Source organism: Yersinia nurmii (assembly GCF_001112925.1).
GTDB lineage: Bacteria > Pseudomonadota > Gammaproteobacteria > Enterobacterales > Enterobacteriaceae > Yersinia > Yersinia nurmii.
This window is the reverse complement of sequence record NZ_CPYD01000001.1, coordinates 288,358-346,028: the sequence shown is the minus strand read 5'-3', so window position 1 is coordinate 346,028 and position 57,671 is coordinate 288,358. Positions and strand designations below refer to the sequence as shown.

Sequence of the window (57,671 nt, the reverse complement as noted above, 5' to 3'; positions counted from 1 at the left end):
TGCGTATCTCTTCGCATATTTCACGAATAGTCACGGCTTTTGCTGTCAATTAGTCTGGATTGGTCATGGCGCTAACGGCGAATATTCCGTAAGCTATGCCACTTTTCTTGTTGCAAGAATCGTGAGGTAGGTTGCTATGGATTCACTCATCGTCCCGGATTTAGCCTTATTACGGCGTTGGCTGGATCAGTTAGGGATCTCGTTTTTTGAATGCGACTCATGCCAGGCACTGCATTTGCCCCACATGCAAAATTTTGAAGGCATTTTTGATGCCAAAGTGGACCTGGTAGATAACGTTATTCTCTTCTCTGCGTTAGCCGAAATCCGGCCTACGGCGCTGATTCCGCTGGTTGCGGATTTAAGCCAGATCAATGCCAGCTCGCTAACGGCGAAGGCTTTTATCGACATTCAGGATGATAATCTGCCGAAGTTGATTGTTTGCCAGTCGGTGTACGTCACCGAAGGCATTACGCTGGAGCAGTTTGGCCACTTTATGCAGCAGAGCGAAGAGCAGGTTTCGATGATTATTCTGGAAGCCCGAGCAAACGATCTGCTGTTCATCGGTGAAACCGAAGAGGAAGAAGGGCAGGTCGTACCGACCTCTTTCCCAGTTATTCACTGATTTAGCTGGCCGCCATCCCCGGCGGCATGCTGTTTTTCATTTTTCCCGCCATAAGATCCTCTGCTTTTTACCCTAGTTTGCCAGATATTTAGCGCCGTTTATGCCACAAGTGGCGAATTACATAGATTAACTATGCATAAAAAGTCGATAAAAGGCGTTTTTTAAGCTGGATACTGGTGCGTATAACTATCAGGGGTTATGCTTTGTTCTCTGCAAAGGGCATATGATTACCCCCGCGAATTCGTGGTTATTGATGCTTAATCAATAACTCTCTCCAGTGCATAGCCATGCATAACGAGTTTGTGGCAATAGCGCTCGATCAGGAAAGGTGTTGTACCCGTCAGGTACAAATTCAACTTTATGATTTACCCTGTTCTGGAGGAGTTCACGGATGTTCACCCAACGTAAAAAATGGCTATCGGGTGTTACTGCTGGCCTGCTTATGGCCGCGTCCGTCTCAGTTTCGGCTGAGGAAAAAATACTGCACGTTTATAACTGGTCTGATTATATTGCCCCAGATACGCTGACAAATTTCCAAAAAGAAACCGGCATTAAAGTGGTTTATGACGTGTTTGACTCCAACGAGGTGTTGGAAGGAAAGCTAATGGCGGGGAGTACCGGGTTCGATCTGGTGGTGCCTTCGGCCAGTTTCCTTGAGCGTCAATTATCCGCCGGCGTATTTAAGCCGCTGGATAAGAGCAAACTGCCTAATTATAAAAATATGGACCCGGAATTACTTAAACTGGTCAGTCAGCACGATCCGGAAAATAAATACGCTATTCCTTATCTGTGGGCTACCACCGGCATTGGTTACAACGTTGATAAAGTGAAAGCGGCGCTGGGAACCGATGCGCCAATTAACAGTTGGGATCTGGTGCTGAAACCGGAAAATCTAGAGAAATTGAAAAGCTGCGGTGTGTCCTTCCTTGATGCTCCAAGTGAGGTTTTTGCCACCGTGCTTAATTATTTGGGCAAGGACCCTAACAGCAGCGATGCCGCTGATTACACCGGTCCGGCAACAGATTTACTGTTAAAACTGCGGCCAAATATTCGTTATTTCCATTCTTCTCAATACATTAACGATCTGGCTAATGGTGATATTTGCGTAGCCGTTGGTTGGGCGGGTGATGTTATGCAGGCCTCAAACCGAGCGAAAGAGGCGAAAAATGGCGTCAATGTGGCTTACAGCATCCCGAAAGAAGGGGCTTTGGCATTCTTCGATGTTTTTGCCATGCCTGCGGACGCTAAAAATCAGGATGAGGCTTACCAATTCCTCAACTACCTGATGCGCCCGGATGTTATCGCCAATATCAGCAACCATGTGTTTTACGCCAATGCCAATAAAGCTGCGACGCCTTTGGTAAATCCGGAAGTCCGCGATAATCCGGGGATTTATCCGCCGGCGGACGTTCGCGCCAAAATGTTCACCCTGAAAGTTCAGTCGCCAAAAATCGATCGGGTGATGACTCGCGCTTGGACTAAAGTCAAAACAGGTAAGTAATACCGTTGATTGAGCCGTTGGCTGTTTTCAGCAGCCAATCGGGTATCACCTAAAATGATTAGGGCAGAAACAGTAGGGAAACTGGCTGTTTCTGCTGCTATTTTATGCCGCATTACGATGTGGCCTGTTCTGCTTCTACGGAGAGCACGCAGAGTGAATGATGTAATTTCTCGTCCGCCGTTGAAATCCCTGAAGGCTTTTACCCCTTTATTGGAAATTCGCAATTTAACCAAATCTTTCGACGGTCAGGCCGCCGTGGATGATGTCAATCTCACCATTTATAAAGGCGAGATTTTTGCTTTGCTCGGCGCGTCCGGCTGCGGAAAATCAACGCTATTACGGATGTTGGCGGGATTTGAGTCGCCGACTCAAGGGCAGATTGTATTAGATGGGCAGGATTTGTCCCATGTGCCGCCTTACCAACGGCCAATTAATATGATGTTTCAGTCTTATGCGCTGTTTCCTCATATGACCGTCGAGCAGAATATTGCCTTTGGCCTCAAGCAGGACAAGCTGCCGAGTGGGGAAATTAAACGTCGGGTAGAGGAAATGCTGGCGCTGGTGCATATGCAAGAGTTTGCCAAACGTAAGCCCCATCAATTATCTGGCGGCCAGCGTCAGCGGGTGGCGTTGGCGCGCAGTCTGGCTAAGCGGCCAAAGTTATTGCTGCTGGATGAACCAATGGGCGCGCTGGATAAAAAACTCCGCGACCGGATGCAGTTGGAAGTCGTGGATATTCTGGAACGAGTTGGCGCAACCTGCGTGATGGTGACTCACGATCAGGAAGAAGCCATGACTATGGCCGGACGTATCGCCATTATGAATCGCGGGAAATTTGTGCAAATCGGTGAGCCGGAAGAAATCTATGAACACCCGAACAGTAGATTTAGCGCCGAATTTATAGGTTCAGTGAATGTGTTTGAAGGCGTGCTTACGGAACGGCAGGAAGATGCGCTGGTTATTCACAGCCCTGGGCTGCGTCATCCGTTGAAAGTCGATTCAGACGCTTCTGTCGTCGATGGGGTGCCGGTGTTGGTTGCGCTGCGGCCCGAAAAAATCATGCTGTGTGAAAGCGTGCCGGAAGCCGGTTTTAACTTTGCGGTAGGTGAAGTGGTACACATTGCCTATTTAGGGGATTTGTCGATTTACCATGTCAAACTCCATAGTGGGCAAACTATTAGCGCCCAGCTGCAAAACGGCCATCGTTATCGTAAAGGGATGCCAACCTGGGGCGATGAAGTGCGTCTGTGCTGGGAAACGGATAGCTGTGTGGTGCTGGGGAGCTAGAAGATGATGCCTGATTCGGTTCGACCAACGCCGGAGGCACCAACCCGCCAATCCAGCGTGTTAATTGCCTGCCTACAGCGTTGGCAAATGACTCATGGCCGCAAATTGGTGATAGGTTTACCTTACCTGTGGCTGTTTTTGCTGTTTATGCTGCCTTTCCTCATTGTATTTAAAATCAGTCTGGCTGAAATGGCCCGTGCGGTTCCTCCTTACACCGATCTGATGACATGGATGGACGGCAAGCTGGATATTTCTCTGAATCTGGGGAATTACCTGCAATTGCTCGACGATCCTCTGTATATCGACGCCTATTTACAATCTTTGCAGGTAGCCGGTATTTCCACTTTGTGTTGCCTGATCATTGGCTATCCGCTGGCTTGGGCGATTGCTCATAGCAGTCACTCGACGCGTAATATTCTGTTGTTATTGGTGATTTTACCTTCGTGGACGTCATTTTTGATTCGGGTTTACGCCTGGATGGGGATTCTGAAAAACAACGGTATTTTGAATAATGTACTGATGTGGCTCGGCGTTATCGATCAGCCCTTGGTTATTTTACATACCAACCTGGCGGTATATATCGGCGTGGTTTATGCCTATCTGCCATTTATGGTGTTGCCAATTTATACCGCGCTAACTCGTTTAGATTATTCGCTGGTGGAAGCGGCCTCCGATCTCGGAGCCAAACCCTTTAAAACGTTCTTCAGCATTATCGTACCCTTGACCAAAGGCGGCATTATCGCCGGATCGATGCTGGTGTTTATTCCGGCGGTAGGGGAGTTCGTCATTCCCGAACTGTTAGGTGGCCCGGACACCATCATGATCGGGCGCATTCTGTGGACCGAATTCTTTAGCAATCGTGACTGGCCGGTCGCTTCCGCCGTAGCAACCGTCATGCTTTTACTGCTGATCGCACCGATCCTTTGGTTCCATAAACATCAGAATAAAGAAATGGGAGGTCAGGGATGAATAATCTACCTGAGGTTCGCTCTGTCTGGCGACGGGCGATTCTGGTGGTGGGATTCACCTTTTTGTACGCGCCGATGCTGATGCTGGTTATATATTCATTTAACAGCAATAAGTTGGTGACGGTGTGGGGCGGTTGGTCGACCCGTTGGTATACTGAGTTATTCCATGATTCCACTATGCTATCGGCCGTTGGGCTGAGTCTGACCATTGCGGCGGCTTCGGCGACGATGGCGGTGATTCTCGGCACTATCGCTGCTTTGGTGATGGTGCGTTTTGGTCGTTTTCGCGGCTCTACCGGATTTGCCTTTATGTTGACTGCACCGCTGGTGATGCCGGATGTGATTACCGGGCTGTCTCTGCTACTGCTGTTTGTTGCGATGGGGCACGCTATCGGCTGGCCGGCGGAGCGCGGCATGTTCACCATTTGGCTGGCCCATGTCACTTTCTGCACCGCTTATGTCACCGTGGTCATCAGTTCGCGACTGCGAGAGCTGGATCGTTCCATTGAAGAGGCCGCGATGGATCTGGGTGCCACACCGTTAAAAGTGTTTTTTGTGATTACCGCTCCAATGATCGCACCGGCATTGATCTCAGGCTGGTTATTGGCTTTTACACTGTCGCTGGACGATCTGGTTATTGCCAGTTTTGTTGCCGGGCCGGGGGCTTCGACTCTGCCGATGCTGGTATTCTCCAGCGTGCGTATGGGGGTGAATCCGGAAATCAACGCATTGGCGACGCTGATCCTGCTGGTGGTAGGGATTATCGGGCTGATCGCTTGGCGAATTATGGCGCGCTCAGAAAAGCAGCGGTCGCGTGAATTACGCAAAGCCGCCCATAGCTGAAATTTCCCAAAGCTGCTAGGCTTTCTCTCGATCGCATGCCGTCTGCGGGTGGCGTTAATGTGAAAGATAACATCAGGTTGCGGGAGAGGATGGATGAGTGTCAGTCTGGGAGAGGGACAAGCCAATATGAAAGTTCCCGCAGCCACGCCGGTCGCCGTATTAGTCGGTGGCACCGCCATTATCGCGACTCGGGTTTTAGGACTGTTGCTGCTGGTCGCTGAGCTGGGCATGGGCGGAATGCAGCTTTTTATCGCGGAAAATCTGCAAAGTTGGGATTCTGGCCTGATTTTGTTGGCTAGCTTGGGGCTGTTATTCCTCGAAATTGTCTGCGGTCGAGCTGTCATCCGTCGTAAGAACTGGGGCCGTTGGTGTTATCTGCTGTGCCAGATTGTGGTGGTGGTTTATATGCTGTTGGTTTCACTGGATTGGCTATATGTTGATGTATTCCGCATTGAAGGCGAAAGCGGAGCCGAGGTGTTCCACAGTCTGCTAATACAAAAAATTCCCGACGCCGTGATTATTGGTCTGTTGTTTATTCCTTTCCATTCGAAGCGTTTTTTCCGCCAGTCAAAATGAGTGTTTCCCGACGCGGGGTGGTACAATCCGCCCCCCTTGGCGGCCGAGAGCGCTGCAAATCTCAACGTAATAAATCATAACGGTCAATATTCATGCATTGCGCACAGTATACGGCGGGCAGCTGCCGTTCTTGTCAGTGGTTGGAGAAAGATTACTCCCAACAACTGGCGGATAAACAACATCATTTAGAAAATCTGCTGTCCGGGCAACCGGTCGCTCAATGGTTAACACCGGTTTTCGGGCGTGAAAGCGCTTTTCGCAATAAAGCGAAAATGGTGGTTAGCGGCAGCGTAGAGCGTCCGTTACTCGGTATGTTGCATCGGGACGGAACGGCGGTAGATCTGAGCGATTGTCCGCTGTATCCCGCCAGTTTTGCTACGGCATTTACCGTTTTGAAGGTCTTTATCGCTCGTGCCGGTTTAACGCCGTATAACGTGGCGCGCAAGCGCGGCGAGTTAAAATTTCTGCTGTTAACCGAAAGCACCGTCAGCGGAGAGCTGATGCTGCGCTTTGTGCTACGTTCAGAAAATAAGCTAGAGCAGTTGCGGAAAGCCCTGCCGTGGCTACAGCAACAATTACCTCAGCTACGGGTTATTTCCGTCAATATTCAGCCGGTGCATATGGCAATACTGGAAGGAGAGCAGGAAATTCCGCTGACGGAGCAACAGGCGCTGGAGGAACGCTTTAATCAGGTGCCGCTATTTATTCGACCGCAGAGTTTCTTCCAGACCAATCCTGATGTGGCCGCCGCGCTGTATGCTACGGCCCGTGATTGGGTGCGTGAGCTGAATATTAGCAGCATGTGGGATTTATTCTGCGGTGTCGGCGGTTTTGGTTTGCACTGCGCCACGGCGGAAACGCGTCTGACCGGCATTGAAATCAGCGCGGAAGCCATTGCCTGTGCGCGACAATCAGCGGAAAAACTGGGGTTGAAACAGGTCAGCTTTGCCGCATTGGATTCCACACGTTTTGCCATCGGCGAGACGGAAACGCCGGAATTGGTCTTGGTCAATCCGCCACGCCGGGGCATTGGTACAGAGCTTTGCGATTATCTTAGCCAAATGGCACCCCCGTTTATTCTCTACTCCAGCTGTAATGCGGAAACCATGGCGAAAGATATCGCTGCGCTAGCGGATTACCGCATTGAACGGGTGCAGTTATTCGATATGTTTCCTCATACCAGCCATTATGAAGTGATGACGCTACTGGTGCGGCGCGAGGCAACGGCTTAAATCTCAAATAGCTTAAGTGCTGAATAATAGAAAAAGCCGGAAATCATTGGTGAAATCCGGCTTTTTTATATCTGTAATTTCTCAGTAATAACAAACAGCTCTATTGATGGCAGGAATTATTGCGGGAACCATTTGTCATTAATGGTTTTATAAGTACCGTCCGCCTTAACTGCATCAATCGCTTTATTCAGCTTGCCCAACAGTTCGGTATTTTCAGGGCGCACCGCAATGCCTAAACCTGTGCCGAAGTATTGTGCATCGGTGACGTGCTCCCCTACGGAAGACAATTCAGGATTATTCTTCAGCCATTCGTTGACCACGGCTGTGTCACCGAATACGCCGTCGATACGGCCATTTTTCAAATCTAAAATAGCATTCTGATAGCTATCGTAAGAGACGGTCTGAATTTCAGGATGCTTTTCCTGCATATATTTCTGGTGTGTAGTCCCATTTTCCATTCCGAGACGCTTGCCTTTCAAATCGGCCAGAGAGGTGTACTTGCCTTTATGGGCAATCACAATCGCGGAGTTGGCGTAGTAAGGCTGGGTAAATGCGACCTGTTTGCTACGCTCAGGCGTGATGTCCATACCAGAAATGACGGCGTCATAGCGACGGAATTTCAACGCTGGAATCAAGCTGTCAAAAGCCTGATTGGTAAATGTACACTTGGCTTCCATTTGTTTGCACAAGGCTTTAGCCAAATCCATATCGAAACCTACGATCTCATTATTGGCACCCATAGATTCAAACGGTGGATAGGTCGCCGAGGCGGCAAAACGAATGGTTTCCACAGCGCTAGCGCTAAAGGCCATCCCAGTCAGCATTGTCACCAGTAATAACTTTTTCATGCCTAAACTCCTGTCTAAAAGTCTCTAATAGGGTGCAACATTACTTATTGATTTTATTACCGCTAAGGAACTTTTAGCGGTGTGTAATGCCATAATCAATTGGAATTACATTGCCACTTTATGAATTAATATGCAAGAAAAGTGATTAAAAATATAATAAAAAAATCAACCTCATCATCTTCGGTAAAAGCGTGTTAGAAATGTCGCAGTTGGAAAAAATGAGCTTGGCGATAATCAGAGGGGATTGTGTTTTGACGTGGCTTTTATTCTTCGCATGAATAAAAAACCCCGGCAGATACCGGGGTTTCAAAGAGCCGTGATTGAAGGCTTAATTGCGACGTTCGAAGGCCAGCGCCCGACGTTCGACCAGACGCATCAGCAGAGTCAGCAAGCCGTTAACGCACAGGTAAACAATACCTGCCGCGCCAAATACCATCACGTCGTAGGTTCGGCCATACATCAACTGGCTGTAACCCATTACTTCCATCAATGTAATGGTGTATGCCAGTGAGGTACTTTTAAACACCAGCACGACTTCGTTGGAATAAGACGACAACGCGCGTTTAAAGGCGAACGGCAGTAAAATCCGCAGCGACTGGCGTTTGGACATTCCCAATGCTTCACAAGACTGCCACTGACCGGCTGGAATCGCCCGAACCGCTCCATGGAACAGCAGGGTGGTATAGGCTGCGCTGTTCAGCGCCAATGCGATCATGGCACACAGCCAAGGCTGCGAAAGGACATGCCACAGCCACGGATATTCGCGAATCGTCGGGAACTGACCGGGGCCGTAGTAAATCAGGAAGATTTGTACCAGTAACGGCGTGCCGGTGAACAAAGTGATGTAAATCTTCACCAACTGCGTGGCTATCGGGGTTTTCAGCGTCAGAATAATGGTGAAAATCAACGACAGCACCAACGCCACCAGCAGCGAAACCAGAGTCAGCGTCAGGCTGGTATGCAGCCCTTTTAGGATCTCAGGCAAATATTCAAACATCAGGATGGACTCCGTTCAAAACGCGTGGTACGGCGTTCAATCAGTTTGATTACATACTGACTTAGCAGAGTCACCATCAGATAAATTGCAGCGGCGATCATATACCAGGTAAAGGGTTCTTGCGTGCGCGTCGCGATGCTTTTGGTCTGCAACATGAGGTCATTCACACTAATCAACGACACTAACGCGGTGTCTTTCAGTAAAACTAACCACTGATTACCCAGCCCCGGCAGGGCGTGGCGCCACATTTGCGGCATAATCAGGCGGAAAAAGATCGCCGCCTGACTCATTCCCAACGCTTGTCCGGATTCCCACTGACCGGCAGGAACCGCTTTGAGCGCGCCGCGCAGCGTTTGCGAAGCATAGGCCGAATACAGCAACGCCAGCGCAATCACACCGCACAGGAAAGGGCTGACCTCAAATGTGTCGATATCCAGCTTCACTGGCAGTTCGAACAGATAGAAATTCAGAGTAAAGCCATCTGACAGCATCATCAGTAATTGTGATGAACCGAAATAGATAAATAGCACGACCAGGATCTCTGGCAGGCCGCGCAACAGCGTAACCCAGGCGGTGCCCAGATAGCTGACGACTTTCCAGCGGGATGATTCCCAAACGGCGAACAGCATTGCCAGAATGAGGCCGAGAACCAGAGCGCAAACGGCAAGGCCGACGGTCATACCGGCAGCGCTTGCTAAAGGTTGAAATTCATTCATGGGTGCTTAAGTTACTGTTGGAACCATTTTTTATAAATTGTCTGATAGGTGCCATCGGCTTTCACTTTCGCCAGTGCTGCATCTAACTTACCCAGTAATTCGGTATTGTTCTGACGTACCGCGATGCCAAGACCGGTACCGAAATAATCAGCATCGGTAATTTTGTCGCCGACCGGCACCAGTTCAGGACTCTGCTTCAACCACTCGTTGACCACTGCGGTATCACCGAATACTGCGTCCAGACGGCCATTTTTCAGATCCAGAATTGCATTTTGGTAGCTGTCGTAAGGCACGGCGGTGATTTCAGGATGCTTCTCTAACAGGAATTTCTGATGCGTTGAGCCGTTTTGCATACCAACGCGTTTGCCTTTTAGCGCGGCCAAATCGGTGATTTTGCCTTTATGAGCGATAAACAGCGCTGAGTTATCGTAATAAGGTTTGGTGAACGCAACCTGCTTTAGACGTTCAGGCGTAATATCCACGCCGGAAATCACTGCGTCGAAACGTTTGAATTTCAGGCTTGGAATCAAACTATCAAAGGCCTGATTGGTGAAAGTGCAGTTAGCCTGCATCTCTTTGCATAACGCATTGGCTAGATCGATATCAAAACCCTGCATTTTATTATTAGCATCAATAAATTCGAACGGCGGGTAAGACGCTTCCGCCGCAAAACGAATGGTTTCAGCCGCAGAAGCAGACAGACTGATACTGGCAAGAACCGCAGCAATTAATAATTTTTTCATCGAAAATCCCCAAATAGATATCAATGTGACAGATAGCTGGCAAAAGCTTCAGTGTGAGGCTGGGCGAAATGACTGGCATCGCCTTGTTCCACTATATGACCGTTTTCCATATAAACCACCCGACTGGCAGTTTTACGGGCAACTTCAACTTCATGTGTGACGATAACCTGAGTGATACCGGTTTCGGACAGCTCGCGAATAATGCTAACGATTTGCGCGGTAATTTCCGGATCAAGCGCCGCCGTTGGCTCATCAAACAGTAGAACCTGCGGCTCCATCATCAATGCTCGCGCAATGGCCACTCGCTGCTGTTGTCCCCCGGAAAGATGCAGTGGAAAACGATCGACAAAGTCGGTCAGCCGTAAACGGGACAGCAATTTTTTCGCGCGGGCCATCGCCTGATCTTTGGAGAGACCCAGCACCCGACAAGGTGCTTCGATCAGGTTTTGCACCACGGTCAGGTGTGGCCAGAGATTATATTGCTGGAATACCATGCCTACATTCTGACGCAGTTCGCGGATCGCTTTTGCGCCAGGAGCTTGGGTAAAGTCAAAATGGTTACCCGCGATCTGTAATGTCCCAGAGCGTGGCATTTCCAAAAGGTTGAGCACGCGCAGTAAAGAACTTTTACCCGCGCCGCTAGGGCCCAGCAAAACCAAGGTTTCCCCCGCTGGACAGTTCAATGTGATGTCGAACAGCGCCTGATGTGCGCCGTAGTAACAGTTAATTCCGTTAAGTTGAATACTCATGCGCCAAATCTGAATAGCCAATGATGCGGGGAATGTTAACTTCCGCGGCATACTTATGCAATCTTTGTGCGTTAAAATTTATTAATAACCGGTTGGTACACGCAAAGATAGCATAATCTTTGGGTTTATTTCCCGAGGAGAGGAATTTGTCATGTGGTGAATAGAACTGGCAGAGAATTCACTGAGGCGCATAAATGGCTGCTGCCAGTGGTGCGATTCTCTGGCCAGTTTATTGTCTGAGTTAGCGCTGACCCAACAGCTGGCGCAGCGAGCTGGCTGGAGCATTGGCGCCCATAAAGCGAATATCGTCTACTACCCAGCAACTGCCTTCTCGGACCATCAAAACTTCATCCTGCCAGCGAGATTCCTTACCGTCTGGCGTGCGGTGTACCAGCGTCACCCGTAGCGGTATATTTTTGGCATCGGTGTTGGGAATGGTGGAGGCGCTGGCCACATCTGCGTCACTGACGCCGGCATAAACGCTGGCGATGGCCTGATCGGCATTAGTCGCCGGTTGGGTGGCTGAACGGTTAGCGCTCTGCGCTTGGCGCGCCTTTTGAATATCCTGATACAGAGCCTGACTCAGGAATGGACGCAGTTGTTCTGCGGAATAATTAGCAGACACAGTGCCTGCGGCGCCCATTTGCTGTACGCGTAAGTTATAGAACTGTTCAGCCACATGATCCGGACCGCCTTCCACGCAAGGGCCGTTGCGACTGCCGATATCCTTAAACGCAGGCGTAACGGGAGTGGTACAGGCACTCAGCAGTAACGCCAAGGGTAATACCAGTGCAATATTTTTTTTGTTCATCTTATTACCTATGTGAAATGCCAGACATGTAACTCAATCATGCAGTTAATATAGTATAAATCTTTTTTTATGGATGAACTTAGGGTGCGTCTTATTTACCTAGGGTTCATCTTCATGTTGTTATAAATGCCTATTAGTAAATGATACGCGCCGCCTATTATTTAGGCGATTTGGGGTTTTTATCTTTGGTTTAAGGAATATGCCATGCAGTTATCTACCACTCCAACGTTAGAAGGTTTTACCATCACTGAGTATTGTGGTGTGGTTACTGGTGAAGCCATTTTGGGCGCGAATATTTTCAAAGATTTCTTCGCCGGCGTGCGAGATATCGTGGGGGGCCGCTCCGGCGCCTATGAGAAAGAATTGCGTAAAGCGCGACAGATTGCTTTTCAAGAACTGCAGGAAGAGGCCGAGCAGCTCGGTGCTAATGCCATTGTAGGTATTGATATTGATTATGAAACCGTAGGGAAAGATAGCAGTATGCTAATGGTTAGCGTCAGCGGTACTGCGGTTAAAATATCCCGTTAGTGGTGAAATTGGTTTGGTAATCCGAATTGTTTCCTGATCGTGTCGGTATAGAATAAAAAGGTAACGAATATTTTACCTTTTTATTCAACTTATTAGGTTAATTTATTTAACGTATTCCTCTTACACATACCTATTAACGCAGAACGCGAAAGGCGTTTTTTATTAGGTAAAATCCGGAGGAAACCGATAAGGATATCGAGATGAAACCATGGTTCTGGATGCTGTTCATTATGCCGTTGGTACAGTTTCATGCGCTGGGGGCTGTGCAGGAAGAAAAGGCTTTGGTTGACCAAGGGAGTTTTATGTTGAATGACTCTCGTCAGGCAATCGGCGTCGATAGGCGGATTCGCTTTTTGGTTTTACATTATACAGCACTGAATTTTCCTGAATCCCTTAACGTACTGACGACCGAACAGGTCAGCGCGCACTATTTAGTTCCGGCTTATCCCCCCATAGATCCCCGCAGTGGTAAACCCGTCGCTTGGCAGCTCGTACCCGAGCACCTCAGAGCTTGGCATGCCGGAGTGAGTGGTTGGCGTGGGCGAACTAATCTCAATGACACGTCTGTAGGTATTGAACAGGAAAACCCGGGGTTCACCAGTACCCTGTTGGGGAAGATACATTGGTATCCTTACACTCCTCAACAAATTGAACTGGTCACTGCTTTGGCTCATAAGATTATCGCGCGTTATGAAATAGAGCCACGTAATGTTGTTGCTCACAGTGATATTGCGCCACAGCGTAAAGAGGACCCAGGGCCTTTGTTCCCTTGGGAGCATTTGGCACAGCAAGGGATTGGGGCGTGGCCGGACGCAGCGGATGTTCAATATTATTTGGGGAAGAGGCGTGCAGATCGGCCAGTGCCCATAATGCCGCTATTAGCTAAACTCAGCTGTTATGGTTATGAAATCACGCCTGATATGACGCAGGAACAGCAAAGGAGAGTGATTAGCGCTTTCCAGATGCATTTTCGGCCATCGGAGATACACGGCCTGCCTGATGCGGAAACCGAGGCGATAGCCGATGCATTATTGGTTAAATACCATAATTCTGAGAAAAGTAAGGATATCAAGCCTCGAATGAATGAGTCTGCGCTCCAGAGTGTGAAATCCGAGTGCGGTAAACTCTAGAAGTGTAGCGAAAAAGCAGCGTAGTCCGTTGGTTTCGCTGCTTTTCAGGACTACCCTCGCAGCTTACCGTGTTCTTTCAGCCAGCGAGCCGTGCGGTTAATGCTTTCATCCAACGAAACCAGCGGGCGATAGCCCAATTCTTTTTCTGCCCTGCGGGTGTCCAAAGTGAGATCGAAGTTAAGCTTAGCGACGCCGTAGTGGGTCAGAACCGGCTCTTTTTCGCTTTTATTCCCCATTTTTTCCATAGTACGCGCCATCACGTCCAGCATAGGGTAGGGAATCGAACGAATGCGGCATGGCATCTCCAGCGCGTCCAGCAGATGCTGAACGATGGTGCGCAGCGGGCGCGGCTGCTGATTGGTGATATTGTAAGCGCGACCAGACTCTGTGGTGGTGGATTGTGTCGCCAGCCACATGGCGTGAACGGCGTTCTCAAGATAGGTCATATCCACCAACGCTTCGCCACCGCGTGGCAATAACAAGGTGCCGTAGTGCTTAATCATGTGTAATAAGCGCGGCAGCATCACTTTGTCATGGGGGCCAAACAGCCCCTGTGGGCGCAAAATAGTAAAGTGGGTTTGCGGGTTAGACAGCGCCAACTGCCTGATCACTTCTTCCCCCGCAGCTTTACTGCGGGCAAATTCGTTGGCAAAACGCGCCGGTCGGAAATCTTCCTGAATATTTCGGTGATGATGATAATCGAAGTAAATCGCTGGAGAAGAGATATGAATAAAATTCTCTACGCCGTAAGCGGTAGCCCATTCCCCCAAACGGCGAGTCGCGCGGACGTTCGCCAGTTCAAAAGCCTGCTCGGTACCCCAAGGGGAAGTGAAGCTGGAACAATGCCAGAGCGTATCAACATCGGCCAGCATGGCTTTAGCCTGCGATGAGACCAGATTCGTTAAATCGGCATGAATAAATTCAGCGCCCATTTTTTCCAATAGGCTACCCATGGCCTGATTACGACCGGTTGCTGTCACTTTGATACCTTGACGGCGGAGATATTCAACGGCGTTTCGGCCTAACCCACTGGTTGCGCCGGTGACCAATACCTTCATAACGAATTCGGTTCCCACCAAAAATCAGAATGCTGGCGTTAATATAATGCGCGCAGCAAATAAGATGCCATTCTTTCGTGAAATGAGGCGCTATGCAATCAGAAAGGGCTGACTAAGGGTTGCAAACTGTGTGGTTGATCGACAAATGCACGCTATTTGCGCGCTTCCCGATCGTATTGCTCGGCCAGTTGCGCAATTCTCTTCGCCATGCCACGAAAAATAAACAGGTGAGCGGGCATCATAACGAACCAATACAGCAACCCGCTGAAGCCTGCCGGATGCCACCAGGCCCGAACATCAAAACGGCGTTTATCGCCTAAATCTTTGATGGTAAAGGTCAACCGCCCCAATCCTGGCGCTTTCATACCAAACATCATGGCCAGTTGACGCAATGGTTTTATCGTAATCACCTTCCAGCCATCGACTAAATCGCCTAATTCCAGCGTTGGCCGGTCTGGTCGGCCGTAAACGACGCCTCCGCCTGCTAGATCGTCCATCCAGGCACGAGTTTTCCACAGCGGGTTACCGTAAAAATAGCCTTCCGGGCCTCCGATTTGCTGTACGACATGCCATAAAGCTTCGCTAGAAGCCGCGGTATCCAATTGGCAACCGGCTTGTTTAGGGTAGAAGCCGTAGCCGGGACGCCAGCGGGCGCGGGCTTCCGGATCGTAGCCCCAATCGGCGGAGTCAACGACTTCGTCTTCCCGCCGCAGGGTTTCCCGCACCGCATCGTCAAAGCTGATTAAATTCTGCGGTATTAATGCCTGTAACGGAGCGCCGTCTGCGGGCAAGTCATGATTCAAGCCCTGAATCAATGCGCTGGCAATACTGGTCGGCACCGAGGTAATCATGCTGATAAAATAGACCGAAATAAAACGGGTCGGCAGCGGAATCGGGATCAGCCAGCGACGTTTACCGCTAATGGCAATAAAGCGCTCAAATAGGGTTTGATAACTGATGTACTCCGGGCCGGCGACGTCAAAAATGCGGTTTTCATCAGAGGGATAATTCAGTATTTCCGTTAGATAAACTAATAGGTTATCCAGCGCGATAGGGGAGGACTTGGAGCGAACCCAGCGCGGCGGCGTCAAAATTGGCAAGTTGTACACCATATCGCGCATCACTTCAAAAGCTGCCGAACCGGGGCCGACAATGATGCTGGCACGTAGCTCAGTGACAGGTACGCCGCTTTTTCTCAGTAAATCGCCAGTCAATTTTCGGGCGACCAAATGTGGGGAACTGTTATCCTCCGGTTGCAATGCTCCGAGAAATATCACCTGTTTTACCGAGGAGTTTTTCAGCGCGAGCTGCATGTTACTGGCGGCCTGACGCTCCTGTTCTACCAAATCCTCGCCGTCTCCCATGGCGTGAACTAGATAGTAGAGAACGTCAATATCCTGTAGTGCGTGACGAAGGGTCTCCGGCTGATACAGATCGGCAAAACAGCAACGAACATTCGGCCACTGTTGTTCTTCCAACCATTCAATCCGACGGGCCGCGGCGGTAACCTGATGCCCTTGCTGGCAAAGGCGTGGAATTAAATGCTGGCCGATGTAGCCACTGGCACCTAACACTAAGATTCGTTGTGGTGTCATGAGAGTCACTCGGTAAGGTTAGTGGTAGCAGAATCGATACATCGGGCTATTTCTGCCGAAATATAAATGCCCTGGCGACAGGATATCACCAAGGCAACGTAGACAAAAAAATATTATTAGTTTCAGTTATGTAATGTCAAAAATTCATACCACAGTGTAACCACTCGTTCTAAATCACTTCGGCGAATGTCCAAATGCGTAATCATGCGGGTCACTGGCCCCGCGCTGATTAACACGCCGCGTTCACGCATCCACGGCCCCATTTGGGCCGCCAGCTCTGCCGACTGGCGAATATACAACATATTGGTTTGAGCGCCGGGAGCAATAATCTCTACACCGATATCCCGCAATTTTTGCTCCAGCCACACTGCGTTGTCGTGATCCTGCTGCAAGCGTTCCACGTTATGCTGCAAGGCATAAAGTCCCGCAGCCGCCAGAATACCGGCCTGACGCATACCGCCGCCGGTCATTTTGCGCCAACGTATAGCGCGCTTAATGTATTCTTCGCTGCCGCACAGTAAAGAACCGACGGGGGCGCCCAATCCTTTGGAAAGACAGATAGTCAGGGTATCGCAATATTGGGTGATTTCCCGTAGCGGAACTTTTAGCGCCACTGCGGCATTCATAATGCGCGCCCCATCGATATGTAACGCCAGATTTTTTTCGCGAGTCAACGCCCATGCCTGTTGCAGATAACTGATGGGCAGCACGCGTCCGCTGTGCGTATTTTCCAGGCTGAGCAGACGGGTTTGAGCAAACAGAATGTCATCGGGTTTGATGGCGGCCAGTACTTTATCCAACGGCAAACTGCCGTCGTCATTCGCATCCAGCGGCTGTGGCTGAATGCTGCCTAAAACCGCTGCACCGCCCGCCTCGTACAGATAATTATGGGCTTTTTGTCCCACAATATACTCATCGCCACGCTGGCAATGCGTGAGCAATGCGACCAGATTAGCCTGAGTACCGCTGGGTAAAAATAACGATGCCGCTTTGTCGGAGAGCCGCGCTCCCTCGGCTTCCAACGCTTTGACTGTTGGGTCATCACCGTACACATCATCGCCCACTTCAGCATTGGCCATTAGCTGACGCATGGGAGGAGAAGGCCGGGTTACTGTGTCACTACGCAGATCGATATACATATCGTAAAAGCTCTTGATAAAGGAAAGGAAAGTCGCCAGCGCAGGATGGGTAACATCACAGGGTGGCAGTCGGTTATTTCCCCTGAAATAGTTAGTATCTGGCCGGATAAAAGTGTACCCGTGCCAGACTTTGATCTCTATTATTTGTCACAAGACGATTTGTGGTACGGCAAAATCTGGCATGTGACCGACTCATGGATTAACGCAACCAGTTGGTTTTGGCCAGTTCAACCACTTCATCCCCGCGGCCATTGATAATGGCGCGCAGCATATACAGGCTAAAACCTTTCGCCTGTTCAAATTTGATTTGTGGTGGCATGGAAAGCTCTTGCTTGGCGGTAACGACGTCCACCAATACTGGGCCTGGATGGGCGAAAGCCACTTCCAGTGCGCTGTCCAGCTCGGATGCTTTCTCTACCCGAATGCCTTTTATTCCTGCTGCATTGGCAATGGCGGCAAAATCAGGATTATGCAGATCTGTACCGTCGGTCAGGTAGCCGCCAGCCTTCATTTCCATTGCGACAAAGCCCAGCACGCTGTTATTGAACACCACAATTTTCACCGGCAGTTTAAGCTGCGCCAGTGACAGAAAATCGCCCATTAACATCGTAAAACCGCCGTCGCCGCACATCGCTATCACCTGACGTTCAGGTGCCGTTGCCTGCGCACCAATCGCCTGCGGCATGGCATTGGCCATAGAACCGTGGTTAAACGATCCCAGTAGGCGACGTTTACCGTTCATTTGCAGATACCGGGCGGCCCAGACCGTAGGCGTTCCGACATCGCAGGTGAAAATGGCATCGTCGGTTGCGTAATGGCTGATTTGCTGCGCCAGATACTGTGGATGGATTGGCTGATCGTCATTGGCCGTCGCCAGCCCATCCAAATCTTTACGAGTGGTTCGGTAGTGTTCCAGCGCTTTATCCAGAAAACGCCGGTCGCTTTTTACCTGTAGCTGAGGCAATAGCGCGCGTAGGGTCGTTTTGATATCACCCATCAGCGCCATATTCACAGGACAGTGAGCGCCAATGCTTCCGGGATTAATATCGATTTGAATAATGTTGGCGTGAGTCGGATAAAAGGCCCGATAAGGGAACTGAGTACCGAGCAAAATCAGCGTATCGGCATTCATCATGGCGTGATAGCCGGAGGAAAAACCAATCAGCCCAGTCATTCCCACGCTATAGGGATTATCCCACTCAATATGCTCTTTACCGCGCAGTGCGTGTACCACCGGTGCTTGCAGCATTTCTGCCAGTTTAACCACTTCGTCATGGGCGTCGGCGCAGCCGCTACCGCACATCAACGTAATGTTTTTAGCGGAATTTAAGGTGTCAGCCAGCGCTTCCAGTTCGCTCATCGGTGGCTGAATCAGCGGATATTTCGGAGTGTGCCAGACCATCGGCGCATCTTCCGGTGCGGCTTGCAGTGCTACATCACCGGGAAGCACAATCACAGAAACGCCGCGATTCAGGATGGCTTTGCGCATGGCGATTTCCAGTACACGCGGTAACTGCTCTGGATTTGTGACTAATTCGCAATAATGACTACATTCGCGGAACAGTTCCTGCGGATGCGTTTCCTGAAAATAGCCGCTGCCGATTTCACTGGAGGGAATATGCGCTGCAATCGCCAAAACCGGGACATGATTACGGTGGCAATCAAAAAGTCCGTTGATTAAATGCAGGTTTCCCGGCCCACAGGAACCGGCACAAACCGCCAATTTGCCGGTTAACTGCGCTTCTGCTCCAGCGGCAAAGGCCGCAACTTCCTCGTGACGAGTACCTAGCCATTCGATGGTGCCCATACGATGCAGACTGTCACTTAATCCGTTTAAAGAGTCGCCGGTGACGCCCCAAATTCGTTTTACGCCAGCGAGTTCTAGTGTTTTAGCCACCAGTGTTGCTACGGTCTGTTTCATACTTCCCCCAAGATTTCATCGCGATGTTTTTATTCCAGGAGGAGAAAGTATGGTCTGTTTAAGAGTTAATGCCCTATTAACTGTGGTTTATATTGCGTAATAGGGCATATTTTGTTGTCGTCAGGCCAATTGGGTATCGCCCTGTAATTGACAGCTACAGGCCAACACGTAACCCTGAGCGATTTCTTCTGGCGTCAGCGTCATGGTGCTGGTGGTAGTGTAATCACCTGAAATTATTCGAGTTTTACAAGATCCACAGACGCCAGCACGACAAGCCGCGGAGACGGGTACCTTATTTTCTTCGAGTGCGAACAGTAAAGACGCGCCGACCGGAACCCGCAGTTGGCGTAGAGGGCGATTAATGGTCAACGTCAGTTGGTTTCCTGACTGTGGTTTTGCTTCTTCGATGTGGAAATGTTCTTTCTGGAAATGTTCTGGCGGCACCTGTTGCTCGCGGCAATAATTTTCCACCCACACCATATAAGGCGCTGGGCCGCAGGTCATGACTCGGCATTGTCGAATATCCGGCGCGATTTGCTGCATAATTTCCGCAGAAATTCTGCCACTGATAAAACCTTCTTTAGCGCCCGATTCTGCCATCAGAGTGACGTGTAATCGCTGCGGGTGAGCTTCAATCAGTGCCTGCCATTCAGCGGAAAAAATAACGTCATCTGGGGTACGAACGTTAAAAATCACCCGAATATCGGCCTCTGGTCGGTAGGCTAACAGCCAGTGACACATCGACATAATTGGCGTCACACCGCTGCCCGCGGCCAGCATTAAATAATGGTCATCCTGACTATTGGCACAGGTAAATTCTCCCTGAGCGTCGGATAGCCACAGGTCATTCCCCGGCTGTACCTCTTGAGTTAGCCAACGAGAGCCAGAGCCGTCGGGCAGGCAACGGATAGTCAAGCGAATAAAGCGGCTTAGGCCCGGAGAAGAGGAAAGCGTATAGGCACGCAGGGTATCTTCGCTGTTGCGAATACTCACTAACGCATATTGGCCTGGCTGATACGGATAAAAATCGTGGTTGATTAATTGCAGGCTCCAGACATCTGGCGTTTCCTGCACAATGGAATGCACCTGCATACGATTAGGGCACATCGGTGTTGGCATCGTCATAGCAAACCCTCGTGGTTGCGCGGTAATAAAAACGGTCAGCTCCGGAGACGAATAGCGCTGACCGCACCGTGGCTTAGGCCACCAGAATCTCGTTCAAATCTTGTTCAACCGAGGTGATCGGGCGCATACCGAATTTTTCATTCAGAATGGCCAGCAGATTATCGGTCAGGAAGCCCGGCGCTGTAGGGCCGGTATAGATATTTTTGACGCCGAGAGACAACAACGTCAGCAAAATGACGATGGCTTTCTGTTCGAACCACGATAACACCAGACTTAAAGGTAAGTCGTTGACGGTACAGCCTAATTGTTCAGATAATTTTACCGCTAGCATGATCGCGGAATAAGCATCGTTACATTGGCCGACATCCAGCAGACGCGGCAAACCTTCCAGTGTACCGAAGTCCAGCTTGTTAAAACGATATTTACCACAGGCCAGAGTCATGATTAGGCAATCTTGCGGAATGTTGCGGGCAAAGTCGGTAAAATAGCTGCGTTCGTCCCGACTGCCGTCACAGCCGCCGACCAAAAAGATATGACGCAGTTTTTTACGAGAAACCAGATCGATAACCGTATCCGCCGAATTCAATAGAGTCTGGCGACCAAAACCAACGGTGATCATGTGTTCTAGCTCGTTGTACGGGAACCCAGCCATACTTTGTGCTTGTGTAATAACCTCTGAGAAATCATCGCCTTCCAGATGATTGACGCCCGGCCAACCAACAATGCTGCGGGTCCAGATACGATCGCCATAATGACCCACGTTAGGATCGATAATACAGTTGGAAGTCATCACGATCGGGCCGGGGAATTTGGCAAATTCTATTTGCTGATTTTGCCAGCCACTGCCGTAGTTACCCACCAGATGTGGGAATTTTTTCAACTCCGGATAGCCGTGTGCGGGCAGCATTTCGCCGTGGGTGTACACATTGACGCCTTTTCCGGCGGTCTGCTCCAATAACATATGCAGATCTTTCAGATCGTGCCCTGAAATCAGAATGGCTTTACCCGCGACCGGGCGTACGTTGACTGCCGTTGGCTGCGGGTGACCGTATGCCTGAGTTTCGCCGCTGTCCAGAATCGCCATCACGTTGAAGTTCATCTGACCGATACCCATAGCATTATTCAACAGGGTATCCACATCGCGCGGCTGAGTGCCCAGCCATGACATAAACTCATGATATTGCTTGTAGATATTTTCATCGGACTGACCGAGAACGTGAGCGTGCTCCATATAAGCCGCTGCACCTTTCAAGCCATACAAACACAGCATCCGCAGACCATGAATATCATCGCCAACCTCGGCTTTATCACTGTTTAAAGCGAACTGTTGAGACTGTTTTTGCAGCGTTGGAATGTCGTTAGCTTCCAACTGTAATTCGGCCATCGGATGATCCACCGATGCGCTGGCATCCAGCAGGCGGCAGCGCGCAACCAGAGAATCACGCAGTGCGATAGCTTCCCGTGCGTAACCGACGATGCGCTCAGAATCAAAGTTAACGTTGGTCAGCGTTGAGAAAAAGGCTCTGGGTGCGAAGCTATCGATATCTGGATCGACAATACCGAGTTGTCGGGCGCGTAATGCCCAGGCGGAAAGCCCCTGTAATACGGCAACCAACAGGTCTTGCAAATCGGAAGTTTCAGCGGTTTTCCCGCACATACCCTGAGCGTAAGAGCAGCCATTGCCTGCCGGGGTACGAATGGTTTGTTCACATTGCACACAGAACATGATTTTTTTCCTTTTAAAATTGCATTTGTAATGCGTGTTTAAAAGCATAGATGTGCAATGGCCTCTTAAAAAGGCTTTTGTAATGCAACTTTAACTTATCTTGATTTGGCGCAATTTTTGTCGCGAATGAGACTTTTTCGCTTTAATGATGAAAGGAATAGAATTTAGCGGGCCGATACATTAGCCCGCGAGGGAAGGAGAATATTAGGAGAATAGTGCGATCAGTACTGGAGCCAGTAAACTCAATAGGAAGCCGTGCACTATTGCGGCAGGTACCATTTCCAGGCCACCGCTACGTTGCAATACCGGCAGGGTGAAATCCATTGAGGTGGCACCGCAGAGACCTAAGGCAGTAGAACGGCTGCGGCGAACCAGCGTTGGAATCAGCATAATGGCGACTAATTCACGGGCTAAGTCGTTGAAGAAAGCGGCGCTGCCGATCACCGGGCCAAATGCGTCGGTCAGTAAAATCCCCGAAAGTGAGTACCAACCGTAGCCGGAGGCTATTGCCAGACCGGTTTTCAGCGGTAAACCGAGGCATAGTGCGGCTAATGCGCCGCCAGCCAGCGCACTGACGGCAACCACGATGGCGACAAGAGTGCCGCGGCGGTTAAGCACAATCTGGCGCAAAGTCATACCGCTGTTACGCAACTGTATGCCAACCAAAAATAGCAAAAATATCAATGCTAACTCACTACCTTGAGCGGCAAATTGTAATGGCGGCCATTCGGTCAAACCCAATAGAAAGCCGATGATAACTACGCCGCACAGCTTCAGCGACTCCAGCGCCATATGTAATCGGGAAGGCAGAGCTTCCTGACGGTGGGTATTTTTCCACGGCCTTTTATGTTCGAGCAAAAATAGCGCCAACAAGTTAGCGGATAAAATGCAGATAAAGCATACGCTGGCGTATTGGAAAATAAGCAGTAGGTTTGCGCTAAGGTTTTCCAGAAATGCCAAACTGATGCCCATAAAAAATAAAATAACGTAAACCATCCAGCTTAAAAGCCGGTTAATCGCCTGAATTAAAGATTTACGGCTAAGCGGGATCAGATAACCGATAATTAACGGCAACAGAATGATCAGTAATCCTGAATACATGTGAGTTAAAGCGTCCTTTACGCGTCAGGCTGAATTAAGCAGACGTAAGGCTATCGCCGGTTGGCTATAGCAGTGAGATCGGGCATTGTTATGTGAAGGAGATAAGCTATCTAAAAAGGCTGATAGAGTAAAGGTGGAAAGACCGGTGGATGGTGCTTGACCTGAAAGGATTTTTTGCGCCATTCTCATGAATGTTAACGCGTTAATGACATAGGCTTCGCTGGTATTGATTTAACTTCGCACGGGAGGCGTAAATATGTTCCTAGAACGCGTGGAAATAGTCGGGTTTCGTGGCATTAATCGTCTTTCTTTGACGCTGGATGATAATACGGTACTGATCGGGGAGAATGCTTGGGGTAAATCCAGCCTGTTGGATGCGCTCACTCTGTTACTTTCTCCGGAACCGCGACTCTATCATTTCACCGTGCAGGATTTTTATTATCCCCCCGGTGATGAAGCGGCAAAAGATCGGCATCTTCAGGTTATTTTAACCTTCTGCGAGAAGGATATCGGTCATTGGCGTTCCCCGCGCTATCGCCATTTGGCACCGCTGTGGAGCCAATGTGAAGACAGTTTGCATCGTATTTACTACCGGGTGGAAGGCGAACTGGCCGATGACGGCACCGTTTGTACCTGGCGCACCTTTCTGGATCTGGATGGCCAACCGTTGCCACTCCACGACATTGAAAAACTGGCTTTAGGTATTATTCGTATCCATCCGGTGTTACGTCTGCGGGATGCCCGCTTTATTCGCCGTGTACGTACCAGCGTGCCGGAAAATATGCCAGGGCAGGACAAAGTTGCGCTGAATCAGCAATTGGATCAGTTAGGCCGTGAGTTAGTACGTAATCCGCAAAAATTGACGAACACCGAACTACGTCAGGGGTTGGACGCTATGCGCCAACTGCTGGAGCATTACTTTGCCGAACAGGGGTCTCAAACGCCTCAGCGCAATCGGCCTTCGCGCCCACAGCCGGAACGTCAGGCGTGGCAAGCGCTGGACAGCATCAACCGCATGATTGCCGAGCCGAATAGTCGAAGTATGCGGCTGATTTTACTGGGGATGTTTAATACGTTATTGCAGGCTAAAGGCTCGATTCATCTGGATCCTCATGCGCGTCCGCTGTTGCTGGTGGAGGACCCCGAAACCCGCCTGCATCCCATTATGTTATCGGTCGCTTGGGGGCTACTCAATCAGCTTCCTTTGCAACGCATCACCACCACCAACTCCGGCGAACTGGTTTCTTTGGTGCCGGTAGACCGGATTTGCCGATTAGTGCGTGAGTCTACGCGGGTGGCGACTTACCGTATTGGTCCGAAGGGGATGACGCCGGAGGACAGTCGTCGCATTGCCTTCCATATTCGCTTTAACCGCCCGTCATCGCTGTTTGCCCGCTGCTGGCTATTGGTGGAGGGTGAAACAGAAATCTGGTTGCTTAACGAACTGGCTCGCCAATGTGGCTATCATTTTGAAGCTGAAGGGGTAAAAGTCATCGAGTTTGCCCAAAGCGGCTTACGTCCATTGCTAAAATTCGCCAACCGCATGGGCATTCAGTGGCATACCCTGACCGACGGCGACGATGCCGGTAAGAAGTACGCCGCCACCGTTCGGGATATTGCGGAGCGCAACGGTGATAATGAACGAGATCGCCTGACCATGTTGCCGGCGCCGGATATGGAACAATTCTTATACCGTGCGGGATTTGACCCGGTTTATCATCGAATATCAGCGATACCGATGAATGCCAAAATGCCGCCGCGCCGGGTGATTGAGAAAGCAATACATCGCACTTCCAAGCCCGATTTGGCTATTGAAGTTGCCACTCAGGCTGGGGTGTGGGGCGTGAGTTCGGTACCGCCAATTCTGAAAAAGATGTTTTCCCGCGTGGTGTGGCTGGCTCGTGGCCGAGCGGATTAACCGGGATATTTTCAGCACAAGGGAAGTGGGCGCTAATCCCGCTTTCCAATTGATCCAATAATTGATAACGGCGGCGATATTCAGCGCGTTTCTTGCTAGGGATATCTTCAATGGCTTTCCGCGCTACACGGGTAGGCAGCAGAAAATAACCTTCCTCGCTCATTTGTCCACCCAGAGACTGCCAAAAACCATCGTAATCGGCGTGTAGCTTATCGCTTTTCCGTTGACGGTAGCGCCAGCTTTTATAGATATGAGTATCATTACCCACCGCTATAATCTGAGAAATCCCTAACATTGCGGCCAGACTACAGGCTGCTTCCAACAGGATCCTTTTCGGAAACAGGCCGTGACAATTTTTGGTGCTGATTTGAATTTCTTCATGAGCTACCTGCGGTGCTGCTCCTTGTAACCCACCAATAAAAAACGTTTTTTTCTGTCGATAACTCATCAAACTAAAGGTCATTAGCGCCAGTGTTTCACCTTGTTGATTGGTAAACATCAGCGTGGCTTCCCCTTCTTTATTGAGCATCGGCAATGTACCGAGGTAAACGCGATACTGGCTATCATTACGCCCGCTTAATTCGGCCAATTGATAAGGCTTAGATTGTATATATCCCGTCGACAATGCTGACGGCATCAGTTCATTGACCAACCGATAGTGCTCTTTGATCGCCTGTAATCCCTGACGTTTGCTGAGATTGGCGCTGAGATACGGACGGTGCAGTTTGCAAGGCAAATCCGGCTGAGATTGCAGCAGCGTGCCGAGCTGTGGGTTATTCGCCAATTCATCGAGTAGCGCCAGAGTAACCTGAGGATAAATCAGCGTTCTGGCCAGAAACTTAAAGCGAAAAGCCGGTTTTCGCCACACTTCAGGCAGGTTTTCTTCCCCTTTCATCAACCGCGAAATTAACTGCCAGCGACTTAAATGATTCGGTGCTGATGGGGATGAAGTGAATAAATACATTGGAATATCCGTTTCGTTATTAATCTTTGTCGCTATTGAAACAAGAGGGAACTAAACGGAGTGTCAATGCGTCTTATGCTGGTATTATTTATGTGATTTGATGTTTATATTACGTTTAAATTCGCGTGCGCTCAGAGTGATAATTTAATCTGCACTAGGGTATTTTCATTAGCATTTGACTATTTCAAGTAAAAATTTCAATAAGGTGGGTAATTAATTTGACGTGGTTTAGCGGACGTAAACGACGCTGGATTCTGGCGATTGTGATTCTGGCAATTGGCGGTTTTTGGGCGATCAAGCATGGAATGGCTCCGGCTGCGACACAGTATCAAACCGTCAAAGTGGTTAATCGGGATCTGCAACAAAACGTATTGGCGACAGGTAAATTGGACGCGGTGCGCAAAGTTGATGTGGGTGCACAGGTGAGCGGGCAGCTTGAACGGCTTTATGTAGAGATCGGCGATAAGGTCAAGCAGGGGCAACTGCTAGCGATGATCGATCCGCAGCAGGCGCAGAATCAGATCAAAGAGGTGGAAGCGACGCTGCAAGATCTTAACGCTCAGCTGTTGCAAGCCAAAGCCGAACAGCAGTTGGCGGAAGTGACGCTGAACCGCCAGCAACGATTGGCGAAACTACAGGCGGTTTCTCGTCAGGATCTGGACCAAGCCGCAACGGATTTGGCAGTGAAAAAAGCCAAAGTTGGCACGATCAACGCACAAATCAGCAAAACCAAAGCTAGCCTAGATACAGCCAAAATTAACCTGGATTACACCAAAATTTCCGCTCCGATGGACGGCGATGTGGTGCAAATCACCACGTTGCAAGGCCAGACAGTGATTGCTGCGCAACAGGCGCCAAACATTCTGACGTTGGCCGACATGAGCACTATGCTGGTGAATGCTCAGGTTTCCGAAGCGGATGTTATCCACCTAAAACCGGGGCTGAAAGCCTCCTTCACCGTATTGGGCGACCCGTCGAAGCATTTTGATGGTGTACTCAAAGATATTCAACCAACGCCCGAAAAAGTGAACGATGCCATTTTCTATTCTGCCCGCTTTGAAGTGCCTAATCCGGATGGTCTCCTGCGCTTGCAAATGACCGCTCAGGTATCGATTCAATTATCGAAAGTGGAACAGGCTAAAGTTGTGCCTCTGTCCGCTTTGGGTAACGAACTGGGCGTAAACCGCTATGAAGTCGCGGTGCTAAAAAATGGTCAAGAGGAGAAACGAGAAGTTACCATCGGTATTCGCAACAACGTGGATGCGCAGGTGCTTAGCGGTCTGGAAGTGGGTGATGAAGTGATTACCAGCCGCGGCGTCGCGGAGGCTGAATAATGGCTGCTTTGCTTGAGTTGAAAGGCATTCGCCGCAGTTATCAGTCTGGCGAACAAACGGTGGACGTGCTGCAGGACGTTTCGCTGGAAATTAATGCAGGTGAGCTGGTGGCAATTATTGGTGCTTCCGGCTCAGGTAAATCGACCCTGATGAATATTCTTGGCTGTCTGGATAAGCCAAGCGAGGGGATTTACCGCGTGGCTGGCCAGGACGTCGATAGCATGGACAACGATGCGCTGGCGGCTTTACGTCGTGAGCACTTTGGTTTTATTTTCCAGCGTTATCATTTATTACCTCACCTAAGTGCGGCGCATAACGTAGAAGTGCCCGCGGTCTACGCGGGATTAGGAAAGCAGGAGCGGCGGGAACGCGCCAAAATGTTGCTAACCCGCTTAGGATTAGGCGAGCGCATCAACTATCGCCCCAGCCAGCTTTCCGGCGGACAGCAGCAGCGCGTTAGTATTGCTCGCGCTTTGATGAACGGCGGGCAGGTGATATTGGCCGATGAGCCAACCGGCGCGTTGGACAGCCATTCCAGCGTTGAAGTGATGGCGATTTTAAAGCAACTGCAACAGCAGGGGCACACGGTCATTATTGTTACCCACGATCCTACGGTCGCGGCTCAGGCCGAGCGAATCATTGAAATCAAAGATGGCCGTATTATGGCGGACTCCGGCAGTAAAATGCCGCCCAAAACCGCAGAGCCGGACACGCTAATTCTGACGCCGCCAGCGCCTTCATGGCAGCAATTGGCCGGGCGTTTTCGTGAAGCCTTGCTGATGGCATGGCGCGCGATGGCCTCTAACAAGATGCGAACTGCGCTAACTATGCTCGGCATTATCATAGGTATTGCTTCGGTGGTTTCTATTTTGGTGGTGGGCGATGCGGCCAAACAAATGGTGTTGGCGGACATTCGCGCTATCGGAACCAATACCATCGATATTTACCCCGGAAAAGACTTTGGCGATGACGATCCCAGTAATCGGCAGGCGCTGGTTTATGACGATATGGCCGCGCTGAAAGCGCAGTCTTACGTTAATGCGGTGTCACCGGTGATCTCTGGCAGCATGCGGCTACGTTTCGGAAATATCGATGTGGCTGGTAGCGTATCCGGAGTGAGTGCGCAGTATTTTCGTGTTTACGGTATGGGTATCGAGCAGGGCACGGCGATTACGCAGGATCAGGTCGTTCGACAGGCGCAGGCGGTGGTGATTGACCGTAATACCCAACGACGACTTTTCCCGCATATGAAAGATGTGGTGGGGCAAGTGATGCTGATCGGTAATATGCCTGCGACTATCGTCGGCGTAGTGGAAGAAAAACAGTCGATGTTCGGCAGCAGTAAATCACTGCGGGTGTGGATTCCCTACACTACAATGGCTAACCGGTTGATGGGTAAGTCTTATTTTGATTCGATTACGGTGCGAATCAACGATGGCTATAACAGTAAGGAAGCCGAGCAACAGTTAGTTCGCTTGCTAACTTTACGTCACGGTAAGAAAGATATCTTTACCTATAATATGGACAGCCTGCTGCAAACAGCGGAAAAAACCACCCGAACCATGCAATTGTTCCTGACGCTGGTAGCGGTTATTTCGTTGGTGGTTGGTGGCATTGGTGTGATGAATATTATGTTGGTATCGGTAACGGAACGAACCCGTGAAATTGGTATTCGCATGGCCGTGGGGGCGCGTTCCAGCGATGTCATGCAGCAATTCCTGATTGAAGCTGTGCTGGTTTGTCTGGTCGGCGGTGCATTAGGTATCACGCTGTCCTTTGCTATCGGTCTGGCGGTAGAAATGGTGCTGCCTAACTGGCAGGTTTCTTTCCCTCCGGTTGCGTTGGCCAGCGCTTTCCTGTGTTCGACAATTATTGGCGTGGTCTTCGGTTATTTGCCCGCTCGCAGCGCTGCCAAATTAAACCCAATTGATGCTTTGGCGCGGGAATAGCGCTGACGGACATAGCGTTTACGGACAAATAGAATTTACAGACAATAGGATAAACGAGCAGACGCCTAGGCGGTGTTAACGTAATATTGTGGCGTTAGTGGGGCATAAAAAATGATAAAAATGCCAGTCGCAGTTCGGCTGGCATTTTGAATCGCTGTACTGCCGTAGATAAAGGCTAACGGCCTGACGGTGTGACTTTTATGTCAGGCGAGAGCCAGCATTTCCAGTGGCACAATCAGGCTGGCATGATTGCCTTTGGGGCCTTGGTGGACATCAAAGTTAACCTGCTGACCCGCTTTTAGCGTTCGGTAACCATCCATCTGGATAGTAGAGTAGTGTGCAAAGATATCTTCGCCGCCGTTCTGTGGGCAGATAAACCCAAAGCCCTTGGCGTTATTGAACCATTTAACAGTACCCGTCTCCATACTTCTACGTTCCTCGCAAGGCTATTCTAATTTTAGATGAGGTAATCGCTGGTTAAAGTGAGCGCGGATTGGTTAAAACTCCATCAGCTCACAAATTTACACTCTAGTGGAAATGCGATTAACGTCAAGAGGACGGCTTTTCTCAGGCGGAGGAGTTCGCCAAAGTTTGATGCAGATAACGCTATTGCGCTTATTTAGTTACAATTTTGCTGTTTTCTTTGCGAACGTTCCCGCATGCTTCTAAAGCGACACTTCACTGCAAGAGATGTTAAAATAACAATAGAAATCTATACCAAATGGTCTTATAACCGGAGCTGAGTGTTGCTCCTGTATGATTCAGTGAAACGATGGGTAAGCAATGGGCAATAACAACGACTGGCTTAATTTTGAGCATTTAGTCAAAGATAAACAAATCGATGCGCTAAAACCGCCGTCTATGTATAAAGTTATACTTAACAACGACGATTACACACCGATGGAATTTGTGATTGACGTTCTGCAAAAGTTCTTTTCTTATGATATTGAACGTGCAACCCAGTTGATGCTGAACGTTCACTACAAAGGGAAAGCGATTTGCGGCGTGTTCACTGCTGAAGTTGCAGAGACAAAAGTGGCGCACGTAAATCAATACGCCAGGGAGAACGAGCATCCATTGCTTTGTACGCTGGAAAAAGCCTGATTAAGGCAATTTATTGGGGAGGTGCCTATGCTCAATCAAGAACTTGAACTCAGTCTTAATATGGCTTTCGCCAGAGCGCGGGAGCACAGACACGAGTTTATGACCGTGGAGCACCTGTTGCTGGCATTGTTGAGCAACCCTGCCGCGCGGGAAGCGCTAGAGGCATGTACGGTGGATCTGGTGGCATTACGCCAGGAGCTGGAAGCCTTTATAGAACAAACCACGCCAACGTTACCGGCCAGCGAGGAAGAGCGTGACACCCAACCCACGCTGAGCTTCCAGCGCGTATTACAGCGCGCCGTATTCCATGTTCAATCATCTGGTCGTAATGAAGTTTCCGGTGCCAACGTTTTGGTCGCCATCTTCAGCGAACAAGAGTCCCAGGCGGCCTATCTGCTGCGTAAACACGATGTCAGCCGTCTGGATGTGGTGAACTTTATTTCCCATGGTGCACGCAAAGACGAGCCGGGTCAGGCGCCGAATACAGAAAATCCGGTAAATGAAGAGCAGGCGGGAGGGGAAGACCGTATGGAAAACTTCACCACCAATCTTAACCAACTGGCGCGCGTCGGCGGTATTGATCCGCTGATTGGCCGCGAAAAAGAGCTGGAGCGTGCAATTCAGGTACTTTGCCGTCGTCGTAAAAACAATCCGCTGCTGGTCGGCGAATCCGGCGTCGGGAAAACCGCAATTGCAGAAGGTCTGGCGTGGCGAATTGTGCAGGGTGATGTGCCGGAAGTCATGGCCGAATGTACGCTGTACTCGTTGGATATCGGCTCGCTGCTGGCGGGAACTAAATACCGCGGTGACTTTGAGAAACGTTTCAAAGCGCTGCTGAAGCAACTAGAGCAGGATAAAGACAGCATTCTGTTCATCGATGAAATTCACACCATTATTGGCGCAGGTGCCGCTTCCGGCGGGCAAGTGGATGCCGCGAACCTGATCAAACCGCTGTTGTCCAGCGGCAAGATTCGGGTGATTGGCTCCACGACCTATCAGGAATTCAGCAATATCTTTGAAAAGGATCGTGCGTTAGCGCGCCGTTTCCAGAAAATCGATATCGTTGAGCCGACAGCCGAAGAAACGGTGCAGATTATCAATGGGTTGAAACCGAAATACGAAGCTCATCACGATGTGCGCTACACGGCGAAAGCCATTCGGGCGGCGGTGGAATTATCGGTGAAATATATCAACGATCGCCATTTGCCGGATAAAGCCATTGATGTCATTGATGAAGCTGGTGCGCGCAGCCGATTGATGCCAGCGAGCAAACGCAAAAAAACCGTCAATGTTTCAGATATTGAATCTGTGGTGGCGCGTATTGCTCGTATTCCGGAGAAAACAGTATCTGCCAGCGATCGTGACGTACTGAAAAACCTTAGCGACCGTTTGAATATGCTGGTCTTTGGGCAAGATAAAGCTATCGAAGCTCTGACTGAAGCGATCAAAATGAGTCGCGCGGGCTTAGGCCATGAAAATAAACCTGTGGGTTCATTCCTGTTTGCTGGTCCGACTGGGGTGGGTAAAACTGAAGTCACGGTGCAATTGGCCAAGGCGCTGGATATCGAACTGCTGCGCTTTGATATGTCCGAATATATGGAGCGTCATACGGTTAGCCGCCTGATTGGTGCGCCTCCGGGCTACGTTGGCTACGATCAGGGCGGTTTGCTGACCGACGCGGTTATCAAACATCCTCATGCAGTTCTGTTGCTCGATGAGATTGAAAAAGCGCACCCCGATGTCTTTAACCTGTTATTGCAGGTGATGGATAACGGTACGCTGACGGATAACAATGGGCGTAAAGCGGATTTCCGTAACGTGATTGTGGTTATGACCACCAACGCTGGCGTGCGGGAAACTCAGCGTAAATCCATTGGCTTCCAACAGCAGGATAACAGTACCGATGCGATGGAAGAGATCAAAAAGGTGTTTACGCCGGAATTCCGTAACCGTTTGGATAACATCATTTGGTTCAACCACTTGTCTCCTCATGTGATTCAGCAGGTTGTCGACAAGTTTATCGTCGAGCTTCAGGCGCAACTGGATGCCAAAGGCGTGTCACTGGAAGTCAGCGATGAAGCGCGGAACTGGCTATCTGAGAAGGGCTACGACAAAGCGATGGGCGCACGGCCGATGGCGCGCGTGATTCAGGAAAATCTGAAGAAACCGCTGGCTAACGAACTGTTGTTTGGATCTTTAGTTGATGGCGGCTCGGTGAGCGTGGGTCTGGATAAAGAGAAACAGCAACTGGCTTACGAATTCCAAAGCGCGCAAAAACGCAAAACGGAAGGCGCGGTACATTAACCTTAGCGCAATAAGCTAGTTGAATCAGACGTTAAATAAATGGAAGGGCGATAGCGATATCGCCCTTTTTGTTTTTGTACTCTGTCTGAATCATTCGAAATGGGGGTAGTGCGAAAGGGGTAAATAACAGAAAAAGCAAAACGCCCTAGCCAATAAAATGGGAAGGGCGCCGGAGGGGGACTACATCCTCAGAGCTCGCTAGCAACTAGCGACTGGGTAGCCGATTAACGGCTACGGAAGACAATGCGGCCTTTGCTCAGGTCGTACGGGGTCAGCTCTACAGTGACTTTGTCACCCGTCAGGATGCGGATATAGTTTTTACGCATTTTACCGGAGATATGAGCGGTTACCACGTGCCCGTTTTCCAATTCAACACGGAACATGGTGTTCGGCAGCGTATCAAGAACGGTGCCCTGCATTTCAATATTGTCTTCTTTGGCCATCGAATCCTCTAGGAGTAACTACCTTAGTTTTTAACCGGCAAGATAATGCCGAAAAACCCACATTATGTAAAGAAGTGTTGGCAGTCATCACACCATTTCTGCAAAATTAGTCTGCTGAGGAGGGGATAAAGCCTAATGTGGGGTGCTTTTGTAACATTGATCTTTACTGCATCGCGATTTCGACATCCAGCGATTGCGGTAACCAGCATTCAGCCGGTAGCGGACTAAACTGGAGTTGACTCAAGTGCTGCAAAAAGTGGCTGCGAGGGATCTCTCTCGCACCCAGCGACGCAGTGTGAGCGTTGAGGACCTGACAGTCAATCAGTTCTCCACCATGACGGGTAAAATGATGACAAAAAGCCATTAATCCGCTCTTTGAAGCGTTCTCTACTCGGCTAAACATTGATTCTCCGCAAAAAAGTCCGCCGATCCCGATACCATACAACCCACCAACGAGTTCATTATCTAACCATACCTCCAATGAATGAGCGTGGCCCATTTCATGTAATTGGGCGTAGGCTTGCTGTACATCGTCGCCAATCCAAGTTCCGTCATCGGGACGATCGGCACAGGCGGCGACCACTTCACGGAACGCTTGGTTCAGTGTGAATCGAAACGGGCTGCGGCGCAGGAAGCGACGCATGCTACGGCTGATATGTAATTCTTCGGGGAACAGCACCGCTCGTGGGTCTGGTGACCACCATAAAATCATCTCGCCGGGGCTAAACCACGGGAAAATACCGCGCTGATAGGCGGCAAGTAACCGTGGCGCCGATAAATCGCCACCTAACGCCAATAAGCCATTAGGCTCGCGCAGGGCCAGCTCAGGTGAAGGGAACGCGTAAGAATGTGATGAGAGGTGGGTAAGACGCATAAATCCCCTTAACGGCGCTTACAGGCGCTTTTGGCTGTAGAGTATTGATAATGCCGCCGTTGTTCCAGCGGCATTTGATAACATTAGCCAGAAATCGTCTTAAACCAACAATAAAACTTAGCGGCGCTGGCGGAACTGATAATACCGACCTTTATTTTTCAATAAAGTCTCATGATCGCCCTGTTCAACGATCTGGCCGCCGTCCATCACGCAAATGCGATCCATATGCTCCAGCCCGTACAGGCGATGCGTCACCAGAATCAGACTCTTGTGCTGACAGTGTTGGCGCAGCAGCGCCAGTATCTGTTGCTCGGTTTCTGCATCCAGACCTTCGGTCGGTTCATCCAACAATAACAACGGAGCGGGATGAAGCAGCGCGCGTGCGATACCCAAACGGCGTTGTTCGCCACCGGAAAGGGGGCGGCCGCCGTCTCCCATCCAGGCATTTAGTCCTTCGTCATTATCCAAAAGATTACTCAGCCCGACTTGTTGTAACGCAGTCACCAGTTGCTCATCGCTAGCGGTTGGGCAGGCGAGCAGCAGGTTTTGTCGCAGCGTACTGCTGAAAACGTGTACTCGTTGGCTGACGACCGTCATCATCTGGCGTAGAGAAGCTTCGTCGTAGCTCGCAAGCGGCTGGCCGTTGAGCCGAATTTCACCCTGACTCGGGTCCCAGGCGCGGGTGAGTAACTGTAATAGCGTTGATTTACCACAACCTGTGCGCCCCAGTAGCGCAATATGCTCTCCTGCGGCCAGTGACAGCGTTATATCCTGCAATACGGGTAATGGTTGGTCTGGATAGGTAAAACTCACCTGTGCGACTGCCAGAGCTGCCTGTGAGGCGATCTCAGGGCCGGTTTCAGGGAAGGTGACTTCCGGTTTTTGTGCGATAAGTTGCGCCACGCGCTCGGCGGAAGTTATCACCTGCCCAAGATGCTGGAAAGCACCCGCAACCGGCAGTAAAGCCTCAAATGACGCCATCGAAGCAAAAACAAACAGGGCAATCAATGCGCCGGGTTGGCTATAATCGCCGACGCCAGCCGCTGTCAGCCACAACATTAGCGTGACGGTCATTCCGGTCGCCAGAATCATTAATGCCTGCGCCAAACCGGCTAGCGAAGCCTGTTGCTGCTGACGAGTCACCCAACGCCGTTCGATATCTTCTAAAGTATGGCGAAAACGTCCTAATGCTCCGAAGACCAACAGTTCGGCCTGACCTTGCAGCCAGGCGGTCAGTTGCGTGCGGTAGTGGCTACGGAATACGGTGAGATCGGCCCCGATAGGTTGACCGGCGCGGTAGAAAATCAGCGGCAGAATCAGCAGCAGCCCCAGTAGAATAGCGCCAAGGGTCAATGCCAAATCGACATCAAGGAAACTCAGACCGAAGGTAACGGCAGCGATGATAGCCAACGCGGCGATTAACGGGGAAATGACCCGTAGATACAGGTGATCCAGCGTATCGACGTCTGCCACCAAGCGGTTGAGCACTTCACTTTGACGAAAACGAGCAATCCCGGCAGGGGAGAGCGGCAAGATGCGCTGGAAGGTAAATACCCGCAAATGCGCCAGCACCCGGAAGGTTGCATCGTGGCTCACCACGCGTTCGGCGTAGCGTCCGGCGGTGCGTAAAATGGCTGAACCGCGAACGCCCGCGGCGGGAAGCAAATAGTTAAAGGTATACAAACCCGCCGGGCCAGCCAGTGCAGTGCCCGCGAGGAACCAGCCGGACAGCGTCAACAGGCCAATACTGGCCAGCAAAGTAATAATGGCCAGCAAAATACCGAGGCTAATCAAGAACCAATGACGGCGGTAAAGCGCCAGAAATGGAAGAAGCACGCGCATGATTAAAGCTCCTCACTGCGATGAGACAGTAGGTTGGCGAAAGGCCCCTCAGACTGACTCAATGTGGTGTAATCCCCTTGCTGAACCAGCAGTCCGCGATCCATAACCCAGATTTGATCATAATCCAGCGTATCTTCTAACTGGTGCGTCACCAGCAGCGTAGTCTGCATCCGTGAAGCTTCGTTTAACGCTTTCATCACTAATTGTTCGCTGTGGGCATCCAGACTGGCGGTTGGCTCATCCAACAGCAGTAGCCTGCACGGATTTAACAAGGCGCGCGCCACTGCGACGCGTTGTGCCTGACCAACGGATAGACGAGCCGAATGATCGCCGATTTCCGTGGCTAGCCCGTTGGGCAAATCACTTAGGAACTCGTTGACATAGGCACGTTCAACCGCGTGTTGCAGCTGCTGTTCGCTGGCATCAGGTTGATTGAGCAGAATATTGCTGGCCAGAGTCTGCTCCGGCAAATAAGGGTTTTGGCCTACCCAGCTTAGCTGGCTGCGCCATGCCTGAGGGGCAAGTTCGCGCAGTTCGATGCCGTTAACCCGCAGAGAACCGCGATAAGGCAAAAAGCCCAGTAACAGATTGAGTAATGAGCTTTTTCCTGCACCACTCTGCCCAACAATGGCAATGCGCTGGCCGGGTTGTAGGATGAAATTCAACGGACCAGCCAAGCGAGTGCCGTTGGGCGCCAGTATTTCCAGTTCGGCGGCTTCCAGCGTGATTGAACCTTCGTCGGGTAGATTTTTATCCCCCTGACCGATAGCTTCGCCTTCGCTGGTGAGGAACGTCACTAATGACTCCGCCGCGCCAACGGCCTGCGCTTTGGCATGATAGAAGGTGCCGAGATCGCGCAGCGGTTGGTAAAACTCAGGAGCCAGAATCAGCACCAGAAAACCGGCAAATAGGGTGACGCCCAATCCGTAGCTGCCAAAATTCAATTCGCCAAGATAGGAAAAACCGAAATAAACTGCGACAACGGCGATAGAAATAGCGGCGAAAAATTCGAGAACCGCAGAGGAAAGGAAGGCCATTCGCAGCACTTCCATGGTGCGGCTGCGGAAATCTTCGGAAGAATCGCGGATTTGGTCGGTTTCGGCCTTCGCCCGATTAAATAAGCGCAAGGTGTCCAAACCGCGCAAACGATCGAGGAAATTGCCGCTCAATCGCGCCAGTGCAACAAAGTTGCGGCGGTTAGCATCAGCGGCACCCATGCCGACTAGCGCCATGAAAATCGGGATCAGAGGAGCAGTGACGAACAAAATGAGTCCAGCGGCCCAGTTAATTGGGAATACCGCAATCAAAATCAACAACGGAATCAGACCAGCCAGATACATTTGTGGTAAATAGCGCGAATAGTAATCCTGCATTTCCTCAATTTGTTCGAGGATAATGGTCGCCCAACTGCCGGCTGGCTTGCCTTTTACCCAGGATGGCCCGAGCTGTTCAAGGCGATCCAACACTATTTTACGAATCTGCAATCGTACTTTCATACCGCAGATAAAACCTACCCGCTCCCGTAGCCAACTGACCACGGCGCGCGCGGCGAAAGTTCCAGCCAGCAGTAAGAAGTCGCTGGTCAGTGCTTCTCGCGGCACCTGATCCATAATCAGCGCCTGCAATAATCCGGCTAATAACCAGGCTTGAGCGATGATCAATAACCCGCTGAGCAAACCAAGTAGCATAGAAAGGCGGAGCCAACGTTGCGCGGGGGCGCTTTGTTTTTTCAGCCAACGAATCAACTCATATTGTCTTGTTTTATTCATCAGGCAATTATTCTGCGCAGGAAATGGGATGATAAATTTATCAATAGGTGTCTGCTCCCCGAAGAGGGCAAACCGACGAAAGGTAATGTTACCTTGTCCCTGCGCCTTGTGAAAACAAATAAGGGGGAAATAGTGGTTTTAAACAAGTTTAAGGAAAAAACAAGAAGAGGCTATCTTGATTTACCTCATTGATTGTAAATAAAAAAGTAGAAGTGATTCGTTTTTTGTTTTTTATTTCATTGATGATTATTGAAACCAACCAATCACAATTAAATAACAAGCGATTGACATGGGGAATAGCGAGTTAAATAAGTTTTTGGCACTGTTATTTTATATTGTTGCCAACTGTATCTTTACTTTTTAATTAAATGGATTGCAGGTAATCCATGGTGTGGGCCGTTTTGATCGCACGTACAGCTCGGCGGAGATGTAAATAAGATGAAGCCACGAATAAAAAGGCGACTCACCTTTCGATTGAGCCGCCTGTTTCTTCGCGCTAGCCTAGGTCGTTCTTCAGGCCGGTCGATTATTTATCGTTAACCAACCCGTCCAGATAACGCTCGGCGTCTAATGCAGCCATACAGCCGGTGCCCGCAGAGGTAATCGCCTGACGATAAATATGATCCATGACGTCGCCGGCGGCAAATACGCCAGGTACGGAAGTTTGGGTCGCGTTGCCCTGAATGCCAGACTGTACTTTGATGTAGCCGTTTTCCAGTTCCAACTGATCGCCGAAAATTGCGGTATTTGGGCTGTGGCCGATAGCGATAAACACGCCAGCAACCGCCAGTTCTTCGGTTTCGTCGGCTTGGGTTGAACGCAGACGCACGGCGGTCACGCCCATTTGGTCGCCCAATACTTCATCCAAAGTGCGGTTGGTGTGCAGCACGATATTGCCGTTCTTCACTTTTTCCATCAGACGGTCGATCAGAATTTTTTCCGAACGGAAAGTATCACGACGGTGAATCAGATGTACTTCTTCCGCAATGTTTGCCAGATATAACGCTTCTTCAACCGCAGTGTTACCCCCGCCGACTACCGCGACTTTCTGGCCACGATAGAAGAAACCGTCGCAGGTTGCGCAAGCGGAAACGCCTTTGCCTTTAAAGGCTTCTTCGGATTCCATCCCCAAATAACGGGCCGATGCCCCTGTGGCGATGATCAGAGCATCACAGGTGTATTCTTCGCTATCGCCGAATAGACGGAACGGACGCTGTTGCAGATCGACTTTATTGATATGGTCGAAAAGAATTTCGGTCTGGAATTTCGCTGCGTGTTCGTGCATACGTTCCATCAGCGCCGGGCCGGTTAGACCTTCTGGGTCACCGGGCCAGTTTTCAACATCGGTGGTGGTTGTCAGCTGGCCGCCTTTTTCCATCCCGGTAATCAAAACGGGCTTCAGGTTGGCGCGTGCGGCATAAACTGCCGCGGTGTAGCCCGCAGGACCTGAACCAAGAATAATTAATTTGCTGTGCTTAGCCGTGCTCATGAATACCTCTTTCCCACAATGGCGGACAATGTTAGGGATTGTAGGGAAAATGTGACAGTAAAAAAAGCGAACAAAAATGTTGTTAGCGATTTGTTTGATAGGTGGCGACTATTTTCTCAACGAAATGTATTAAGAATAAGCAGTTAGGAGAAAAACCTAGCGGACGGAGGCTTTTTAACCGCTACTCTATTTGCACTCGGGTATGTCTGTCCGCAAGTTGTTGGCCTTAACCCTACGAATCCTGTGCTCTCATCGGTCATGTCCCCCTCTGAATTCAGCGGGATCTTCTCTCTGAATACGGGGTAAAAAAAAGCGTAAAAACGAGGGGGAAATGAGCGAGTGAGATTTTTTATCTGGCACGTTCTACTGATTTAACTTCTTTTACTTTGACAATCGGCTGTGCATTTGCGAAAACATCATAGGAAGAAGAAATTATCTGCGCGCCATAATTTCAGAATTGGTATCACTGATATCAATCGAAAACCCTGGAACGTTTTCGATTAATGCTGGGTGGCTACGTGCAGTGATTTCTCGGTATCGTTGGAAAACATCCCATTCGGCACCGCGATGTTTTCATCTCTTTCGGGACGCTAATAATCATCGAGTACCTCGCATGCGGTTGGACAGACAGGGTGTGAGATAGGAACGTGTTGATATATTTGCATAAAAACAGGCTGTGGGTCTTTGTCTGTGGCAGGCTCAGAACACCGACTTCCGGTTAGGGCATGTGGCGGATTCAAGGAAATTAAGAGAGACAATAAGATGATAGACAATAAGAAACGCCCGGGGAAGGAGCTTGACCGTATTGACCGGAACATCCTGAATGAGCTTCAGAAGGATGGTCGGATCTCTAACGTAGAGCTTTCAAAACGTGTAGGTTTATCACCTACGCCGTGTCTGGAACGAGTTCGCCGCTTAGAGCGCCAGGATTTCATTCAGGGCTACACTGCGCTGTTGAATCCGCAATATCTAGACGCTGCGCTGTTGGTTGTTGTTGAGATTACTCTGAATCGTGGTGCGCCAGACGTGTTTGAGCAATTTAACACCGCTGTGCAAAAACTTGATGAAATTCAAGAGTGTCACTTGGTTTCCGGCGATTTTGACTATTTGCTGAAAACCCGCGTGCCGGACATGTCTGCCTACCGTAAATTGCTTGGTGAAACCTTGCTGCGTCTGCCGGGAGTGAACGACACCCGTACTTACGTGGTTATGGAAGAAGTCAAACAGAGCAATCGTCTTGTGATTAAGACGCGTTAAACGGGCAGGTGCAAAACCTGAGTAATTTGGTTACACTCCTGTTTATTCATACAGTTTCAGCGCCGGGATGGTTTCTCGGCGTTGTTTCTATTACCAATTCACAGGACCTGGAGAGCCTTTCTTGAGCCAGGAATATACAGAAGATAAAGAAGTTACCCTGAAGAAACTCAGCAACGGGCGTCGTTTACTTGAAGCCGTATTGATTGTGGTAACTATTTTGGCAGCGTACCTCATGGCCGCGCTGATCAGTTTCAACCCTTCCGATCCAAGCTGGTCACAGACCGCGTGGCATGAACCTATTCATAATCTGGGTGGCAGCATTGGCGCCTGGATGGCCGATACACTGTTCTTCACCTTCGGTGTGCTGGCTTACGCCATTCCGCCGATCATGGTGATTTTGTGCTGGGCTGCATTCCGTCAGCGGGATGACAGCGATCATCTCGACTATTTCAGCCTCTCTCTCAAACTGATCGGCACGTTGGCGCTGATTTTGACATCCTGCGGGCTGGCTGCGCTGAATGTCGATGATTTGTACTACTTTGCTTCCGGTGGTGTGATTGGCAGCCTGTTCAGTAACGCGATGCTGCCGTGGTTTAACGGCGTGGGCGCGACGTTGACGCTGCTGTGTATCTGGGCGGTGGGTTTAACCCTGTTTACAGGCTGGTCATGGCTGGTTATTGCCGAAAAAATCGGTGGGGTAGTGTTGGGGGCTTTGGCCTTCCTGACCAACCGTTCCCGTAGATCTGAACGTCAAAGAGACGAAGATGACGATTATCTGGATACTGAAATCGCTGATGAACCTGACGCTCGCACTGGCGTGGAGAGTTCCTCTGCTACCGTATCGGTTGTTGCTACGGCAACAGCCAACGCGAGTGATGACGTTGACGATGTTCTGTTCTCGGCACCATCGCTGACTAAAATCCCAACGGAAGATTCTGGTGAAAATGCCGCTGTTGCTCCGGTTATCCCAGATGCTGCACCACAGACGACAGCAGAGCCTTATGATCCGCTTTTAAGCACGATGAGGGCGACAGACGTTGATGAGGCGCAGACTCAGCATCAGCCATGGGCTTCGGCAGACACGGCATCGCTTGACACTGCGCCTGCGCAAAATGTTAGCCACAGCGCATCGCCAATGACCGATAATCTGGCGGCACCGCCGCTGTATTCCTTCGAAATACCTGAAGAAACACCGGCACCGATCCGCCCAACCGCTGAGCTTGAGAAACGTGAGCCACAAATGGGCGCATGGGATGCCGAACCGCAGCCCGCACCGTCACCGTTTGATTTTACCGCCGCTCAGCGCCACAGCGATCGTGTGGAGTCAACGCCTCATATGAATCCTGGTTTCGGTGACGAACTGGGCGCAGAAAGCTCTGCTTCGGCGGTTACCGGCTCTAATCCTGTCGCGGGGCACGGGCTATCCGCCGCCGCAGCGGCAACCTTTATGCCAGCGTTTACTGCTATAAGTGACAGTAACTCCCAGATTAAACAGGGGATTGGCCCTGAGTTGCCTCGTCCTAATCCTGTGCGTATTCCTACCCGTCGTGAAATGGCTTCTTATGGTATTAAGTTGCCGTCACAGCGAGTGGCAGAGCAGGAGCAACGCGCTCGTCAGGGAGATGAACCTCAGCCTACCGCGCCGCAAAGTGTGGAAGCGCAGCACGACGAAGATGCGTTGCAACAGGCCATGCTTCGTAAAGCTTTCGCCGATCGGGAAAACCAGCGCTACGGTGAAAATTATGCCGCAGAGCAGGAGCCACAGATTGAACCGGAAGATGAACAAGCGTTGCAGGAAGCGGAGCTGCGTCAGGCCTTTGCTGCTCAGCAGCAAAGTCGTTACGGGATATCTTCTGAATCTGAACCCGTCGTGACCCCGAGTAGCCCGGTTGATACACATAATGCATTCACCTTCTCGCCGGTTGCGGATTTGGTCGACGATACGCCGCGTGAACCGCTGTTTACGTTGTCACCTTATACCGAAGATTCAACGCAGCCGGAACCGCAGTATCAGGCTGAACCTCCCGTGCAGCAGCCGGCCGCACCAGTTTATCAGCAGCCGGTGGCTCCTCAGCCAACTTTGCCAGCGCAGCCGGCCTATTCGGCAGCTCAGAATGCGCCGACTTATCCGGCGACAGCTCCGCAGGCACCGGCCGCACCTCAGCCGGTTCAGCAGCCTGCTCCTGCGATGGACAGCCTGATTCATCCGTTCTTGATGCGTAACGATCAGCCGCTGCAAAAACCAACGACACCACTGCCGACGCTGGATCTGTTGGCTTCTCCACCAGAAGAGGAAGAACCGGTGGATATGTTTGCCTTAGAGCAAACTGCGCGTTTGGTTGAAGCACGTCTTGGGGATTATCGGGTCAAAGCCGAAGTGGTGGGAATATCGCCGGGGCCAGTGATTACGCGCTTCGAGCTGGATTTGGCTCCGGGAGTGAAAGCTTCACGTATTTCTAACCTGTCGCGCGATTTGGCGCGTTCCCTCTCTGCCATTGCCGTGCGCGTGGTGGAGGTGATTCCTGGTAAGCCTTATGTCGGGCTGGAGTTACCGAATAAACGTCGTCAGACCGTCTATCTACGGGAAGTGCTGGACTGCGCTAAATTCCGTGATAACACTTCGCCGCTGGCGATTGTGCTGGGTAAAGACATTGCCGGGCAGCCGGTGGTGGCGGATCTGGGTAAAATGCCACACTTACTGGTTGCGGGTACGACGGGGTCTGGTAAATCGGTCGGTGTTAACGCCATGATCCTGAGTATTTTGTATAAAGCCACTCCGGATGAAGTCCGTTTCATCATGATCGATCCGAAAATGCTGGAACTGTCAGTGTATGAAGGTATTCCTCATTTGTTGACCGAAGTGGTTACCGATATGAAGGATGCCGCTAATGCGCTGCGCTGGTGTGTGGGTGAAATGGAACGGCGTTATAAGCTGATGTCCGCGCTCGGCGTGCGTAATTTAGCAGGTTATAACGAACGAGTGGCGCAGGCTGAAGCCATGGGGCGTCCGATTCCCGATCCGTTCTGGAAACCGGGCGACGGCATGGATATCGAACCGCCAATGCTGGTGAAACTGCCATACATTGTGGTGATGGTCGATGAATTTGCCGATTTGATGATGACCGTCGGTAAGAAAGTGGAAGAGCTGATTGCCCGTTTGGCGCAGAAAGCGCGTGCCGCAGGTATTCATCTGGTGCTGGCGACTCAGCGTCCGTCGGTGGATGTGATCACCGGATTGATTAAAGCTAACATCCCAACTCGGATTGCCTTTACCGTATCCAGCAAGATCGATTCCCGTACCATTCTCGATCAGGGCGGTGCAGAATCGCTGTTGGGCATGGGAGATATGCTGTATATGGCGCCAAACTCATCGATACCGGTGCGAGTACACGGTGCCTTTGTACGCGATCAGGAAGTGCATGCGGTGGTTAACGACTGGAAGGCTCGGGGGCGTCCGCAGTACATCGAAAGCATCCTTAACGGCAGCGATGACAGCGAAGGCGGTAGTTTAGGACTGGATAGCGATGAAGAACTGGATCCGCTATTCGATCAGGCCGTCAGCTTTGTGTTGGAAAAACGCCGAGCCTCTATTTCCGGGGTTCAACGCCAGTTCCGCATTGGTTATAACCGAGCTGCTCGTATTATCGAACAGATGGAAGCCCAGCAAATTGTTAGTCCGCAAGGCCATAACGGTAACCGTGAGGTGTTAGCTCCACCGCCTCATGAATAATCGTTATCAATGATCGGATCATGACGTATAAAAGGGCCGCATTGCGGCCCTTGAGCTAAAAGAGAAAGCGCGTTTAAATTGATAGATAAAGCTTTTCAGCGGTCGTGCTAAGGCTTCAGGCTACGACCAGAAAGATTTGTCACATTGACGCCCAATCATTTTTTTAGTGGATACTGTGCAAAGAAGCGTAAACCATGCTGTTTATCAGATTATTGTGCTATCGCTGAATAATAGGCTTCGGCTAGAGTGCAGAGAGTTAATTATTGAATAGGTCCCTGTGGCAATATTTGCCGGGGTAATAGCATTTACAAGGTATTTGGAATCATGAAAAAGCTGCTCGTTGCCTGCTGTTTGCTCTCCAGTGTTATTTCCGCCTCCGCTTTGGCCGATGCAAGCCAGGATCTTCAAGGCCGTTTGAGCAAAGTCAACAGTTTCCACGCTAAGTTCTCGCAGAACGTGACCAGCGCTGACGGCGCGGCGGTACAGGAAGGCGAAGGCGATCTGTGGGTAAAACGCCCGAATTTGTTCAACTGGCATATGACTTCGCCAGACGAAAGCGTGTTGATCTCTGATGGCGAAACGCTGTGGTTCTACAATCCTTTTGTTGAACAGGCCACGGCAACCTGGTTGAAAAACTCGACCGGCAACACGCCGTTTATGCTGATTACCCGCAATAATCCAGATGACTGGAAACAGTACAATGTGAAACAGAAAGGCGACGATTTTGAGCTGACGCCAAAAACGCCGAGCGGTAATCTGAAACAGTTCGCTATCAGCGTGACGCCAAGCGGCACGATCAAAGGCTTTACCGCCGTGGAACAAGACGGTCAGCGCAGCGCCTATGTGCTGAAAGGCCAACAGAACAGCACGGTCGATGCCAGTAAATTCAAGTTTACCCCGCCGAAGGGGGTTACGCTGGACGACCAGCGCCAGTGAGGTGTGAGTGAGTAATCTATCCCTCGATTTTTCTCAAAACGAGTTTCAGCCATTGGCCGCGCGCATGCGGCCTTTAACGTTGGCTGAATATATCGGACAACAGCATTTATTAGCTCCGGGTAAACCCTTGCCACGGGCAATTGAAGCAGGGCAACTGCATTCGATGATCCTGTGGGGGCCGCCGGGAACAGGTAAAACCACGTTAGCCGAAATTATTGGTCGCTATGGGCAGGCTGATGTGGAGCGTATTTCTGCCGTGACTTCAGGGGTCAAAGAGATCCGCGAAGCGATCGAGCGGGCGCGGCAAAACCGTGACGCCGGGCGGCGGACTATTCTGTTCGTTGATGAAGTACATCGCTTCAACAAAAGCCAGCAGGATGCGTTTTTGCCTCATATTGAAGACGGTACTATCACTTTTATCGGCGCCACCACCGAAAACCCCTCTTTCGAACTGAATTCGGCTTTGCTTTCTCGTGCTCGCGTCTATTTGCTGAAAGCGCTGACTGCGGCAGATATCGAGAAGGTGATCGATCAGGCGATGTCTGATAGTACCCGTGGTTTGGGCGGTCAGAATATCAAGCTGCTGGATGAAACCCGCCGCATGATGTCGGAGTTGGTGGGAGGAGACGCTCGCCGCGCGCTAAATAGCCTGGAAATGATGGCGGATATGGCTGAAATTGATGCCAGAGGTATGCGAGTACTGACTCCTGAATTATTGAAGGAAGTTTCGGGTGAGCGTAGCGCTCGCTTTGATAACAAAGGCGACCGCTATTATGATCTTATATCGGCGTTGCATAAGTCGGTACGAGGCTCGGCGCCGGATGCGGCGCTGTATTGGTACGCCCGTATTATTACCGCCGGTGGTGATCCGCTATATGTAGCACGGCGGTTGCTAGCCATTGCTTCGGAAGACGTCGGCAATGCCGATCCTCGCGCGATGCAAGTCGCTATTTCTGCCTGGGATTGCTTCACCCGCGTCGGCCCGGCAGAAGGTGAAAGAGCCATCGCCCAAGCCATTGTTTATCTTGCTTGTGCGCCGAAAAGTAATGCGGTTTATACCGCTTTCAAAGCGGCGATGCGTGATGCGCGTGAAATGCCTGATTTTGATGTGCCCGAACATCTGCGGAACGCACCAACCAAATTGATGAAGGAAATGGGGCTGGGCGCGGAGTATCGCTATGCTCATGACGAACAAAATGCCTACGCAGCCGGTGAGAACTATTTCCCGCAGGAAATGGCGGCAACCCGCTACTATTCACCGACTTCACGCGGTCTTGAAGGCAAAATAGGTGAAAAGCTGGCATGGTTGGCTGAGCAGGATCAAAATAGCCCGATAAAACGCTACCGCTAGCCTTGCCGTTGCGGTAAGGTTATCTTCATAACTACCTGGTAAGCGGAGAATACTCCGCTTACGTCAGTAAGATTTCTTCTAACAACCCTTTATTTTTTAACTACAAGCACAGGACTAGCATGCTCGATCCCAATATGCTGCGCAATGAGCTAGACGCAGTCGCAGAAAAACTTGCTCGCAGAGGTTTTAAACTTGATGTTGATACGTTGCGCGCACAAGAAGTACGCCGCAAAGTTTTACAGACCGAAACAGAAAATCTGCAGGCTGAACGTAACTCTCGATCGAAAATGATCGGTGCGGCAAAAGCTCGTGGTGAAGATATCGAGCCATTACGTCTTGAAGTTAATGCGTTGGGTGACAAGCTGGATGCCGCTAAAGCGGAATTGGAAACGCTGCAAAACGAAATTCGCGATTTGGCACTGTCTATTCCTAACCTGCCGGACGATTCTGTGCCAGTAGGTAAAGATGAAAACGACAATCTGGAAGTGAGCCGTTGGGGCGAACCGCGCCAGTATGATTTCGAAGTTCGCGATCACGTTGCTCTAGGTGAAATGGCTGGCGGTCTGGATTTTGCTGCTGCGGTTAAGCTGACCGGCGCGCGGTTTGTGGTGATGAAAGGGCAAATAGCCCGTATGCATCGTGCATTAGCGCAGTTTATGCTGGATCTGCACACTGAAAAGCACGGCTATCTGGAAACCTACGTTCCGTATCTGGTTAACCACGCAACGCTTTACGGCACAGGTCAATTGCCTAAATTTGGTGGCGATCTGTTTCACACCAAACCGCTGGAAGAAGAGTCTGACAGCAGCAACTACGCGCTGATTCCAACGGCAGAAGTCCCAGTAACCAACCTAGTGCGCGACGAGATTCTGGAAGAAGAATCCCTGCCATTGAAAATGACCGCCCATACGCCGTGTTTCCGTTCAGAAGCCGGTTCTTATGGTCGGGATACCCGTGGTCTGATTCGTATGCATCAGTTCGATAAAGTCGAAATGGTACAAATCACTCGTCCTGAAGATTCTATGGATGCGCTGGAAGAACTGACCGGCCACGCGGAGAAAGTACTGCAATTGCTGGGGCTGCCTTATCGTAAAATGTTGTTGTGTACCGGCGATATGGGGTTCGGTTCAAGCAAAACCTACGATCTGGAAGTGTGGTTGCCTGCGCAGAACACTTACCGCGAAATCTCTTCATGTTCCAATATGTGGGATTTCCAGGCGCGTCGTATGCAAGCGCGCTGCCGTAACAAAGTTGACCGTAAACCCCGCTTGGTTCATACCCTGAATGGTTCTGGTTTGGCTGTTGGCCGTACTTTAGTCGCGGTACTAGAAAACTATCAGCAAGCGGATGGCCGTATTCAGGTTCCAGAAGTATTACGTCCGTACATGGGCGGTTTGGAATATATTGGCGGCTAAGGCATAGGTTTCAGCTGTTAATGTTCAAAGCCTCGCATTGCGGGGCTTTTTAATGTCCTAAATTTGGGCATTTACATCGGAATATCATCCTGGGATGAGGGACGTTCCTGAAAAGGAAAAGTGGGGGAACTCATTATTTGGTTTGCTGGCTTATTGTTTGATGAGGTAGCATAAAAATCACACTGGTAGCATATCGTGCTATTGCCTTTGTCAGAGCAATTGACTTTTTTATCACCAGTGGCATGATGCGCTCACTTTCCATCGCGCCAACGGTCCTCGTTTCACTATGTCCGCATACTCTCGCCCCGTGCTATTGCTGCTCTGTGGGCTTTTGCTATTTACAGTTTCAATCGCGGTATTAAATACATTAGTTCCCCTGTGGCTTAGCCACCAGCATTTGCCAGTGTGGCAAGTGGGTATGGTCAGTTCTTCATATTTCAGCGGTAATCTTGCGGGAACCTTGATTGCTGGCCGACTGATTCAGCGTTTGGGCTTTAATCGCAGCTATCACTACTCCTGCTTGTTATTTGCGGCGGCGACCTGTGGGCTGATGCTGTCAGTAGATTTCTGGAGCTGGCTGGGCTGGCGTTTTATGGCCGGTGTAGCCTGTGCGTTGATCTGGGTGATTGTAGAAAGCGCATTGTTACGCAGCGGCACGCCAACGCATCGTGGCCAGCTATTGGCAGCGTATATGACAGTATATTATCTGGGCACCGTGGGTGGTCAACTGCTCTTGGGCATGGTTTCTACCCAACTGGCCAGCGTGATTCCTTGGGTGAGCGCTTTGGTGATTACCGCGATGTTGCCACTTCTATTTGCTCACTTCGCTAATCAGTCGGCTGAAACCACCCATGTGAAGGTTTGGCCTATGTTTAAGCGTCGTAGCGCTCGCTTGGGTATCAATGGCTGCATTATCTCAGGTATCGTGCTGGGATCGCTCTACGGGCTAATGCCGCTGTATTTATCCCATCAGGGGATGAACGATGCCAACGTCGGATGGTGGATGGCGCTGCTGGTCAGTTCGGGGATCTTCGGGCAATGGCCGGTAGGGCGCATGGCCGATCGCTATGGTCGCCTGCTGGTACTGCGCATTCAGGTATTTGTCGTGATATTAGGCTGTATCGCGATGCTCAGTAACTATGCGATGGCGCCAGCGCTGTTTATTTTGGGGGCGGCAGGTTTTACGCTCTATCCAGTCGCTATGGCCTGGGCCTGCGAAAAAGCCAGTTCCGATGAGTTAGTGGCGATGAATCAGGCTTTATTGATGAGTTACACCATCGGCAGTCTGGCTGGGCCGACCATGACATCAATGCTGATGCAGAATTTTTCAGATAATTTATTATTTGTGATGATTGCGGGAGTGGCATTGGTGTATCTGATGATGCTGCTGAAAAAACCGGATCAGCAACACACGCCTTTTGCGGCGGTGTAACGCTCTCTGCCAGCCGGTTGCGACATTCCGGCTGGCAGAATAAACGATAAATCAATAAATCACTTTGTGACCGTAACTTTCCAGGATACCTTTCACTCGATCCATAATTTCTTTGGATGGTGGTTTAACGCCGTCCAGCTTATATTCTTCGCCCATGGCGACCCATTTATGCTTGCCTAACTCATGGTAAGGCAACAATTCGATTTTCTCGATATTAGTCATATTTTGGGTAAACTCACCTAACATATGGGCGGATTTATCGTCATCTGACCAACCTGGAACCACAACGTAGCGAATCCAGGTTTTCTGGTTGCGTTTTGCCAGATAACGAGCGAATTCCAGAGTCCGATGGTTAGACACGCCGACCAGATTTTGATGAATGGAATCGTCCATTTGTTTCAGATCCAACATTACCAAATCGGTTTCATCCAGTAATTCATCAATCACCGGATCGTAACGGCGAACAAATCCGTTGGTATCTAGACAGGTATGAATGCCTTCTTTATGACAGGCGCGGAACCAGTCACGCACAAATTCTGCCTGTAAAATGGCTTCGCCGCCGGATGCGGTTACGCCGCCGCCGGATGCTTTCATAAAGTGTCGGTAGGTCACGGCTTCTTTGACCAGTTCGTCAACCGTCACTTCCTTGCCGCCGTGGGTATCCCAAGTGTCGCGGTTGTGACAGTACAGGCAACGCATCAGACAGCCCTGAAAGAAAACGATAAAGCGGATGCCAGGACCATCAACGGTGCCACAGGATTCAAATGAGTGAATGCGACCAAGTACAGACTTAGTCACCCCCTCTGCAACGGGAATTTCCGTTGTATTACAATTGGTTATGTTGTTCATAAAGTTCCAGTTAGATCTATTTGGTGCTGAATAATGGACATTATATGGACATTCCTTTTAAAGGATTCAAGGCTACGGCATCTTGCAAAAAGTCGGGAGCATAATGCGCGTATGTCATCGTTTGTTGAATGGTGGAATGCCCTAGAATTCGTTGTAGTGTAATAATATTACCTCCATTCATCATAAAGTGTGTGGCGAAAGTGTGCCTTAATATGTGTACAGCTTGACCATCTGGAATGTCGGGTTTCATTGCCCTTAGTATTCTACGGGTTTTTGTGTGGTTTGACTCAAATAGTAAGCCTGTACTCCGCACCTTTATCAGCTTGAATAATTCTGCTGAGATGGGAACAGAGCGTCGTTTCCCGTTTTTTGTTTTCATAAAGGTAACCATGTTGTTGAAAACATGCTCACCTTTTAAGCCAGCAACTTCACCCCATCTACCACCGGTTGCTAAACAAATTAGCGCTACACTTCGATCATCTTCCGTCAATCTGGACAGCAAACTGCTTATCTCATCAGACGACAGAAATGACATTTCCGCTTCTGCTTCTTTAAACTTTTTGATCTCACTGAATGGATTTTTGCAGCGATATTCGCCAGCATTGATTAGTTTTGCGAACATGCCCATGAGAATTGCATGATGTCGGTTAACACTTGAACCTTTAAGCCCATTATTCAGCATCTGAACGCGATAGTCCGTTATGGATTTTTTTGTCAATTGGTCTGCTCTAGTCACGCCCATTTGAGCAAATTTTGCCAAGATGGTATTGAGACGGCTTCTCTCAATTTCACCGCGTGAATGGCTTTTACCATGATAAATCCACCATAATCCCAATAAGTCGGTTAACTTTCTTCGATCTGCGGGTTTCTCAAGCCAATCTTTGTTGTGGTAATTAACCAGCACATGTCGTTCAAAAATCAGTTCTTCACCTTTGGCACTGAATTTACGCCGGACTCGCTTTCCTTCGGAACCCTGCGGCCTTACGTCCACTTCATATTTTCCATCGTCGAGTTTCTTAATTGACATAAAGAATATCTCTAATAAAATCATTATGTTGGAGCTCTATCAATAACTCTCCGGTGGTGCAAAAAACACACGAATACAGAGAGGAAACAGACAGAACGTCAGCGTTAAAAATAGGCGATTTCAATACCTTGACCGATGCACAACGCCGGGCATTGTTGCGAAGGATAAAAAAAGAGCCGTTATTAGCACCAAAGGTTTGCACTTTAACATCGGCCGAAGCCGCTGCACGGCAGGCATCCATTAAAAAGGCCAGCGAGCGGGCACAGAAATTAGCCGAAATGGCTCCGCTGGCGACAAAAATCCGTGATTTTGCTGATTCGATGGGCATTGCCATCAGCGAGATACAGGCGCGGGCCATGGCTGGCGGCGCAACCTTGACGGTTGAGGGGCAAAAATACCGGAGTAATCAGGATGGGGCGCTTTATTGCGTCAAAGCCAAACCTGCTACAGAACAGACAGCCGCCGGGCTAATGCAAAGGATAGCCCAATTACGACTTGAACACGCCATTCCGGCACATCATGATCACCGAGGATAATATGACGACAGCAAGCGACCGCAAACGCGCCCAGCGCCAGCGCGATAAAGCGTTAGGAATAACTACCGTTATGGCAAGCTGGTTCGCGCCAACATAGCGCTGTCTGAAGTAACCGATGCCTCGCTACGAAAGGGGATTTTGCTTGCCCAGTCACGGTACTTGCAAGTGGGCGAAATGTTCAGGGGCTGGGCTGGGAAATGCTGAACTGTTCGATGAAAACAACCGTCGCTGTCGATGGGCGCGATAATAAAGTTGCACTCGCACCGCTAAGTGCGGCAGAGATTAATCCGCCGGCTCCTGCATTAAATGCCGCATGGGTTCATAAAACTGGCTCAACCGGCGGATTTGGACGCTACGTGGCTTTTATTCCCGAGAAGAATCTTGGCATCGTGATGCTGGCGAACAAAAGTTATCCTAACCCTGCGCGTGTCGAAGCCGCTTACCGCATTCTGGAAGCTTTACAGTAAAGTCAATAGTATGGCCCGCTTTAGCGGGCCTTCTCAAATACTGGGATACTTCTAACCCTGTTGCATCACGTCTATTTAGGTGGCCAAATTTAGTGTGCCACTCCAAATTGACCTACCGAATTACCTGCCAACCTGCCAATATCCCATCAAAACGGCTTATTCATTTTTAAAGATCTTCCGACATACTGAATATGTCTTTTGAGGCGTTCATCATACGGAAAGCCCGATTCACTGGGCATCAGAGCATTGCCGTCCTGAAGACCGTCGAAGTTTGACGCACCGTCAAGGATGTCTGCCGCGCAGCCGGAATTTCTGAGGCCTCAGACTACAACTGGAAAGAAAAGCACGGTGGGATGCAAGTCTCTGATATCAAAAGAATGAAAGACCTTGAGGACGAAAGCCGTTGTCTGAAGCGGGTGTTTGCCGATCTGAATCTGGAATGCCGGGCGCTTAAAGATGTCATCGAAAAAAAGATTTAAAATCAGCGATAAAGCCTGATCTTGTCAACTATTTGACCGCACAGTTTACAATGATAATCCGCTGGTTTTTCAGTGGATTATCACTGAGCAGGGCGGTGTTTTGTTACCAACCTAGAACGCTCGCTGAATGAATGTAACATTGAGCGAGCCCATGAATCTCTAAATAACCGGACACAGGAAGCATACCGGCTGATGGAATTTTAGATCGTGAGGAGAGTAAGCGGTTAGTCAGGCGCGGGACAAGTTGCTGGAAACGGCGAAGAATACCGGTGCATCACAACTTCATATTGACCAGTTATCTGCCCAACAGGCCGAGAAATTTGGCAAAGAACGCCTAGAACTGGCCGAGAAATATTCACCCGCGCGGGCTATCGCCCGACAGGCAGAAGAAAGCAACCAGCTATGGGAGAGCTGTATCAACGTGAGCTGATGAGTTTTAGGGAATATCAGAAAGCCAAACTCAAAGCCGAACATGATTTTACCCGCCAGCGGTTATAGGCACAGGCCAATAGCGCCTCTGCGCCGCAATTCAATCTGGCCGGGGAGGCTGATCCGGTTATCCGCCTGCAGAATCAGTTAGCCCAGCCAAAAGTGCTGTATGACGCCTACTATGCCGACGGTTTAATCAGCAAACAGCACTCGTTTTGAGCGCTGGTAAATGGCATTGCCCAACCGCTTTTTAACGAGGAATCTCATTTGACCCGCGCACCGGGCGATCACTTCTTCCGCTATGTGGCGCAAATGGCTGACCGGGCGATTTACTGGGGCAGTAAAAAAGATGCACCGATATTTGTGTATAAATAAACTCCTATAGGAATACTTCGATTTTATTAGACTTTAAATTGCCATATCATCCATAATCACGCTGCTACTTAATGGACTAAGGGGTAATTAACGCATGGGTACGAATAAGAATAATCTTTACTGCACACCGCAAGAGCATGAATATCCTCGATGGGATATGATGGATGTCTCTATTTGGAAGCTAATGAAGGATGATCCACTGACCTACAAAGGTGATTCTTACCTTTATTTATATAAAGATACATACGTTAAGTATCACAAAAATATCATTATCCAATCCGCTCGCGATGCCGATATTTCGCCGCTATTACTGGCGAGCGTGGCATGGCAAGAAGCAGGTGGAAAACCTGAAAAGTTAAAACCTAATGTTCTTTTGTTTAGGCAATTTGTGGATTTTTTCAAAAATAACAATGCCTATTCAAATAAGGTCTCGATAGGCATTATTGCTATTCAAATAAGAGCGGCAGCAGAAACATTAGGTATAGATCCTACAACATTGACGACATCGCAACAGTTACAAATTAGCCGCTGCTTGCAGAGTGATGATTTCAATATAAAAATAGTGGCCTTACATCTAAGAAACTTAATTAAATACGATTACCCTGGTGCTGATGCCATCATCCTATCTGACGAACAGCTTATTTTAGCTGGTGCCAGATATAATCGAGGGGTTGAGCGAAGCAAAGATGATTTTATCAATGCCATATTCATGGATCCTGCAGCTAAAGAACGTGATTATATTTCTTATGGTTTAGCCATTATAAAGAGACGGAGTAGGGTAGAGAAACTACTCGGGAGTGACTAATGAATTCATTCAATCTGGTATGTAAACTGCTTAAACCATTGCTTCCGCTCTACTATATTGGTTGCGTGTTCGCCATATTTTTACTGTCTTTTCTTGATTCTGACTCTATGTCGGGCAATGACGCTACACTCAGTTTATGCGGCACCATCACCGATGCAAATGGTGAGAGTATTCGAGATTTCGCTATACCCTTCACGTTTATTTTAATGTTTCCACTAATAATTCATCTAATTATTTCGCTGAAAAACAAAAAATATGTACCACCAATATTAGCGGTACTGTTAATTATCTATTGGTGGTGGTCTTTCTTTGGTCAGTATCTGTCATGTTAGAAAATTAATATACTCGCTCTTTCCACAGGCTATAACCGGATGTTCCGTCAATGTGATGGGTCCATTTTATATCCTGATAAGACATGCTAAGCATTTCTTCTGGTTGGTTATCGGCATGGGTAAGAGCGTGAGGGTAATTCATTCCAATATGCTTAAGATGTGCTTTCCTCAACTCGATAGAAAAGTATTTCTCTTGTGCGCCATTGATCGCCGTTCTGTAGAAATCAAATAACATATAAAGTTCTTCATTGTTGGAAATAGCTATGGCTAACAATGGTGTTGACTTATCGATGGGTTTTATAATGTTAACGGGCAGATGATTGGAGTTTTGCTCACGGTTAATTCCATGAGTAAGTGAATAAACAATTATCTGATCAATATGATTGTTTTGGGATTTATTCCCTACGGAATCTACAGACGAGCATCCTGCTGATATAAGCCCTTGTTTATCACCGTTTATCATTAAGTATATGAGGTTAGCCACAGTTAAATCATTTTTTCAGACGACAAAAAATATCTTAGTCATCGGGTCGCATTTTTAGTGTCATACAGACATGAACAACTAAATTAAAAGGAGAACTTTACCCGATAATTTCTAATGTTAATTATTATAATTATTGCCAATTCAGATAACTATCCGTTTATTTAGATTAAGTCCGATGGTTATCCTGTTCTGGGCGGAAAATATATTCTTCATATTTTCAGGAGGATTATGCTCCATCCAGATTGGCAACAACGATTAGCACCAGCTTTACAGGTCGCCTCCGGGAGGCCTTTTTATGGGGCCAACATGACTGCTGCCTGTTTGTCGCAGACTGCGCAGAGGCAGTCTGCGGCATTGATTCGGCTGGGGATTATCGCGGTACCTATGACTCTGCACTCGGTGCCCGTGTAAACATCCCGTATAACCGTGCCATGTGATTTTAGATATCTTGACTGAACGTGTCGTAATGTTCGCAACATCCGCTTCTGGCACAAACCCGACTGCCAGATCTGCATAAAATAAAAATCCTATTCAATTTACCCTCAATATCATTTCGCACAAAAGTGCCTACAGTCCACGCTGTCAGGCACTTTTTTATTGCCCGTCGGATCTCATCGTTCTGATGTAGAGAATAGGGTGGTAATCATGGGCTTTCTGATGAGCATTTTTACAGCTATTGCGGATATGAAAGCACCGCGTCAATACCTCTTTCCGCGTCCCCCCGCCCCCGACTTACTGACGCCGCTGAACGGCATTATTTCGATCTCCGGCAGCGCATCGCCACTGCCGACCAGCAAATAGCCGGTTTACAGGACTATATCCGCACTATTTGCCTGAAACCTTTACGTAAACTGGAGCAATAACATGCTAAAACCTGACTCCCTGCGGGACGCGGTGATGAAAGCCAGCGCCTACGTCAGACAAAACCCCGACTGCCTCCATGTGTTTATCGATCGCGGAGCGATTGTTTCCACGCTGGCCCCGTCGCTGTCTTTTGAATATCGCTACACCCTGAATCTGGTGATGACTGATTATGGCGAGGACATGGATTTGCTGATGGTGACGATCTTACACTGGCTGCGCAAACACCAACCGGACATGATGGCCAGCCAGGATAAGCGTCAGGACGGTTTTACCTTCGAGATTGATTTTATTGATAAAACTGTTAGGGATATCAGTATTGAGTTGAAACTCACCGAGCGGGTGATCGTCAAAGAAGAAAACGGCGCGTTAAACGTCACCCATCTGGATGAACCGCCAGAGCCTTATGCGTTGCTGGATAGCTACCAGATTTATATTCAGGGCGAAAAGGTCGCGGAGGGGGCGCTATGAGTGATTTTCATGAGCTGGATAACACGCTGTCTATTTTACTGGCTCAACTTTCCCCACAGGGGCGCACCCGGTTTACCCGCCAGGTTGCCAAACAACTGCGGGAAAAACAGCAACAGCATATTCAGGCCCAGCAGAACCCGGACGGCTCACCGTTCTTACCGCGCAAGAAAAAGCGCCGCGACAAACGGGGGCGGATTAAGCGCAAAATGTTTACCCGCTTGCGCACCGCCCGTTTTATGAAAACCGAAGCCACGGCGGACGAGGCGGCAGTGACCTTTAGCGGGCAGGTTAATCATATGGTCAGAGTCCATCACTACGGCCTACGGGATAAAGTCAGCCGCAACGGGCCAACGGTAAAATATGAACGCCGCCAGTTGCTAGGGCTAACCGACGGCGATGTAGAGTGGATTGGGGATCTGGCGTTGGGGCATATTGCCAGTTGAATAACGTTAAATCACAGCATCCCATGTGTTTTAGCATAATCACGTAATGCTTCATTCATTTTGGTTTGCCAGCCATCACCCTGTGCTCGGTAGGCATCAACCACATCATGATCAATACGCAGCTTAATTGGCTCTTTAGGATTTGCCAATTTTGGCCGACCACGGGTTTTTATGACTTTCTCAGCGCCTTCTTTGCCAAATAGTTCGGTAAACACCTCAACGGCTGGGCGGGCGCGGGCAAATTCGGCGTCACCCCATTCAGGGTTATCCACATCTATCACTTTACTGATTTTTTTGTTCATATCGCTTTACCTCGCGGGAGTTTGCTTTACGCAGACTAATAACATGTACCTTGCCATTACGTGGTGTGAAAACCAGCATATGCAGGCGATTCTCGATGTAACCCAATGCTTGAAATCGTCTTTCTGAATACTCTTTACGGGTATCCTCAACAATCAATGCGCTTTTCACCTCAAAATCACGGGCCATCTCAAAGGACAGGTTACGTTCAGCAATATTCTTTTCGTTTTTGGTTGGGTCGTAAGATATGTCCATACATTTAATGTACCCCCAATAATTGTATCAATGCAAGTTGTATCGCTATTTTATCCATGGTCACTTTTGTTTTGTGCCATCTTCCACACAATCCCCACCACATGCCAGTCGCGCCCGCACGCGGCACACTGGCTGAATGAAAACGCTTATTGCAGCACTTAAACGCGCCCTGGCGAATCTGATCCGCATCGGCATTGTATCCGAAGTGGATACGGTCAAAGGTTTATGTCG

53 protein-coding genes and 3 pseudogenes (1 of these 56 running past the window's edge) are annotated in these 57,671 nt (G+C 49.7%); 31 read left to right on the top strand and 25 right to left on the bottom strand.

Going from position 1 to position 57,671, the window contains the following annotated elements; all coding sequences use genetic code 11:
• Positions 1-136 precede the first annotated feature (136 nt).
• From AD970_RS01515 to rlmC, 7 genes are all read left to right on the top strand, one after another.
• Positions 137-622: a type III secretion system chaperone family protein gene (locus AD970_RS01515; protein WP_049596560.1), complete on the top strand. Its 486-nt coding sequence runs from the start codon at positions 137-139 to the stop codon at positions 620-622.
• A gap of 391 nt (positions 623-1,013) precedes the next feature.
• Positions 1,014-2,123 (top strand): spermidine/putrescine ABC transporter substrate-binding protein PotF, encoded by a 1,110-nt coding sequence (gene potF / locus AD970_RS01510; RefSeq protein WP_049596559.1) that lies wholly within the window; start codon positions 1,014-1,016, stop codon positions 2,121-2,123.
• 153 nt (positions 2,124-2,276) lie between these two features.
• The gene (potG, locus tag AD970_RS01505; RefSeq protein WP_049596558.1) at positions 2,277-3,410 is read left to right on the top strand and encodes a putrescine ABC transporter ATP-binding subunit PotG; all 1,134 of its coding nucleotides are present in this window, start codon (positions 2,277-2,279) and stop codon (positions 3,408-3,410) included.
• A 3-nt stretch (positions 3,411-3,413) separates the two neighbouring features.
• Complete coding sequence (gene potH, locus AD970_RS01500; protein WP_049596557.1) at positions 3,414-4,379, top strand: putrescine ABC transporter permease PotH; 966 nt, start codon at positions 3,414-3,416, stop codon at positions 4,377-4,379.
• Entirely contained in the window at positions 4,376-5,221 is an 846-nt protein-coding gene (potI, locus tag AD970_RS01495; RefSeq protein WP_049596556.1) for a putrescine ABC transporter permease PotI, read from the top strand. Before potH ends, potI begins: the two co-directional genes overlap by 4 nt.
• A 93-nt stretch (positions 5,222-5,314) precedes the next feature.
• Positions 5,315-5,797, top strand: a complete 483-nt coding sequence (locus AD970_RS01490) for a YbjO family protein (RefSeq protein ID WP_084728099.1) — start codon at positions 5,315-5,317, stop codon at positions 5,795-5,797.
• A 92-nt stretch (positions 5,798-5,889) separates the two neighbouring features.
• The gene (rlmC, locus tag AD970_RS01485) at positions 5,890-7,029 is read left to right on the top strand and encodes a 23S rRNA (uracil(747)-C(5))-methyltransferase RlmC (protein ID WP_049596555.1); all 1,140 of its coding nucleotides are present in this window, start codon (positions 5,890-5,892) and stop codon (positions 7,027-7,029) included.
• Positions 7,030-7,145: 116 nt separating this feature from the next.
• On the opposite strand, the gene artJ (AD970_RS01480) is transcribed toward rlmC, so the two are convergent.
• The 6 genes from artJ (AD970_RS01480) to AD970_RS01455 form a co-directional block, all read right to left on the bottom strand.
• Positions 7,146-7,877: an arginine ABC transporter substrate-binding protein gene (gene artJ, locus AD970_RS01480; RefSeq protein WP_049596554.1), complete on the bottom strand. Its 732-nt coding sequence runs from the start codon at positions 7,875-7,877 to the stop codon at positions 7,146-7,148.
• Between the two features lie 328 nt (positions 7,878-8,205).
• Positions 8,206-8,874 (bottom strand): arginine ABC transporter permease ArtM, encoded by a 669-nt coding sequence (gene artM / locus AD970_RS01475; RefSeq protein WP_049596553.1) that lies wholly within the window; start codon positions 8,872-8,874, stop codon positions 8,206-8,208.
• Entirely contained in the window at positions 8,874-9,590 is a 717-nt protein-coding gene (gene artQ / locus AD970_RS01470; protein WP_049596552.1) for an arginine ABC transporter permease ArtQ, read from the bottom strand. The genes artM and artQ overlap by 1 nt, the downstream gene beginning before the upstream one ends.
• A gap of 11 nt (positions 9,591-9,601) precedes the next feature.
• The gene (gene artJ / locus AD970_RS01465; protein WP_049596551.1) at positions 9,602-10,333 is read right to left on the bottom strand and encodes an arginine ABC transporter substrate-binding protein; all 732 of its coding nucleotides are present in this window, start codon (positions 10,331-10,333) and stop codon (positions 9,602-9,604) included.
• 20 nt (positions 10,334-10,353) lie between these two features.
• Complete coding sequence (gene artP / locus AD970_RS01460; protein WP_049596831.1) at positions 10,354-11,082, bottom strand: arginine ABC transporter ATP-binding protein ArtP; 729 nt, start codon at positions 11,080-11,082, stop codon at positions 10,354-10,356.
• Between the two features lie 241 nt (positions 11,083-11,323).
• Positions 11,324-11,893, bottom strand: coding sequence for a lipoprotein (locus AD970_RS01455; protein WP_049596550.1), 570 nt, complete (start codon positions 11,891-11,893; stop codon positions 11,324-11,326).
• Between the two features lie 204 nt (positions 11,894-12,097).
• On the opposite strand from AD970_RS01455, the gene AD970_RS01450 reads away from it, so the two are divergent.
• Both AD970_RS01450 and AD970_RS01445 read left to right on the top strand, forming a co-directional pair.
• Positions 12,098-12,421 carry a heavy metal-binding domain-containing protein gene (locus AD970_RS01450; protein ID WP_049596549.1) on the top strand — a complete coding sequence of 108 codons (324 nt, stop codon included), beginning with the start codon at positions 12,098-12,100 and terminating at the stop codon, positions 12,419-12,421.
• Positions 12,422-12,639: 218 nt separating this feature from the next.
• On the top strand, positions 12,640-13,551 hold the full coding sequence (locus tag AD970_RS01445) for an N-acetylmuramoyl-L-alanine amidase (protein ID WP_084728106.1): 912 nt from the start codon (positions 12,640-12,642) through the stop codon (positions 13,549-13,551).
• Between the two features lie 50 nt (positions 13,552-13,601).
• On the opposite strand, the gene AD970_RS01440 is transcribed toward AD970_RS01445, so the two are convergent.
• The 7 genes from AD970_RS01440 to AD970_RS01410 all read right to left on the bottom strand — a co-directional run bounded on the left by AD970_RS01440 (position 13,602) and on the right by AD970_RS01410 (position 23,216).
• Complete coding sequence (locus AD970_RS01440; RefSeq protein ID WP_049596548.1) at positions 13,602-14,609, bottom strand: NAD-dependent epimerase/dehydratase family protein; 1,008 nt, start codon at positions 14,607-14,609, stop codon at positions 13,602-13,604.
• 152 nt (positions 14,610-14,761) lie between these two features.
• On the bottom strand, positions 14,762-16,204 hold the full coding sequence (locus AD970_RS01435; protein WP_049596547.1) for a DUF2867 domain-containing protein: 1,443 nt from the start codon (positions 16,202-16,204) through the stop codon (positions 14,762-14,764).
• Positions 16,205-16,326: 122 nt separating this feature from the next.
• Complete coding sequence (gene ltaE, locus AD970_RS01430) at positions 16,327-17,343, bottom strand: low-specificity L-threonine aldolase (RefSeq protein ID WP_049596546.1); 1,017 nt, start codon at positions 17,341-17,343, stop codon at positions 16,327-16,329.
• A 199-nt stretch (positions 17,344-17,542) separates the two neighbouring features.
• On the bottom strand, positions 17,543-19,264 hold the full coding sequence (gene poxB / locus AD970_RS01425; protein WP_049596545.1) for a ubiquinone-dependent pyruvate dehydrogenase: 1,722 nt from the start codon (positions 19,262-19,264) through the stop codon (positions 17,543-17,545).
• A 120-nt stretch (positions 19,265-19,384) separates the two neighbouring features.
• Positions 19,385-20,389, bottom strand: a complete 1,005-nt coding sequence (hcr, locus tag AD970_RS01420) for an NADH oxidoreductase (protein WP_072080575.1) — start codon at positions 20,387-20,389, stop codon at positions 19,385-19,387.
• 73 nt (positions 20,390-20,462) lie between these two features.
• Complete coding sequence (hcp, locus tag AD970_RS01415; RefSeq protein WP_049596544.1) at positions 20,463-22,115, bottom strand: hydroxylamine reductase; 1,653 nt, start codon at positions 22,113-22,115, stop codon at positions 20,463-20,465.
• A gap of 204 nt (positions 22,116-22,319) precedes the next feature.
• Positions 22,320-23,216 carry a lysine exporter LysO family protein gene (locus AD970_RS01410; protein ID WP_049596543.1) on the bottom strand — a complete coding sequence of 299 codons (897 nt, stop codon included), beginning with the start codon at positions 23,214-23,216 and terminating at the stop codon, positions 22,320-22,322.
• 256 nt (positions 23,217-23,472) lie between these two features.
• Here AD970_RS01410 and AD970_RS01405 point away from each other — a divergent pair, with 256 nt between their 5' ends.
• Positions 23,473-25,134: an ATP-dependent endonuclease gene (locus AD970_RS01405; protein ID WP_049596542.1), complete on the top strand. Its 1,662-nt coding sequence runs from the start codon at positions 23,473-23,475 to the stop codon at positions 25,132-25,134.
• Here the strand turns inward: AD970_RS01405 and AD970_RS01400 are convergent.
• Positions 25,025-26,098, bottom strand: a complete 1,074-nt coding sequence (locus AD970_RS01400) for a VirK/YbjX family protein (RefSeq protein ID WP_049596541.1) — start codon at positions 26,096-26,098, stop codon at positions 25,025-25,027. The genes AD970_RS01405 and AD970_RS01400 overlap by 110 nt on opposite strands.
• 218 nt (positions 26,099-26,316) lie before the next feature.
• Here AD970_RS01400 and macA point away from each other — a divergent pair, with 218 nt between their 5' ends.
• The gene (gene macA / locus AD970_RS01395; protein ID WP_049596540.1) at positions 26,317-27,432 is read left to right on the top strand and encodes a macrolide transporter subunit MacA; all 1,116 of its coding nucleotides are present in this window, start codon (positions 26,317-26,319) and stop codon (positions 27,430-27,432) included.
• Entirely contained in the window at positions 27,432-29,381 is a 1,950-nt protein-coding gene (gene macB / locus AD970_RS01390) for a macrolide ABC transporter ATP-binding protein/permease MacB (RefSeq protein WP_049596539.1), read from the top strand. Before macA ends, macB begins: the two co-directional genes overlap by 1 nt.
• A 203-nt stretch (positions 29,382-29,584) precedes the next feature.
• On the opposite strand, the gene cspD is transcribed toward macB, so the two are convergent.
• Positions 29,585-29,806, bottom strand: coding sequence for a cold shock-like protein CspD (gene cspD / locus AD970_RS01385; RefSeq protein WP_049596538.1), 222 nt, complete (start codon positions 29,804-29,806; stop codon positions 29,585-29,587).
• Between the two features lie 358 nt (positions 29,807-30,164).
• On the opposite strand from cspD, the gene clpS reads away from it, so the two are divergent.
• Together clpS and clpA are read left to right on the top strand one after the other, a co-directional pair.
• A complete protein-coding gene (gene clpS, locus AD970_RS01380; protein ID WP_004717325.1) occupies positions 30,165-30,485 on the top strand; it encodes an ATP-dependent Clp protease adapter ClpS in 321 nt (106 codons plus the stop codon).
• Between the two features lie 27 nt (positions 30,486-30,512).
• Positions 30,513-32,789: an ATP-dependent Clp protease ATP-binding subunit ClpA gene (gene clpA / locus AD970_RS01375; protein WP_049596537.1), complete on the top strand. Its 2,277-nt coding sequence runs from the start codon at positions 30,513-30,515 to the stop codon at positions 32,787-32,789.
• A gap of 224 nt (positions 32,790-33,013) precedes the next feature.
• Here clpA and infA read toward each other — a convergent pair whose 3' ends face one another.
• The 5 genes from infA to trxB all read right to left on the bottom strand — a co-directional run bounded on the left by infA (position 33,014) and on the right by trxB (position 39,206).
• The gene (infA, locus tag AD970_RS01370) at positions 33,014-33,232 is read right to left on the bottom strand and encodes a translation initiation factor IF-1 (RefSeq protein ID WP_002211347.1); all 219 of its coding nucleotides are present in this window, start codon (positions 33,230-33,232) and stop codon (positions 33,014-33,016) included.
• A 163-nt stretch (positions 33,233-33,395) separates the two neighbouring features.
• Entirely contained in the window at positions 33,396-34,106 is a 711-nt protein-coding gene (gene aat / locus AD970_RS01365; protein ID WP_049596536.1) for a leucyl/phenylalanyl-tRNA--protein transferase, read from the bottom strand.
• Positions 34,107-34,223: 117 nt separating this feature from the next.
• Positions 34,224-35,948, bottom strand: a complete 1,725-nt coding sequence (cydC, locus tag AD970_RS01360) for a heme ABC transporter ATP-binding protein/permease CydC (RefSeq protein ID WP_049596535.1) — start codon at positions 35,946-35,948, stop codon at positions 34,224-34,226.
• A 2-nt stretch (positions 35,949-35,950) separates the two neighbouring features.
• A complete protein-coding gene (gene cydD / locus AD970_RS01355) occupies positions 35,951-37,717 on the bottom strand; it encodes a heme ABC transporter permease/ATP-binding protein CydD (RefSeq protein ID WP_049596534.1) in 1,767 nt (588 codons plus the stop codon).
• Between the two features lie 526 nt (positions 37,718-38,243).
• The gene (trxB, locus tag AD970_RS01350) at positions 38,244-39,206 is read right to left on the bottom strand and encodes a thioredoxin-disulfide reductase (protein ID WP_049596533.1); all 963 of its coding nucleotides are present in this window, start codon (positions 39,204-39,206) and stop codon (positions 38,244-38,246) included.
• A 762-nt stretch (positions 39,207-39,968) separates the two neighbouring features.
• On the opposite strand from trxB, the gene lrp reads away from it, so the two are divergent.
• The 6 genes from lrp (at position 39,969) to AD970_RS01320 (ending at position 49,327) form a co-directional block, all read left to right on the top strand.
• Positions 39,969-40,463 carry a leucine-responsive transcriptional regulator Lrp gene (gene lrp, locus AD970_RS01345; RefSeq protein WP_004717338.1) on the top strand — a complete coding sequence of 165 codons (495 nt, stop codon included), beginning with the start codon at positions 39,969-39,971 and terminating at the stop codon, positions 40,461-40,463.
• Between the two features lie 121 nt (positions 40,464-40,584).
• Positions 40,585-44,193, top strand: a complete 3,609-nt coding sequence (locus tag AD970_RS01340; protein ID WP_049596532.1) for a DNA translocase FtsK — start codon at positions 40,585-40,587, stop codon at positions 44,191-44,193.
• Positions 44,194-44,517: 324 nt separating this feature from the next.
• A complete protein-coding gene (gene lolA, locus AD970_RS01335; protein ID WP_049596531.1) occupies positions 44,518-45,129 on the top strand; it encodes an outer membrane lipoprotein chaperone LolA in 612 nt (203 codons plus the stop codon).
• A 7-nt stretch (positions 45,130-45,136) separates the two neighbouring features.
• Entirely contained in the window at positions 45,137-46,480 is a 1,344-nt protein-coding gene (locus AD970_RS01330) for a replication-associated recombination protein A (RefSeq protein WP_049596530.1), read from the top strand.
• A 119-nt stretch (positions 46,481-46,599) separates the two neighbouring features.
• Entirely contained in the window at positions 46,600-47,895 is a 1,296-nt protein-coding gene (serS, locus tag AD970_RS01325; RefSeq protein WP_049596529.1) for a serine--tRNA ligase, read from the top strand.
• A 286-nt stretch (positions 47,896-48,181) separates the two neighbouring features.
• Positions 48,182-49,327: an MFS transporter gene (locus AD970_RS01320; RefSeq protein WP_049596528.1), complete on the top strand. Its 1,146-nt coding sequence runs from the start codon at positions 48,182-48,184 to the stop codon at positions 49,325-49,327.
• A gap of 51 nt (positions 49,328-49,378) precedes the next feature.
• Here AD970_RS01320 and pflA read toward each other — a convergent pair whose 3' ends face one another.
• Together pflA and AD970_RS01310 are read right to left on the bottom strand one after the other, a co-directional pair.
• A complete protein-coding gene (gene pflA / locus AD970_RS01315; RefSeq protein ID WP_049596527.1) occupies positions 49,379-50,176 on the bottom strand; it encodes a pyruvate formate lyase 1-activating protein in 798 nt (265 codons plus the stop codon).
• A 40-nt stretch (positions 50,177-50,216) separates the two neighbouring features.
• The gene (locus tag AD970_RS01310; RefSeq protein WP_049596828.1) at positions 50,217-51,203 is read right to left on the bottom strand and encodes a phage integrase; all 987 of its coding nucleotides are present in this window, start codon (positions 51,201-51,203) and stop codon (positions 50,217-50,219) included.
• Between the two features lie 53 nt (positions 51,204-51,256).
• On the opposite strand from AD970_RS01310, the gene AD970_RS01305 reads away from it, so the two are divergent.
• The 6 genes and pseudogenes from AD970_RS01305 (at position 51,257) to AD970_RS20490 (ending at position 54,626) form a co-directional block, all read left to right on the top strand.
• Positions 51,257-51,739: a hypothetical protein gene (locus tag AD970_RS01305; RefSeq protein ID WP_157045414.1), complete on the top strand. Its 483-nt coding sequence runs from the start codon at positions 51,257-51,259 to the stop codon at positions 51,737-51,739.
• 81 nt (positions 51,740-51,820) lie between these two features.
• Positions 51,821-52,206, top strand: a pseudogene (locus AD970_RS18460) (serine hydrolase); the annotation flags it as partial.
• Positions 52,207-52,418: 212 nt separating this feature from the next.
• A pseudogene (locus AD970_RS01295) lies at positions 52,419-52,798 on the top strand (transposase); the annotation flags it as partial.
• 131 nt (positions 52,799-52,929) lie between these two features.
• Positions 52,930-53,115: a hypothetical protein gene (locus AD970_RS01290; RefSeq protein ID WP_049596525.1), complete on the top strand. Its 186-nt coding sequence runs from the start codon at positions 52,930-52,932 to the stop codon at positions 53,113-53,115.
• Between the two features lie 468 nt (positions 53,116-53,583).
• The gene (locus tag AD970_RS01285) at positions 53,584-54,294 is read left to right on the top strand and encodes a hypothetical protein (protein WP_049596524.1); all 711 of its coding nucleotides are present in this window, start codon (positions 53,584-53,586) and stop codon (positions 54,292-54,294) included.
• Positions 54,294-54,626, top strand: coding sequence for a DUF2645 family protein (locus AD970_RS20490; RefSeq protein ID WP_049596523.1), 333 nt, complete (start codon positions 54,294-54,296; stop codon positions 54,624-54,626). The genes AD970_RS01285 and AD970_RS20490 overlap by 1 nt, the downstream gene beginning before the upstream one ends.
• A 4-nt stretch (positions 54,627-54,630) precedes the next feature.
• Here AD970_RS20490 and AD970_RS01275 read toward each other — a convergent pair whose 3' ends face one another.
• Positions 54,631-55,110, bottom strand: a complete 480-nt coding sequence (locus AD970_RS01275; RefSeq protein ID WP_049596522.1) for an Hcp family type VI secretion system effector — start codon at positions 55,108-55,110, stop codon at positions 54,631-54,633.
• A gap of 242 nt (positions 55,111-55,352) precedes the next feature.
• On the opposite strand from AD970_RS01275, the gene AD970_RS20485 reads away from it, so the two are divergent.
• The 4 genes from AD970_RS20485 to AD970_RS01260 all read left to right on the top strand — a co-directional run bounded on the left by AD970_RS20485 (position 55,353) and on the right by AD970_RS01260 (position 56,885).
• Positions 55,353-55,547 carry a DUF6950 family protein gene (locus AD970_RS20485; RefSeq protein WP_408068300.1) on the top strand — a complete coding sequence of 65 codons (195 nt, stop codon included), beginning with the start codon at positions 55,353-55,355 and terminating at the stop codon, positions 55,545-55,547.
• Positions 55,548-55,811: 264 nt separating this feature from the next.
• Positions 55,812-55,973 (top strand): lysis system i-spanin subunit Rz, encoded by a 162-nt coding sequence (locus AD970_RS18625; RefSeq protein ID WP_084728105.1) that lies wholly within the window; start codon positions 55,812-55,814, stop codon positions 55,971-55,973.
• Between the two features lies 1 nt (position 55,974).
• Complete coding sequence (locus tag AD970_RS01265; protein WP_049596520.1) at positions 55,975-56,442, top strand: phage tail protein; 468 nt, start codon at positions 55,975-55,977, stop codon at positions 56,440-56,442.
• Entirely contained in the window at positions 56,439-56,885 is a 447-nt protein-coding gene (locus AD970_RS01260) for a phage virion morphogenesis protein (RefSeq protein WP_049596519.1), read from the top strand. The genes AD970_RS01265 and AD970_RS01260 overlap by 4 nt, the downstream gene beginning before the upstream one ends.
• Positions 56,886-56,896: 11 nt before the next feature.
• Here AD970_RS01260 and AD970_RS01255 read toward each other — a convergent pair whose 3' ends face one another.
• Both AD970_RS01255 and AD970_RS01250 read right to left on the bottom strand, forming a co-directional pair.
• Positions 56,897-57,187, bottom strand: a complete 291-nt coding sequence (locus tag AD970_RS01255; protein WP_049596518.1) for a BrnA antitoxin family protein — start codon at positions 57,185-57,187, stop codon at positions 56,897-56,899.
• Complete coding sequence (locus AD970_RS01250; protein WP_049596517.1) at positions 57,168-57,440, bottom strand: BrnT family toxin; 273 nt, start codon at positions 57,438-57,440, stop codon at positions 57,168-57,170. Before AD970_RS01250 ends, AD970_RS01255 begins: the two co-directional genes overlap by 20 nt.
• 136 nt (positions 57,441-57,576) lie before the next feature.
• Between AD970_RS01250 and AD970_RS01245 the strand changes: the two are divergent.
• Positions 57,577-57,671: pseudogene (locus AD970_RS01245) on the top strand (phage baseplate assembly protein V); it runs 489 nt beyond the window's last position.

Bases quoted from the DNA above. Each gene is read 5' to 3' on its own strand.
- AD970_RS01515 (WP_049596560.1), top strand. From the start codon at position 137: ATGGATTCACTCATCGTCCCGGATTTAGCCTTATTACGGCGTTGGCTG.
- potF (WP_049596559.1), top strand. From the start codon at position 1,014: ATGTTCACCCAACGTAAAAAATGGCTATCGGGTGTTACTGCTGGCCTG.
- potH (WP_049596557.1), top strand. From the start codon at position 3,414: ATGATGCCTGATTCGGTTCGACCAACGCCGGAGGCACCAACCCGCCAA.
- potI (WP_049596556.1), top strand. From the start codon at position 4,376: ATGAATAATCTACCTGAGGTTCGCTCTGTCTGGCGACGGGCGATTCTG.
- AD970_RS01490 (WP_084728099.1), top strand. From the start codon at position 5,315: ATGAGTGTCAGTCTGGGAGAGGGACAAGCCAATATGAAAGTTCCCGCA.
- rlmC (WP_049596555.1), top strand. From the start codon at position 5,890: ATGCATTGCGCACAGTATACGGCGGGCAGCTGCCGTTCTTGTCAGTGG.
- artJ (WP_049596554.1), bottom strand. From the start codon at position 7,877: ATGAAAAAGTTATTACTGGTGACAATGCTGACTGGGATGGCCTTTAGC.
- artM (WP_049596553.1), bottom strand. From the start codon at position 8,874: ATGTTTGAATATTTGCCTGAGATCCTAAAAGGGCTGCATACCAGCCTG.
- artQ (WP_049596552.1), bottom strand. From the start codon at position 9,590: ATGAATGAATTTCAACCTTTAGCAAGCGCTGCCGGTATGACCGTCGGC.
- artJ (WP_049596551.1), bottom strand. From the start codon at position 10,333: ATGAAAAAATTATTAATTGCTGCGGTTCTTGCCAGTATCAGTCTGTCT.
- artP (WP_049596831.1), bottom strand. From the start codon at position 11,082: ATGAGTATTCAACTTAACGGAATTAACTGTTACTACGGCGCACATCAG.
- AD970_RS01455 (WP_049596550.1), bottom strand. From the start codon at position 11,893: ATGAACAAAAAAAATATTGCACTGGTATTACCCTTGGCGTTACTGCTG.
- AD970_RS01450 (WP_049596549.1), top strand. From the start codon at position 12,098: ATGCAGTTATCTACCACTCCAACGTTAGAAGGTTTTACCATCACTGAG.
- AD970_RS01445 (WP_084728106.1), top strand. From the start codon at position 12,640: ATGCTGTTCATTATGCCGTTGGTACAGTTTCATGCGCTGGGGGCTGTG.
- AD970_RS01440 (WP_049596548.1), bottom strand. From the start codon at position 14,609: ATGAAGGTATTGGTCACCGGCGCAACCAGTGGGTTAGGCCGAAACGCC.
- AD970_RS01435 (WP_049596547.1), bottom strand. From the start codon at position 16,204: ATGACACCACAACGAATCTTAGTGTTAGGTGCCAGTGGCTACATCGGC.
- ltaE (WP_049596546.1), bottom strand. From the start codon at position 17,343: ATGTATATCGATCTGCGTAGTGACACAGTAACCCGGCCTTCTCCTCCC.
- poxB (WP_049596545.1), bottom strand. From the start codon at position 19,264: ATGAAACAGACCGTAGCAACACTGGTGGCTAAAACACTAGAACTCGCT.
- hcr (WP_072080575.1), bottom strand. From the start codon at position 20,389: ATGACGATGCCAACACCGATGTGCCCTAATCGTATGCAGGTGCATTCC.
- hcp (WP_049596544.1), bottom strand. From the start codon at position 22,115: ATGTTCTGTGTGCAATGTGAACAAACCATTCGTACCCCGGCAGGCAAT.
- AD970_RS01410 (WP_049596543.1), bottom strand. From the start codon at position 23,216: ATGTATTCAGGATTACTGATCATTCTGTTGCCGTTAATTATCGGTTAT.
- AD970_RS01405 (WP_049596542.1), top strand. From the start codon at position 23,473: ATGTTCCTAGAACGCGTGGAAATAGTCGGGTTTCGTGGCATTAATCGT.
- AD970_RS01400 (WP_049596541.1), bottom strand. From the start codon at position 26,098: ATGTATTTATTCACTTCATCCCCATCAGCACCGAATCATTTAAGTCGC.
- macB (WP_049596539.1), top strand. From the start codon at position 27,432: ATGGCTGCTTTGCTTGAGTTGAAAGGCATTCGCCGCAGTTATCAGTCT.
- cspD (WP_049596538.1), bottom strand. From the start codon at position 29,806: ATGGAGACGGGTACTGTTAAATGGTTCAATAACGCCAAGGGCTTTGGG.
- clpS (WP_004717325.1), top strand. From the start codon at position 30,165: ATGGGCAATAACAACGACTGGCTTAATTTTGAGCATTTAGTCAAAGAT.
- clpA (WP_049596537.1), top strand. From the start codon at position 30,513: ATGCTCAATCAAGAACTTGAACTCAGTCTTAATATGGCTTTCGCCAGA.
- infA (WP_002211347.1), bottom strand. From the start codon at position 33,232: ATGGCCAAAGAAGACAATATTGAAATGCAGGGCACCGTTCTTGATACG.
- aat (WP_049596536.1), bottom strand. From the start codon at position 34,106: ATGCGTCTTACCCACCTCTCATCACATTCTTACGCGTTCCCTTCACCT.
- cydC (WP_049596535.1), bottom strand. From the start codon at position 35,948: ATGCGCGTGCTTCTTCCATTTCTGGCGCTTTACCGCCGTCATTGGTTC.
- cydD (WP_049596534.1), bottom strand. From the start codon at position 37,717: ATGAATAAAACAAGACAATATGAGTTGATTCGTTGGCTGAAAAAACAA.
- trxB (WP_049596533.1), bottom strand. From the start codon at position 39,206: ATGAGCACGGCTAAGCACAGCAAATTAATTATTCTTGGTTCAGGTCCT.
- lrp (WP_004717338.1), top strand. From the start codon at position 39,969: ATGATAGACAATAAGAAACGCCCGGGGAAGGAGCTTGACCGTATTGAC.
- lolA (WP_049596531.1), top strand. From the start codon at position 44,518: ATGAAAAAGCTGCTCGTTGCCTGCTGTTTGCTCTCCAGTGTTATTTCC.
- serS (WP_049596529.1), top strand. From the start codon at position 46,600: ATGCTCGATCCCAATATGCTGCGCAATGAGCTAGACGCAGTCGCAGAA.
- AD970_RS01320 (WP_049596528.1), top strand. From the start codon at position 48,182: ATGTCCGCATACTCTCGCCCCGTGCTATTGCTGCTCTGTGGGCTTTTG.
- pflA (WP_049596527.1), bottom strand. From the start codon at position 50,176: ATGAACAACATAACCAATTGTAATACAACGGAAATTCCCGTTGCAGAG.
- AD970_RS01310 (WP_049596828.1), bottom strand. From the start codon at position 51,203: ATGTCAATTAAGAAACTCGACGATGGAAAATATGAAGTGGACGTAAGG.
- AD970_RS01285 (WP_049596524.1), top strand. From the start codon at position 53,584: ATGGGTACGAATAAGAATAATCTTTACTGCACACCGCAAGAGCATGAA.
- AD970_RS20490 (WP_049596523.1), top strand. From the start codon at position 54,294: ATGAATTCATTCAATCTGGTATGTAAACTGCTTAAACCATTGCTTCCG.
- AD970_RS01265 (WP_049596520.1), top strand. From the start codon at position 55,975: ATGCTAAAACCTGACTCCCTGCGGGACGCGGTGATGAAAGCCAGCGCC.
- AD970_RS01260 (WP_049596519.1), top strand. From the start codon at position 56,439: ATGAGTGATTTTCATGAGCTGGATAACACGCTGTCTATTTTACTGGCT.
- AD970_RS01255 (WP_049596518.1), bottom strand. From the start codon at position 57,187: ATGAACAAAAAAATCAGTAAAGTGATAGATGTGGATAACCCTGAATGG.
- AD970_RS01250 (WP_049596517.1), bottom strand. From the start codon at position 57,440: ATGGACATATCTTACGACCCAACCAAAAACGAAAAGAATATTGCTGAA.